Raw genomic sequence first — 56,711 nt, forward strand, 5'->3', positions numbered from 1 at the left:
GCCTTGGTCTACGCCGGGGTCGCGGCTTTGGGTTGGACCCGAGATGCCGCCCAGAATGTCGCACAAGACGTGATGGCCCCGATCGGCACATTGGCAATCGCGGCAGTGGGCCTCTGGCTGGCAGCACGCGGCCTGCGCAAAATTTGGCAACAAACCGCGACGCCTCCACCAAACACGCATGAGCATCCCCATCACGACCACCACCATCACGACGCCAACTGCGGCTGTGGCCATTCCCACGGCCCCAGCCTCGCCGAAGTCGAACGCGCCACCAACTGGAAAGACCGCGCCGCCCTGATCATCGGTGTGGCGCTGCGTCCCTGCTCGGGTGCGCTGTTCCTACTGATCCTGACATGGCAACTCGGCATCGCGCTGGCGGGCATCGCCGGTGCTTTTGCGATGGGGCTTGGCACTGCGGTGATCACCGTCGCTGTCGCAGCCATGGCGGTCTGGGCGCGCGAAGGTGCCTTGGCCAACCTGCCGTTCCACCGGGTCGCGCAAATCTTACCATGGGTCGAGGTATTGGCGGGCTGCCTGATCACCCTTATCGCGCTGACCCTGCTGACGCAGACGCTGTAACGTCGCTCACCCCGGCCTTTCACGATTCTCCCGCGAAAATCCGGGTCAGCAAAGCCACCAAATCTCCCCACAAAGTCGCTCCATGTGCAGTTGCAGCACGATTTGCCCCTATATGCGGCAGTTTCTCGCGCATCTCACCACCCTGTGATGGCCGCTAACACATCTGGAATTGACCTTTTGTACATCCTCCCCCATCTGAACCCGTGGTTGGGTCTAGGCATCGCGTCCGGGTTCCTTTGCGATTGCGGCATGGCAGGGTTGCTTTGGTTGCATAGCATGACATCTGGCGCGACTTCCGATAACCTGCGAATTACGTTAAGTTTTCCCCGAATCGGGGAGCAGGAGAGAATATGCCGGGTCAGCCGGGTTTGTCCGCGATCGTTCACCGCCGCTCTGTCCTGGCTTTGCTGGGGACGGCGGCATTGCTGCAATGCAGCACAAGCCTGTCCAACGCCGCTTGGGCTGACACCGCAGCCCCCGCTGCGGCGACCCCAGAAGTCGTCAACGCAGAGCCGTTCAGTTTCGACATTCTCACCGCTGCAATGCAGCAACGGGCGACCACGCCGCATCAAGCCCCTGCCAAGGTTGAAGGCTTCTTCACGACCTTCAACTATGACGATTACCAAGCCGTGCAGTTCAACCCGGATCGTGGCCGCTGGGCCGGGCCGAAGGCGGGCTTCAACGTGCAGGCCTTCCATTTGGGCTGGCTGTTCGCCGAACCCGTGCAGATGTTTGAGACAAAAGACGGCATGGCCCGTCCGATGACCTTCTCGACCGACGATTTCCGCTATTACGACCTTGTCGCCGCCCGTGTGCCGAAACACGAGCCATTGCCGGGCGTCGCAGGTTTCCGCCTGAACGCGCCGCTCAATCGCGCCGATCTGTTCGACGAAGTCGTGGCTTTCCTTGGGGCCAGCTATTTCCGCGCTTTGGGCCGTGACAACGCCTATGGTCTGTCGGCGCGTGGTCTGGCGATCAACACCGGCCTTGGCAAACCCGAAGAATTCCCGCGTTTCTCGAAATTCTGGCTGGAAACCCCGGCCCCCTTCGCCCGCGAAGTCGCGGTCTATGCAGCCCTCGAAAGCGAAAGCTGCACCGGGGCTTACCGCTTTGTGATCCGTCCGGGGGACGAGACTGAAATCGACGTCACCGCGCGGTTGTTCTTCCGCAACGCGGTCGATCAGATCGGCATCGCGCCTTTGACCTCGATGTTCCTGTTCTCGGAAAAAAACCGCGCCGCCTTCGACGATTATCGCCCCAATGTCCACGACAGCGACGGCCTTGCGATCTATCGCGGCGATGGCGACCATATCTGGCGTCCGCTGAACAACCCGCCGCGCCTGTCGGAATCGTATTTCGCCGAAACCAGCCCGCGCGCGTTTGGGCTGATGCAGCGTGACCGTAACTTTGAAAGCTACCAAGACGCCGGCGCGCATTACGAGCGCCGCCCGTCTTTGTTGGTTGAACCCTTGGGCGATTGGGGCAAAGGTGCTGTGCGCTTGGTCGAAATCCCCAGCGCGCTAGAGGTCAACGATAACATCGTCACCTTCTGGGTGCCCGAGGCCAAGCCCGTCCCCGGCACGATGATGGAATTCAGTTACCGCCTGCGCTGGGGCGCTTTGGCCGCTGATGTCAACGCTGACATCGCCTTCGTCAAAGAAACCCGCGCCGGAATTGGCGGCGTCTCGGGCGTCGACAACACCGATGGCACCCGTAAATTCGTGGTCGATTTCGAAGGTGGCCTGCTCGCCGCGCTGCCACCCGAGGCCGAGGTCAAAGCCATCGTCACCATCTCCGGTGGCGAAATCGCGCATCAGGCGCTGTCTGAGATCCCCGGCACCGATTTCTGGCGTCTGGTGCTGGACGTCTCCACCACCGCCGGTGCCACGGTGGAATTGGGCGCTCATATCACCGGATATGGCCGCAAACTGTCCGAAAACTGGCTTTATCAATGGGTGAATGCATGAACGTGACCATTCAAACCGGGGCAAAGCCCGCAGCCAAGCAAGCCACGCTGACCGATCTGATGGCTCCACCGCGCGCCGCCCTTGCCATGCCAAAGCAAGTGCTGACCGCACCGCCGGGCAGCTTCATGCGGTCCGTGCGCAGCTTGCTTTGGGCCGTAGCCCCGGGCCTGCGCCGCCTCGGCTGATCCGATGGCCCAAAACGCCCCCTCCCGCGACCGCACCATCAGCGCCCGCGCTTTGGCGATCGCGGCCAGCGTTCTGGCCGCCGCAGCCGCTGGCATGGTGTTTCAGATCTACGGCGCTGCGGACGGTGTGGGCTTTCTGGACGTGCTGCGCAGCACCCTGATCTTCTTCTCCACTTGGTGGCTGGCTTGGGGCGCGGCCACAGCGCTCCTTGGCCTGACCGCGCGCCAACGCCCCGCGGTCGCCCGCATCGCTGGGGCGATCAAGGGCCGCACCGTGGTCATCGTCCCGGTCTACAACGAAGAGCCCCGCATCACCTTCGCCCGCATCGCCGCGATGGATACCTCGATCCAAGCCACCCACACCGCCGCGCAAGTCGATTTCGCCGTGCTGTCCGACACTCGCGACGACAAGATCGCGCTGCAAGAGCAACACTGGTTCGCCCGCCTGCTGGCCCGTCAAAACGGCGAAGGCCGGATGTTCTACCGCCGCCGCGAGAAAAACACTGGCCGCAAGGCCGGCAATATCGAAGAATTCATCGCCTCCTCGGGGGCGGCATGGGATTACGCGGTGATCCTCGATGCCGACAGCCTGATGGAAGGCGACACCATCATTGAGATGATCCGCCGCATTGAGGCCGCCCCCAAACTCGCCCTGCTGCAAACCCTGCCGCGTGTCGTCGGCGCCACCACCCGCTTTGGCCGCGCCATGCAATTCGCTGCTGGCTTCCACTCGCCGATCTTCGCGCGCGGTCTAGCCGCCACCCAAGGCCGCACGGGCCCGTTCTGGGGCCACAACGCCATCGTCCGCATCCGCGCTTGGGCCGAAAGCTGCGGCCTGCCCGAACTGCCGGGCCGTGCCCCGTTCGGCGGCCATATCATGAGCCATGACTATGTTGAGGCCGCCCTTCTCGCCCGCGCAGGCTGGCTGGTGCGGCTGGATGATGACCTTGAAGGCTCGTTTGAAGAAGGCCCCGAGAATATCATCGACCACGCCAAGCGTGATCGCCGCTGGTGCCAAGGCAACCTGCAACATGCCAAACTGCTGACAGCCCCCGGCCTGAAACCGTGGAGCCGCTTTGTCTTTGTCCAAGGCATCTTCGCCTATATCGCCCCCCTGATCTGGCTGGCCTTCATCGCGGCCTCGATTGCCGCCGTCTACTGGGTCGAAATCCCCGATTACTTCCCCGAGGCCAACTGGCCGTTCCCAACCTTCCCCAACGACCAAACCCCGAAAGCCATCGGTCTTGCCGTCGGCGTCTTCGGCCTTCTGGTGATGCCGAAACTGCTTGTGGCGCTCGATGCCATCTTCACCGGACGCGTGCGCGGTTTTGGCGGCATCGGCGGATCCTTGCGCGCCATGCTGGTCGAGCTGGGGCTTTCCTCGCTCATCGCGCCGATTCTGATGGCTTTCCAAAGCCGTTCGGTTTTACAGGTGCTTCTGGGACGCGACGGTGGCTGGCCACCGAACAACCGGGGGGACGGTGGATTGGATATAACCGAGGCTTGGGCCGCCGGAAGCTGGATCTCTTGGCTTGGTCTTTCGGGTTTGATTGCCACGCATCTGATGGCCCCGGTGCTGACGCTGTGGCTGTTGCCCGTCGGGCTGCCGATGGTGGCGGCACCGCTGCTGATCTGGTGGACCTCCCGTCCCGCAGGCCCTCATGCGTTTCCGGTGCCAGAAGACACCACGATCCCGCCAATCCTGACGCGCCATAATGCCGTGCTTGCCGCATGGTCGATCGCGGCCCCCGCCGCCAATGCCACGCCGCTGGCGGAGGCCAAGCTTGGCTGAACCTGCACGCGTCCGGGATTACCGGATTGATCTGCTGCGCGGCATCGCGTTGGTGATGATCTATATCAACCACATTCCCGGCACGATCTGGGAGCATCTGACCTCACGCAACTTCGGCTTTTCCGATGGCGCCGAAGGCTTCGTGCTGATGTCGGGCATGGCCACCGGGCTGGCCTATGGCGCGGTGTTCCTGCGCGGCGCAAGCTGGCCCGAGGCTTTGCGCCCGTGGAAGCGCGCCTTCACTCTGTGGTGGGTGCATGTGCTGGTCGTGGCCTCCATCCTGGCGCTGTTCGTTTTCACCCAGCACGATTCCGAAGTGGCCAAAATGGCGATCAAGCGCAACATCGCCCCCGCGCTTGAGAATATGGATGGCTTTGCCCTGCCGCTCTCCACCCTTGGCCACCAGTTCGCCTATGCCGATATCCTGCCGCTTTATGTCGTGCTGATGCTCTGGGCTCCGGCGCTGTTGGCGCTGGCCGTCCGCTGGCCTAGGGCGCTGATGGCGGGCTCGTTGCTGATGTGGTTTGTGGCGGGACTGGCCCGCTTCACCATGCCGACTTGGCCCTTGTCGAACGGCTGGTTCTTCAACCCATTCTCGTGGCAGGTGCTGTTTGTTGCAGGGATGCTGACCGGCATCGCCATCCGCCAAAACCGCCGCTGGTTGGCCGTACGCAAGTGGCCGCTGCGACTGGCTTGGGCGTTTCTGATCCTCTCCGCCCTCTGGGTGCAAATTGGCTGGGTGGCGAATTGGGGCGGCCATACCCTCTGGTTGCTGCACGAATACGCCTATTTCCCGGCGGTGTTCACCTCGTTCGAGAAAAGCTTCATCTTCCTGCCGCGCCTGTTGCACATTCTGGCGCTCGCCTATGCCCTCAGCGCCTTGCCCGTGCTGAAAACCGTGGCCAACAGCCCGAAGGTGTCCGGTCTGATCCTGCTCGGCCAACACTCGCTGCCGGTGTTCGCTACCAGCACCGTGCTGGCTTATGTAGCCCAAGTCACCAAGGCGATGAACCCGCCCTCCATCCTGCTCGACACCGCCCTGATCGGCGGCGGCTTGGTGATCCTCTACGCCGTGGCATGGCTGCGTGACGGCCAAAAGCGCCAGCAACAGACCCGGATCGCGGACACGCTCTAAAGGATTTTCTCTTTTAAAAATACGCCCGCCGGAGGCATCTGCGGCCAACCAAAAGAGCCTCCGGCGGGGATATTTAAACACAGAGGATGACCCAAGCGGCGCGCGCTCCCATCTTGTGCCTGCGCCATAGCACGACCAAAGCCACGGCGCGTATACGCGCAATTCTTAACAGAACATGAATCAGCGCGTGTAACCCATTGATTTATAAAGACCGGAAAAAGTGCCACGCGTGGACACGCCCACGTGCTCGCGCCACACTTGAATTAATCCCGACAAGAGACATACTCCTACCTGTCCAACCTCCTCGACCGGAGTGTCCCCCATGATCCCGCGCGGCACCGAAAACCACCTCACCACCATCGAGACAGCCCTCGCCCGCGGCGAAGCTGCCCGGTCCCCCGTGGTCGCCTCGTGGAGCCGTTCCGCCCGCCTGCACGGCCTTGACCCTACCAAGCCCAGCCAACCCGACCGGATGACCGCGCAAGAACTCGCCGCCGCCCGCGACCGCACCGCCCCCCTGATCCGCGCCGCCTCCCCGAACCTTGACCGCCTGTTCCAAGCTGTCGGAGCCGTCGGCTGCTGCGTTCTCCTCGCCGACCTTGATGGAGTCCCCCTGGAACGTCGCGGTGCTGCCGTCGATGACACCGTCTTCTCCGACTGGGGGCTCTGGCCCGGCACCCGCTGGTCCGAAGCCGAGCAAGGCACCAATGGCATCGGCACCTGCTTGGTCGAAGAGCGCGTGGTGACCATCCACCGCGACCAACATTTCTTTGCCCGCAACACCATCCTGTCCTGCATGAGCGCGCCGATCTACGGCCCGCAAGGCAAACTCGCCGGGGTGCTGGATGTCTCCTCCGCCCGCAACGACCTCACCGAAGGCTTCATGACCCTGATCAGCCAGTCCGTTACCGAAACTGCGCAGAAGATCGAAGCCCAAGCCTTCCGCGACGCCTTCCCCACTGCCCGCATGGTGCTGGTTCCGGGGGATCGCGCCTCGGGCGGCCTGCTTGCCGTTGATCATGATGATCTGGTGATCGGTGCCACGCGCGCCGCCCGCCACCATCTTGGACTGACAGGCGACCTGACCCGCCAACCCCGCCCCGCCGCCGATGTGCTGGGCCATTTCGAGCACGAAACGCTGGAAGATGGCGAGCGCGCCGTTCTCATGCGCGCCCTTGCCCGCGCGGGTGGCAACGTCTCCGCCGCCGCGCGCGACCTTGGCATCAGCCGCGCCACCTTCCATCGCAAGCTCGGCCCGCGGCTCATCTAAGCTCGTCTTCTGTAGGTTTTGCCCTGACCTGTCGCATCCCTGCGACAACTTCCGCCCGCATCGCCTTCCCCCCTGCTGACCGACGCCGCCCTAAAGCGCAGCCTGAGTCCAGTGCCGCGAGGAGGCGGCCGCACAGTCTGGGAGGACTAGCTATGAATATGGTGGAGCATTTCCGCACCTCTAAATCGCCGTTCAAGGCGATCTATGGTAACTTTATCGGCGGCAAGTGGGTGCCTGCACAATCGGGGAAAACCTTTGACAACACCTCGCCAATCACAGGCGAAGTGATCTGCAAAATCGCGCGGTCCGAAGCGGCGGATATTGAAGCAGCCCTCGACGCCGCCCATGCCGCGAAGACCGCGTGGGGCAATTCCTCGGTCGCCACCCGCGCGGTGATCCTGAACAAGATCGCCGATGTGATGGAGCAGAACCTTGGCCTGCTGGCGCTGGCCGAAACCTGGGACAACGGCAAGCCGATCCGTGAGACGACACACGCCGACCTGCCCTTGGCCATCGACCACTTCCGCTACTTCGCAGGCGCTATCCGCGCACAGGAAGGCAGCTTGTCCGAGATTGATCACGACACCGTCGCCTACCACTTCCACGAACCCTTGGGCGTTGTCGGTCAGATCATCCCGTGGAACTTCCCGCTGCTGATGGCGGTCTGGAAACTTGCCCCGGCGCTGGCCGCAGGCAACTGCGTCGTGCTGAAACCGGCGGAGCAAACCCCGGCCTCGATCCTCGTTTTCGCCGAACTGGTCGCCGACCTGCTGCCGCCCGGCGTGCTGAACATCGTTAACGGCTTTGGCCTTGAGGCAGGTAAACCGCTGGCCTCCAGCAACCGCATCGCCAAGATCGCCTTTACGGGTGAAACCACCACTGGCCGCCTGATCATGCAATACGCCAGCCAGAACCTGATCCCGGTCACGCTGGAACTCGGCGGCAAATCCCCCAACATCTTCTTCAAAGACGTTTGCGCAGAGGATGACGATTACTTCGACAAAGCCATCGAGGGCTTTGTTATGTTCGCGCTGAACCAAGGTGAGGTCTGCACCTGCCCGTCGCGCGCTTTGATCCACGAGTCGATCTACGATCAATTCATGGAAAAAGCCCTGAAGCGTGTTGCCGCGATCACCGCAGGTGATCCGCTGGACCCCACCACGATGATCGGCGCGCAGGCCTCGTCGGAACAGTTGGAAAAAATCCTGTCCTACATGGACATCGGCCGCCAAGAAGGCGCGCAGGTTCTGGCGGGCGGCGCGCGGCGTGAGATGCAGGGCGGCCTTGCAGGCGGCTTCTACATGCAGCCAACCGTGTTCAAGGGCAACAACAAGATGCGGGTATTCCAAGAGGAAATCTTTGGCCCGGTGGTCTCCGTCACCACTTTCAAGGATGACGACGAGGCCCTCAGCATCGCCAACGACACCCTCTACGGTCTGGGCGCTGGCGTGTGGAGCCGTTCGGCCAACACCTGCTATCGCTTTGGTCGCGCCGTGCAAGCGGGCCGGGTTTGGACCAACTGCTACCACGCGTATCCCGCCCATGCGGCCTTCGGCGGCTATAAGCAGTCCGGCATCGGGCGCGAAAACCACAAGATGATGCTGGATCACTACCAGCAGACGAAAAATATGTTGGTCAGCTACTCTCCCAAGAAGCTAGGCTTCTTCTGATCAACAGGGCGCGAGGTTCGCCTCGCGCCCACATTTTACCGGGAGGCTGATATGAACGAGATCCTCGATAAAGTCACCGCCACGCCTGCGGCCTTGCAACTGCTGGCTGAGATTGTCGCCGACCACGGACCGGTGATGTTTCATCAGTCGGGTGGCTGCTGTGACGGCTCATCCCCGATGTGCTACCCGCAGGGCGATTTTCTGTTGGGCGACCGCGATGTGAAACTGGGTGAGATTGGCGGCATGCCGTTCTACATCTCGGGCAGTCAGTATGAGCTGTGGAAGCACACTGATCTGATCATTGATGTCGTCAAGGGCCGCGGCGGGATGTTCAGTTTAGACAATGGCCGCGAGCAAAGGTTTCTGACCCGATCCGAGGTCTGCGCGATTTGATTCCGCCAAGGCCCCAACCCGGGACCTTTTTTATGCATTTTGAAACAGATGGTTAGGGTGAGCGTTTTAAGCCTATGTTAAGACTTGCTTGCGCTTTGCCACCGATTTGATCCAGCCATCCGGCATCTCTGCGTCGGCATATAGACAAGTAAAACTTGCCAATCGCTTACACTTCTTCATTTCCCTTTGCCCCGCGCCAGCGCAGGATACACCCAAGTGATCAAGGGGCGGGCGATGCAAAACGGCGGGCAGTTACTGGTTTCCTCTTTGGTTGCCTTGGGCGCATCCAAGGCCTTCGGCGTTCCCGGTGAAAGCTATCTTGCGGTGCTGGATGCGCTGCACGACACCCAAGGCCAGCTTGATTTCATCCTCTGCCGCAACGAAGGCGGTGCGGCTTTCATGGCTTCGGCCTACGGCAAGCTGACCGGAACGCCCGGCATCTGCATGGTCACACGCGGGCCGGGGGCGACCAATGCGTCGATCGGCGTGCACACCGCGATGCAGGATTCATCGCCGATGATCCTGTTCGTCGGCCAAGTCGGCACCGACATGAAGGGGCGCGAGGCGTTTCAGGAACTCGACTACCGTGCGGTGTTCGGCACGATGGCTAAATGGGCGGTTGAGATTGACCGGGTCGAGCGTATCCCCGAAATTCTCGCCCGCGCTTGGGTCACTGCCACCACAGGCCGCCCCGGCCCGGTGGTGATCGCACTGCCCGAGGATATGCTGACCAGCCTGACCGACACCCCGCCGCTGACCGCCCCCGCGCGTATCGCGGAACCCGCAGCGTCTCCCGACACCATCGCTGAAACCCTCGCCCTGCTTGCATCCGCGCAGCGGCCGCTGATCCTGATGGGCGGCACCAACTGGACGGATGCAGGCCGTGCCACCTTGCAAAATTTCGCCGAAGCGTCGGATATTCCCGTGCTGGCCGCCTTCCGGTTTCAGGATCAGTTCGACAACTTTTCCCCCGTCTTCACGGGTGAAGCGGGCGTCGGGATGCTGCCCCATGCCAAAGCCCTGATCTGCGACGCCGATGTAATCCTCGCGATCAACGTGCGGTTTGGTGAGATGACAACTGATGGTTACACCCTGCTTTCGGTGCCGAACCCAGTGCAGAAATTGATCCATGTGCATGGATCTGATCGTGAAATCGGCAAGATTTATCAGCCAGTTATCGGCATCCACTCCGGCCCCAACGCCTTCGCCAGCACCCTCACCCCGCTGCAAGGCGCATGGTCCGACTGGCGCAGCAAGGCCCGCGCAGCCTACGAGGCCAGCTTCTCCGCCCCAGCCCAGCCCTCCCCGGTGGATATGGTCGCCGTCACCGCTCATTTGCGCGAAATCCTGCCCGAAGATGTGATCCTGACCAATGGCGCGGGGAATTTCACGGTCTGGCCGAATAAGTTTTTCAAATTCGGAAAAAATGCCCGCCTGCTTGCCCCGCAATCGGGTGCTATGGGCTACGGTGTGCCTGCGGCGATTGCCGCCAAGGTGGCCTATCCCGCCCGCCGTGTGGTCTGTTTTGCCGGAGACGGCGATTTTCAAATGAACTGCCAAGAGCTCGCCACCGCCGCCCAAGCAGGCGCGCAGCCGATCATTCTGATCGTCAACAACGGCATCTACGGCACCATTCGCGCCCACCAGGAACGTCACTACCCGGCGCGGGTTTCTGGCACGACGATGGTAAACCCCGACTTCGCAGCCCTCGCCCGCGCCTACGGTTTCCACGCCGAACGGGTAGAGCGCACTGAAGATTTCGCCGCCGCCTTCGCCCGCGCCTTGGCCTCGGACTCAGGCGCGGTGCTGGACCTGAACGTCTCGCCCGAAGCCATCACCCCGCGCCAAACCCTATCCCAAATGCGCGCCGCAGCGCAGGCGGCCAAGGCATGAGCGCGCCCATCCGTTTGGGCGCGGACATCGGCGGCACCTTCACCGATATTGCGCTGGAATGTCGGGGCCGGATGTTCTCGACCAAAGTGCTGACCAACTACGCAGCCCCCGAACAAGCCATCCTTGACGGTATCGACGCGGTGCTGGCTGAGGCCGGAATTACCCTCGCCGATCTGGATATCGTGATCCACGGCACCACTTTGGCGACCAACGCCTTGATCGAACGCCGGGGGGCAAAGACCGCCTTTGTCACCACCGAAGGTTTCCGCGATGTCATTGAAATGCGCACGGAAAATCGCTTTGCGCAGTATGATCTGAACATGGTTCTGCCCAAACCACTGATCCCGCGTGAGGATCGTTTTGCCATACGGGGCCGCATCGGCGCACAGGGGCAGGAGCTCGCCCCGCTCGACGAAGCAGCCCTTGAAACTTTGGCAGATCACATCGCCGACGCTGGCTTTGGCGCAGTGGCGATTGGCTTCATTCACTCCTATATGAACCCGGCGCATGAGCAGCGGGCGCGGGAGATAATTGCGGCGAAGGTCGCAGTTCCGATCAGCATTTCCGCCGAAGTCTCGCCGCAAATGCGCGAGTTTGAACGCTTCAACACCGTCTGCGCCAACGCCTATGTCCGCCCCCAGATGGCCGACTATCTGACCCGCCTGCAAGCTCGCCTCAAAGCGCTAGGTGCGACTTGCCCGGTGTTTATGATCCACTCCGGCGGCGGTTTGATCAGCGTGGAAACCGCGTCGGAGTTCCCGGTGCGTTTGGTCGAAAGCGGCCCAGCCGGGGGCGCGATTTTTGCAGCCGACGTTGCGCAACGGTTCGGGCTGAAAAAGGTTGTCAGCTATGATATGGGTGGCACCACCGCGAAAATCTGCCTGATCGAAGACTACGCCCCCAAAACTGCCCGCAGCTTTGAAGTGGCGCGGACCTATCGTTTCGCCAAAGGCTCGGGGATGCCGATTTCGATCCCGGTGATCGAGATGATCGAGATCGGCGCGGGGGGCGGTTCTCTGGCGTGGGTCGATGCGATGGGGCGGATTCAGACCGGGCCAGAGTCGGCAGGGTCAGATCCGGGGCCAGCCTGCTATCAACGTGGCGGCTTGCATCCCGCGATCACAGATGCTGATTTGGTGCTGGGCAAACTTGATGCCGATAACTTCGCAGGCGGCGCGATCAGGCTTTCCACCGATGCTGCAAGTGGCGCAATCCTGCGGGATGTCGGCGACAAACTCAACCTTGACGCCACCTCTGCCGCCTTTGGCATCTGCGAGGTGGTCGATGAGAATATGGCCAATGCCGCCCGCGTTCATGCAGTGGAAAATGGCAAGAATATCTCGGACAATGTGATGATCGCTTTCGGCGGTGCCGCCCCCCTGCACGCCGCCCGCCTCTGCGAGAAACTGGGCATCGACCAATGCCTGATCCCGGTCGGTGCGGGGGTTGGTTCCGCCATCGGCTTCCTGAAAGCCCCATTTGGCTATGAGGCTTTGGCCTCGCATATCCTGCGGCTGGCGGCGTTTCAGGCGGCGGCGGTGAACGCCTTGATCGTGGGGTTGAAGGCTACGGCGACGGGTTTCGTGCGCGCAGGCACCAGCGCTGCGATCCAGTGCGAGATCACGGCGTTCATGCGCTATGTCGGGCAGGGGTGGGAGATTCCCGTCACGCTGCCGGACCGCAATTTTACCGATGTTGATGCCGACATGCTGCGCGAAAAGTTCTGCGAGAATTACGCGCGGTTCTTTGGTCGGGCGATTGAGGGTCTGGATGGCTTGGAAATTGAAATCGTCACATGGTCGGTCAAGGCGCAAGACCAGCGTGCTGCGCCTGACCAGATCGCACTCATCTCGGGCGGGTCGGAGGTTGGGCGCAAACTCTCACGTCCGGTGTTCGACCCGTCTCGGGGGGAGTTCATGGAGACCGCAATCATAGATCGCAGGGACTTGCGCCCCGGAGCGCGCGTGCAAGGCCCGGCGGTGATTGTCGAACGTGAAACCTCCACCGTCGTCACCGCGCCTTTCGACGTGGTGATGCAAAGTGACGGCAGCTTGCTGTTGAGCCGCAAAGGGGGTGCGCGATGAGCGACCAGACCCGCGATATTCGGATGCAGGTGATGTGGAACCGCCTGATCTCGGTGGTCGAGGAACAGGCGCTGACCCTGTTGCGCACGGCATTTTCCACTAGCGTGCGGGAAGCGGGCGATTTGTCCGCCGGAGTCTTTGACCCACAGGGCCGGATGCTGGCGCAGGCTGTCACCGGCACGCCCGGGCATGTGAATACGATGGCCGAGGCGGTGCTGCATTTCATCGCCGAGATTGGCCGGGAAAATATGTTTGCGGGCGATACCTATGTGACGAATGACCCGTGGAAGGGCACCGGGCATCTGCATGATATCACCATGGTCTCGCCCTCGTTCCTTGGTGCCAATCTGGTCGGCTTCTTCGCCTGTACCGCGCATGTAGTCGATGTCGGCGGTCGGGGCTTTGGCGCGGATGCCAAGTCGGTCTATGAAGAAGGCATCCAGATTCCGATCATGAAATTCGCCGACAAGGGTGTGGTGAATGCCGACCTCGTGCGCCTGCTGCGCGCCAATGTGCGCGAACCCAATCAGGTGGTGGGTGATTTCTACTCGCTCGCCGCCTGCAATGATGTCGGCCACCGCCGCCTGGTGGCGATGATGCAGGAAATCGGCCTCACCTCGCTCAATGCCTTGGGCGATTTCATCTTCTCCCGCACCCATGCTGCGACTTTGGAGCGTATCCGCGCTTTGCCGCAAGGCGCTTGGACGAATGAACTCTTGACCGATGGCTATGACGCCCCCGTGAAACTGGTGGCGCAGGTCGAGATCAAAGGCGATCAGGTTAACGTCGATTTCGCAGGCTCTGATCCCGCCAGCCGCTACGGCATCAACGTGCCGATCATCTACACCAAGGCCTATGCCTGCTATGCGTTGAAATGCGTGATCGCCCCCGATATTCCGAACAACTGGGCCTCGCTTGCCCTGTTCACCATTTCCGCGCCAGAAAATATCCTGAACGCCGCACGGCCTGCGCCGGTCGCTGTGCGGCACGTCATCGGCCATATGGTGCCCGATCTGGTGCTGGGCGCTTTGGCGAAAGCCCTGCCGGGGCAGGTGCTGGCCGAAGGGGCTGCGGCCCTATGGAATATCCATATGTCGGTGCGTCCTGTCGCCGGAACCAAAGGGCGGCGCGCCGAAATCCTGATGTTCAACTCCGGCGGCATGGGCGCGCGTCCTAGCCTCGATGGGCTGTCCGCCACCGCCTTCCCCTCCGGCGTGATGACCATGCCGATTGAGGCGACCGAGCATACCGGGCCGATCGTGGTCTGGCGTAAGGAGCTGCGACCCGACTCCGGCGGCGATGGCCAGTTTCGCGGCGGCTTGGGGCAGATCATCGAAATCGAACCTGCACCGGGTCACGAATTCGACTTCTCGGCAATGTTTGATCGCGTCAATCACCCGGCAGCGGGCCGCGATGGCGGCGGGGCAGGGGCGGCTGGCATCGTGGCGCTGGATGATGGCACCCAGCTTAAGCCGAAAGGCTGGCAGCATGTGCCGCAGGGGCGTCGGTTGATCCTTCATCTTCCCGGTGGCGGCGGCTACGGTGCGCCGGAAGCGCGCAACGCGGATGCGCGGGCGGATGATGCCGCCAAGGGTTATGTGACGGGCCAAGATTTGGGGAACAAGCCATGAATTACGTTGCGGATCGGCTAGCGGTGGTGAAACCCTCGGCCTCAATGGCGGTGTCGATGGCCGCCAAAGCCCTGCGCGCGCAGGGTGTCGATGTGATCGACCTAGGCTTAGGAGAGCCCGATTTCCCAACCCCCGCGCATGTGGTGGAAGCGGCGTTCAAAGCGGCGTCGGCGGGCGAGACACTCTATACCGCATCGGCAGGCACCCCTGCGCTGCGGGCAGCGGTGGCGGAAAAACTCAGGCGCGAGAACGGCTTGGACTATAGTGCCGATGAAATCACCGTCGCCAATGGTGCCAAGCAGATCATCTTCAACGTGCTGCTGGCGACGCTAAATCCCGGCGACGAAGCCATCTTGCCGACACCCTATTTCGTGTCCTACCCCGAGATGGTCAAACTGCTGGGCGGCGTGCCGATCACCCCCGCGTGCCCGGCGGAAACCGGCTTCCGCCTGACGCCGGACCTGCTGGAGGCCGTCATCACCCCCCGCACCAAATGGCTGTTTCTGAACATGCCGGGCAACCCCTCGGGCGCGGTCTACTCGGCGGCAGAGTTGCAGGCCTTGGGCGCAGTCCTCGCCCGCCACCCGCAAGTGCTGATCCTGTCGGATGAAATCTACGAACACATCCTGTTCGACAACCGTACCTTCACCAGCTTCGGCGCAGCCTGCCCAGATCTGCGCGACCGCACCTTGATCGTCAACGGCGTGGCGAAAGCCTATGCGATGACCGGCTGGCGTGTCGGTTACGCGGCAGGCCCCGCACCCCTTCTCAAAGCGATGAACACCGTGCAAAGCCAATCCGTCACCTCGGTCGCCGCGCCAATGCAAGCGGCAGCCCTCGCCGCGCTGACCGGCCCACAAGATTGCATCGCCCAGTTCCGCACCGCCTTTGAACGTCGCCGCGATCTGGTCGTCATAGGCATCAAAACCATCCCTGGCCTGAGCCTCGCCCCGCCCGAAGGCGCGTTCTACGCCTATATCGGTTGCGCGGGCCTGATCGGAAAGCGCACGCCCAAAGGCGAAACCCTTACCGACGACACTGCCGTCACCCAATACCTGCTGACCGAAGCCCGCGTCGCCGCCGTCCCCGGCGCAGCCTATGGCCTCTCGCCGTTCTTCCGCATCTCCACCGCCACCTCTGACGCGGTTTTGGCCGAAGCGATCAGCCGCATCAAAACCGCAGTCGCGGCGCTGGAGGCGAAATGACCCCGTGCTTTGACACCATTCTGATCACCGGCGCGGCGGGCCGTTTGGGCACCGAATTGCGCCGGGGTCTGGCCCCCTTGGCGCGGCGCCTGCGGCTGGCGGATGTGGCCGAGATCAAAGACCTGCAACCCAATGAAGACGCCATCATCTGCGACCTCTCCGATGAATCCGCGATCCTGTCCCTCACCCAAGGCGTTGACGTTATTGTGCATTTCGGCGGCGTTCCGATGGAGCGGTCTTGGGATAGCATCCTCAACGCCAACATTCGCGGCAGCTATCACATCTACGAAGGCGCGCGCAAAGCGGGCGTCAAACGCATAGTCTACGCCTCCTCCGTCCATGCCATCGGCTATCACGACTTAGAAACCCAGATCGACGCCAATGCCCCGCACCGCCCCGACGGCCTCTATGGCCTGTCGAAATGCTTCGTCGAAGACTTGGGCCGCCTCTACTGGGACAAATTCGGGATTGAAACCGCAGCACTGCGCATCTTCTCGTCGTTCCCCGAACCCGCAGACCGCCGGATGCTGTGGTCCTACCTGTCCTTCGACGACTGCATCCGCCTTGTTACCGCCGCCCTGACCGCCCCGCGTGTGGGCTTCACCGTCAGCTTCGGGCTGTCGGATAACACCGTGAAAACCGTCGACAATCGCCTTGCGGCGCACCTCGGCTATCAGGCAAAAGACACGTCAGAACCCTTCCGCGCCGGGGTAGAGGCGCGCACTGACATGCCCGATCCGAAAGCCTCCGCCGTGCGGCATCTGGGCGGTTGGTTTGTAGATTTGGGACACCCCGACGATAAGGATACAAAATGAAAGCGCAGTATGATGTGGTGATCGTGGGCGGGGCGGTGATCGGCTCGGCTGTGGCCTATTTCCTGATGGCGAACCCGGATTTCAACGGCTCGGTTCTGGTGGTCGAACGCGACCCAACCTATGCCAAGGCCTCAACCTCGCTGTCGGCAGCCTCAATCCGCACCCAGTTCTCCAATGCGATCAACGTGAAGATCAGCCAGTTCGGCTATCAGTTCATCAAAGATTTCCCGGAAACCATGCAGGTCGGTGACGACAAGCCTGACCTGAATTTCCACTCCGGCGGCTATCTTTACCTCGCAGGCACCCCCGAACAGGAACAAATCCTGCGCGAAAGCCACGAGGTGCAGCGCGCCTGCGGGGCCGATACCGTGCTGTGGGATCAAGACCAACTGGCCACAGCCTTCCCGCACCTGAATGTCGACGATATCCGGCTGGCAAGCTACGGCCAATCCGGCGAAGGCTGGTTCAACAACACCGGCATCATGTCCGGCTTCCGCAATAAGGCGCGGTCCTTGGGGGCCGATGTGATCACCGATGAGGTCACGGCCATCGGTCGCGCTGCCGATACCGTCACCTCTGTCACGCTCAAATCCGGCGCCACGATCCAAGCCGGAACCGTAGTGAACGCCTCCGGCCCCCGCGCCGCCCTCACCGCCCGGATGGCTGGTCTCGTCATCCCCGTCGAGCCCCGCAAACGCACCCTATTCGTGTTCGACTGCGCCAAATCCCCGGAAGGCAGCGCCACCGTCAACCAAGGCCGCCTGCCGTTGATGATCGACCCCTCCGGCGTGTTCTGCCGCCCCGAGGGCCGCTTTTTCCTGACAGGGGCCGTCCCCGTCGAAGACCCCGCCGTGGATTGGGATGATTTTGAGCCCCGCTATGAAGAATTTGAAGACATCATCTGGCCCGCGCTGGCCAACCGCGCGCAGGGGTTTGAGGCGATCAAAGTCGTCAACCAATGGGCCGGCCACTACGATTTCAACACCCTCGACCACAACCTTGTCGTGGGCCGCCATCCACAGGTGTGCAACTTTGTCTTCGCCAACGGCTTCTCTGGCCACGGCTTGCAGCAAGGCCCCGCCGCAGGCCGAGCGGTGTCGGAACTGATCATCTACGGCGGCTACCGCACGCTGGACCTCAGCGAAGTCGGCTATGAACGCATCGTCGAAAACCGCCCGTTTCTTGAAAAGGCCGTCATTTAACCCATGGACCGCCCGCCGCGCCTTCCCCCTTTGAACGCGCTGCGGGTGTTTCAAACCGTGATGCGGCACCGCAGCTTTCGCGGTGCTGCGGACGAGTTAAGCGTCACCCCCCAAGCCGTCAGCCAGCAAATCAAACTGCTGGAAGACACCTTGGGGTTGGAGCTTTTCGCCCGCAAAGGCCGTGCGATTGAGCCGAATGAACAGGCGATCTTGCTGGCGCATCACATCCAAGCCGGGTTTGACGAATTTGCCGAGGGCGTGCGGCGGGTCACCAAGCTGGGCCAACGCAACCGCATCAACCTCAACGCCAGCCCGTATTTCGCCACCCGGTTCCTGCTGGATCGGCTGGCGCGGTTTCGTGAGATCATGCCGGGGGCCGATCTGCGGCTGACCACGATGGTCGAGCTGCCGGATTTCGTCGCCGACGATGTCGATGTGGCGATCCAATGGGGCTTTGGCACTTGGACGCAGTTTGATCAGGTGCTGTTGCTGCGCGACATAAAGGTGATCTGCTGCACGCCCGACCTCGCCATGCGTCTGCGCGCGCCGGGTGATCTGCTCGACGTGCCGCTGCTGCATTCCGTGCTGGCTGACCTCTGGGTGCCCGTGTTGCGGCACCTTGGCGTTACGGGAATCCATGCCCCCGACGCGCTGCGGTTTCAGGATGCCGCCACCATGCGGCGGGCAACTTTGGCGGGCTTGGGGGTTGGTTTGCTGTCCACCATTGACGCCGAGGAAGACCTCGCTTCGGGCAAATTGATCGCCCCGTTTGGGCTGGATGTGATGGCGGGGATGCCACAAGCGCAGATCCCGGGGTTCTATCTGGTGCTGCCAAAAGCGCACCGCCGGGTGAAAGCCATCGCGGCGTTCTGCGATTGGGTGGCGCGTGAAAACTGGGCTTTGCCCGTTGTTTAAGCAGGAGGCGGCATGGCGCAGGCATTGGTGACAGGGGCGACCAGCGGCATTGGCCGCGCGATTGCTATCGCCCTACATAACGCAGGCCATCAAGTGATGGCTTTGGGCCGCAACGCCCACGCGCTGGCCGATCTGTCAGCACTTGGCCTGCAAACCCGGCAGATTGATCTCACCGATCCGTCAGGCTTGGTTGATCTGGCCGACCTCGCCCCGGATATTCTGGTGAACAACGCTGGCATGATGCCGCCCTTGGGCAATTTCTGCGATGCCGACCCCGCCGATATTGACCACGCCATCAATACCAACCTGCGCGCCGTTCTGTCGCTGACCCGCGCCATAGCCCCCGGAATGCGCACCCGCGCCCACGGCCATATCTTCTTCACTGGATCCACGGCAGGCCACGCCCCCTTTGCCAATCTCGCGGTCTATTGCGCCACCAAAGCGGCCATCGGCGGCTTCGCCCAAGCCCTGCGCCTAGACATGGCCCCGCACGGCGTTCGGGTAACCGAGATCGTCGCGGGGCGGGTAGAGACCGGGCTCTACAACGCCCTGCTGCCCGCCGAGGCCCGCGCCGCGATGTATGCGGACAACGCAGCTGTGCAGCCCGAAGACGTTGCCGCAATGCTGCTCGCCGTGCTGGCCCTGCCGCAATCCGTCGACGTGGCGCGGTTCGATATTCTTCCCACCTATCAGGGGGTCGCCACAGGCACCTCGAAGAAAGAGGCTTAAGATGAAGGGTTTATCCGTTGTGATCATCGGTGGCGGCGCGGGTCTGGGCGCGTTGCTGGCCGAAATGGCGGTGGCGGAAGGGGCTTCCGCCTTGGGTATCATTGATCTGAACGCCGAAGCCGCCGAGGCTGCCTTGGCCCCCGCCCGCGACGCAGGCTTGCCGCACGCCTTTGCCGCCTGCGACATTCGCACCGCCGAGGCCGCCCATGCCGCCTTTGCCTCGGTTGCGCAGGCTTTGGGCCGCGTCGACACCCTGATCAATTCCGCCGCAATCTATCCGCGCAAACCGATTCTTGAGATTTCCGACGCTGATTGGGATGCCTCCAACGCCATCAACGTCAAAGGCACCTATCACATGATGGTCGTCGCCATCCGCCAGATGAAGCGCCAAGACCCTATCGGCCATATCCGCGGCCGCATCGTCAACATCACCTCGGTCGATGCCTTCAAGGCGCATCCGCAGAACGCGCATTACGCCGCGACCAAAGCGGCGGTGGTGTCTTTGACCAAAAGCATGGCGCAAGAGGTCGCGCCCGATGGCATCCTTGTGAACTCGGTCGCCCCCGCTGGCATGGCGACGAACCGCGCGCGGGAGTTGGGTTTCCTCGGTGAACTGGCCAAAGCCAGCCCGCTGGGGCGCGGCGGAGAGCCGAAGGAAATGGCCGAATGGGTGCTGATGGCAGGCGGGCCGCGCAACACCTATATGACCGGAGAGAACATCATCGTCTCCGGTGGCTATATCTACGCCTGAGGCCCTAGCCCTGCACCCGTTTGAAGGCCGCCGTCAAAGCGGCCTCCATCGCCGCCCCGCCGCCACCTTGCACGAAGCGTTGAAAAATCATTTCATTCAAGCCGCCCTTGGTCGAATGATCCTCCCGCAACTGTTCAAACGAGGCCGGGCCTGCGCGCAAAACATCGCCCAAACTGCCAAACAGCCCGCGCAGATAGGCGACGGCATCGGGGCGCGGATGGCCCTGCGCCACCATCCAATCCGCCGCGGTTTCCAGCAGGCCGAAATAGCTGGCCATCAGCGCACTTGCAGCGCCATAGGCATCGTAGGCGACCAGATCGGTGACGGGCAAAGCGGTGCCCAAGGCGGCGAAAATCTGCATCGCATGGCGCTGCGGCGGGAACACCGGAGTCACCCCTTCATGCCGCTCGACAAACGGCAGCGGGATGGCGCGGGCGATATCCTTAGCCCCCGTCCATTCGGCGATCTTGCCGATATGCAACCCCGCGATCAGACTGATCACCGGGCGATCTGCCGGGAAAACCAAAGCCCCAAACACCGCCTCCGCCACCTGCGGACGCACCGCGAGGATCACCAGATCACACTGATCAATGACGGCCTGATTGCTCGCAGCCACCGTTACACCCGGCAACAAAGCCAGTTCCGCCGCCACCGCCTCATTGCGCGGAGACAGCACAATCGGCCATTCCGCCAGCGCCGAGGCCTTCAGCCCCCGCACCATATGTGCCGTGATCGTGCCGGTGCCGATAAACCCTAACCGCATCATTCCCCCATGAGCCCCAATCTTACGCGACCGCCTGCGCCCCGGTGATTTCCACCAAAGACCCGCACATGAACGCCGCCTCATCCGAGGCCAGAAACGCCACCAAGGCCGCAACCTCCTCAGGCCGACCTATCCGGCCATAAGGCACCATACGATCTAGATCGGCGATCGTGCGACCGGATCGTTTCACCCCGGCCTCCAGCATCGGCGTGTGGATTTCGCCGGGGCAGACCGCATTGACGCGTACTTTCTGCGCAGCATAATCGCGGGCAAGGTTCTGGGTGAAACTCGCCACCGCCGCTTTGGTGACGTTATAGGCGATGTGGTTCGGCGCGGGGTGCAAACCCCATTGTGAAGCAGTGTTCACAATCGCCCCACCCCCCGCCGCGATCATATGCGGCAAGGCGGCTTGGCACAGGTGAAACATTGCGTCTATGTTGATGGCGAAAGAGATATTCCAGTCATCAGCCGTCAGCGAAAGCAGGTTTCCACGCCGATTAACCCCGGCATTGTTGCACAAAACATCAATCCGCCCTTCCACCGCTATCACATCGGCGATCACCGCGCGGCAACCCTCCGCCGCGCCAATATCCGCCGCAAAACTGCGCGCCCGACCACCCGAGGCCCGCAAACCCGCAGCCGTCGTCTCGGCACCGTCACCGTTCACATCCGTCACGACAACCAGAGCCCCTTCACTGGCAAAGCGCGCGCAAATTGCACCGCCAATGCCGCCAGCCGCCCCGGTCACCACCACCACTTTATCCTGAAACCGCATCCCGTCCCCCTAGCGCAAATAACTGCCGCCGTTTACATCCAGCACCGCCCCGTTCAACGACGCCTGACTTGGCCGCAAAGCAAAAGCCACCAACTCGCCGATTTCAGCCGCCGCGGCCATCGCGCCAATCGGGATGCCCGCCAGTGCCGCAGCCTCACCATGCTGGGCAATAAACGCCTCGGCCATCTCGGTACGCACCCAACCCGGCGCAATCGCCACTGCCGTGATCCCCTCGCCCCCATGACTTTGCGCCACCGATTTCGTCAGGTTGATCAACGCGGCCTTGCTGGCCCCATAAGCCATCGCGTTTGAGGCATATCCCCGCTGCCCGGCCCGGCTGGCCATATTCACAATCCGCCCGCCGCCCTGCGCCCGAAAGTGCAGGATCGCCGCTTTCGTCAGATCGACCGCAGCAAGGAAATTCACCCGAAACTCCCGCTCCCACACCGCCTGCCACTGATCCAGCGGTGCATCGACGGCCACCTCAGATCGGATGCCAGCATTGTTCACCAAGCCATGCAAGCGCCCCGCCAAAGCCTCGGCCTGCCGCCAAAGCTTCGTCGCCCCCTCAGCCGTCGCCAAATCCGCCCCAACGCACCAACCCGCCCCGCCGATCTGCGCCAGCAAAGCCTCGGCTGCCGCCCGATTGCGCCCGTAGTGGATCACCACCCGCGCGCCCTCGGCAGCCAGAGCGACGCAAATCGTCTGCCCAATCGCCCCGGTTGCTCCGGTGACCAGAACCGCGCGACCTGCCAAACTCATAGCTCGCCCACCTGCGAGCCCCAAGTGTCCGACAGCGCAAAGCCGCGCGCAAAAGGATCATCCGGGCTGATCCGCAACTGTTCGCGCCCGTAAACCCAGCCCTGCCCGGTGATGCGTGGCAGCACGGCGCGACGGTTGCCGACCACCGCCTCACCAATCGCTTCCGCCGTGAACGTCCCGCCGATGATCGAGCGCGACACACGGGCATCGCCCACCGCCACCTCCCCCCGCGCAAACATCACCGCGAGATTGGCCGAAGATCCGGTGCCACAAGGCGAGCGATCCACCCGCCCCGGCTTCAAAGTGGTACAGGTGCGGATGCTGCCATCGGCCTCACGACTGCGAAACATCACATAGGCCACATCATCCAAACCCGGAATATCGGGATGGCTGACCTCAATCTGCCCCTGCAAATCCGCCTTGATCGCAATCCCCGCCTCGGCCAAAGCCCGCGCGTTTTCGGGCACAATCGACAGCCCGATCTGATCGACATCGACCAACGCATAGAACACCCCACCAAAGGCAATATCGGCGCGGATCACGCCAAAATCAACGGTCTTAACCTCAGCATCCAAAGCCAGCACAAAGGCCGGAACGTTGTCCAAACTGACCGACAGACAGCGCCGGTTCTCACACCGCGCTCGCGCCACAATCAGCCCCGCCGCCGTGTCCAACCGCACCACGGTTTCAGGCTCCACCATCGCCACCCGCCCGCTTTCCAGCAAAGCCGTCACCACGCAGATGCAGTTCGAGCCTGACATCGGATGTGCGCGGTCCGGTTGCAGCACGATGAACGCCGCATCGGCATCCGGGCGGGTCGGCGGCAGCAGCAGATTGGTGCTCATCGCGACACCCGCACGCGGCTCAAAGGTGACAAAGCGGCGCAGGCTGTCATCTACCATGTTGATATGGTTCATCTTATCAAGAATCGTCGCCCCCGGAATCTCCGGCGCGCCACCAATAATCACCTTGCCGATTTCGCCCTGTGCATGGACCAGCAGCAGATCAAGCGTGTTTTCAAACTGCATGTTCAGCCTTTCAAAAGCGGTTAACGCGGTAGGGATGCAGGTCAATCTCCGCCCGCCCCCCAGTGATCAGATCGCCCATCACCTTTGCAGTGGTCGCGGCATAAGTTAGCCCCAGATGGCCGTGCCCAGTGGCGTAAAACACCCCCCGCGTCTTGGCTGAGGCCGACAGGATCGGCACCGTATCGGGCAGGGCAGGGCGGTGGCCCATCCATTCGGTGAAATCGTCACACCGCAGCCCTGGCAGCGCGGTTTGCGCCCGGCGCACCGTCACTTTCGCGCGGCGATAATCCGGCGGCGCATCCAAGCCCGCCATTTCCACCGTGCCGCCCACCCGAATACCGCCCGCAGTCGGCGTCACCATAAACGCCCGCGCGGGCCAGATGATCGAGTGTTGCATCTCGATGCCCGGAGCCATGATTTGCGTGTGATAGCCGCGTTCGGTTTCCAGCGGAATAGCCTCGCCCAGCAGCTTCGACAGCCTGCCCGAGAACGCCCCCGCGCAGATCACCACCTCATCCACCGCAATCTCGCGGCCACCCGCCAGCTTGACCGCCGTGATCTGGTCGCCGCGCGCAAACCCCACCGCCGTGCCCTGCTCGATCCGCCCGCCCAAAGCGCGGAAGCGTTCGGCCAAGGCCCGCACCAGCCTATACGGGTCCTTCATCGAGCGATTGTCTGGAAACCGCACCGCCATGCCGATCTTATCCGACAGCGCTGGCTCCAACGCGCGCAGGGCGGCCCCGCCGATCACCTCATGCGCAAAGCCAAACCGCTCCAGAATTTCGATATGTTCGCGATCCGCCCGAAACTCTGCCTCATCGGTATACAGCGACAAACACCCCGATTCCGAAATCTGGTCCTCAAGCCCCGTCTCGCGCAGCAACGCCAGCGTATCTGCCAGCGCTCGCCCGCATAAAGCCGCCCCCTGTGCCTCTAACGCCCGCAACTTGCTCGGCCGCGAGGCCGCAATAAACCGCAAAAACCACGGCACCAAACGCGGCATATAGCCGGGCCGCACCCGCACTGGGCCTTCCTGGTCCAGCATCCAGCCCGGAATTTGCCGCCAGATCGAGGGGCGCGAGGCGGGCATAAACTCGGTCACCGCAATCGAGGCCATATTGCCAAACGACGCCCCCCGCCCTGGCGCGTCGCGGTCCAGCAAAACCACCTGCCGTCCGCGCTTTTGCAGATCATGCGCAATCGCGGTGCCGATGATCCCTGCGCCAATGACAACCGTGACCATGGCTTATTTCCAGTTGATGATCGGCTGCATCGCCGCTGCGAAATTGGCCTTTTCCTCTGCCGTCAACGGCCCCAATGGCATCCGACACTCCCCCACCGGAACCCCCTGCAATTCGCAGCCATATTTCAGCTTCTGTACAAACTTGCCGGATTCCAGAATGTTCATCGCCGTATACAGCGTCGCCATCTGCGCCTTGGCCTTGATCAAATCACCCGAGCGATAGGTCCGGTCCAGATCACACACCGCCTGTGCCATGCAATTCGCAGGCCCGCAAATCCAACTGTCCGCGCCCCAGAACATGAAATCCAGCGCAATGTCATCCGACCCCGACACCAGCTGAATCCGCCCCGCATAACGCGTTGCAATTCCAATCGCGCGCTGCAAAGACCCCGAGCTTTCCTTGATCCCGATCACGCGCGGATGATCCGCCAGCGCATCCAAAACCTCCCAGCCCAGTTCCACCCCATCCTTGTCGGGGTAGGAATACAGCACGATATTCATATCCACCGCATCCAGCACCGCGTTGAAATGCTTGATCAACTCGGCCTGCGTCGGCTTGGTGTAAAATGGCGTCGCCAGCAAAACTGTGTCATAGCCCAATTCTTTGGCGCGCTTGGTATTGGCGATCACCCCCGCCGTATGCGGTGCATTGGTGCCTGCAATCAACGTCTCTTCTGGCCGCGCAAACGCCTTCACAAACGCCAAAACCTCCTCACGTTCCGCATCCGACATCAGGTTATACTCACCCGACGACCCGCACGGCACCCAGCCCGTCACGCCCGCCGCGCGCAACCCCTGGAGATGGGTTTTGAACGCCACAAAGTCGATCTGACCTGCCGCATCAAACGGCGTGACCAAGGCAGGCATGACGCCAGAGAGTTTCAGCATGAGACATCCTTTGCAAACGAATCGAGACCGCACAACCGGCGCGGCGTTGCCCCAATTCATGGCGACAGCGTGCCGACACGTCAAATCAAAAATAATCTGTGTCGACACGAAGCACCTGAAACGCTATCTCTCAACAAACCACCGGAGGCTGCCCCAATGGATGAAATCGAGATCAAACGCGCCAAGGGCACCGGCGCGAAATTCGCCTATGAGACGATCCGCGATGAAATCCTGTCGCTGGCGCTGCGGCCCGGCGCGCTGCTGGATGAAACCTCCTTGGCCGAGCGGTTCGCCATGTCGCGCTCGCCAGTGCGCGAAGCGCTGATCAAACTGGCGGGCGAAGATCTGGTGGTGATGCTTGCCAACCGCTCCACTATCGTCGCGCCGATTGATGTGACCAGCTTCCCGAAATACATCGAAGCGCTGGATATCGCGCAGCGGATGAACACCCGTTTGGCCGCCGAATTGCGCAGCGAATCCGATCTGAAAGCCATCGCCCAGCGTCAAAAGGAATTTGTCGCAGCGGTGAAGACCGGCGATCATCTCGCAATGTCTGAGGGCAATAAACTGTTCCACATGGCCGTGGCCGAGGCAGGCAAAAACCCCTATCTGACCGCCTTTTACGATCGCCTGCTCGACCAAGGCCGCCGCATGTTACATCTGCATTTTCAATACATTGAGCGCACTCATGACGGCTATCTGTTGACCGACGAGCATGTCGAAATGCTGGAAGCCATCCGCGCCCGTGACATCAACCGCGCCGATGCCTTGGCCGCAGCCCACACCCGGCAATATCGCGACAATTTCCTGACCTTCATGCAAGAGAACTACTCCGCCCCAATGCCGCTGGGTGCGCCCAACGCGGCTTGACGCCAGCGCCGTCCTGGTGTCGCATCCCGACCAAGGCCAGATCTGGCCGCAGGAAAGGACCGCAAATGACGTTCAAAGCGCTGGTTGTCGACAAAGACGCCGCAGGGGCCACCCATGCTGCCGTGAAACACCTGACTTTGGCCGATCTGCCGAGTGGTGAGGTTTTGGTGGCGGTCGAATACTCCACCGTGAACTACAAAGACGGTCTGTGCATGGGCTCAGGCGGCGGCATGGTGCGCGCTTACCCGCATGTGCCGGGGATTGATTTTGCAGGCACGGTCGAGGCCTCGGATGATCCGCGCTACAAACCCGGCGACAAAGTGGTTCTGACCGGCTGGCGGGTGGGCGAGACTTATTGGGGCGGCTACGCCCAGAAAGCCCGCGTCAAAGCCGATTGGCTGGTGCCCCTGCCGCAAGGCCTGACCAGCCGCGCCGCGATGGCGGTCGGCACGGCGGGGCTGACGGCAATGCTGGCAGTGATGGCTTTGGAAGCGCATGGTTTGGCTCCGGGGCAGGGGCCTGTGCTGGTGACCGGGGCGGCGGGCGGTGTCGGCTCTGTCGCCGTCACCATCCTTGCGCGTCTGGGGTATGAGGTGGCTGCCGTGACCGGGCGGCCTGAGACGGAAGGCTATCTGCGCGACTTGGGGGCCACTCAAATCATCGCGCGCGACCAGATCAATGAGACCGTGAAGCGCCCCTTGGAGTCCGAGCAATGGTCCGGCTGCATTGATGCCGTCGGTGGCGCAATGCTTGCCCGAGTCTTAGGTCAGCTGAACTACGGTGCTTCGGTTGCGGCGGTTGGTCTGGCCGGGGGCTCACAGCTCCCCGCCTCGGTGATCCCGTTCCTGCTGCGCGGCGTCAACCTGCTGGGCATTGATTCCGTGCTGCAACCCTACGCCAACCGCCAAGCCGCTTGGGCGCGGATTGCCACCGATCTGCCGCTGGACAAGCTCGAATCTATGGTGACGACGGCCTCACTCGCCGATCTGCCACGCTTGGGGGCCGAGATTTTGGCAGGCCAGATCAAAGGCCGTTGCGTGATCGACCTCAATGCCTGACGCTGGCGTTTGCCCGAAGGTAACGCCCAAGCGCGATTCTCGGGCTTTCCGCTCCCTGCAGTCGTTTTGCACGAAGACCGAGGGTCCCCGAGCGATGAGCATCGGCTGCCCTCAATACCGCGTCGTCATCCGATAGCCACGCCGATGCGCCAGCGTCACCAGCGTCACGGCAGCGTTTTGCCACCATGTCGCGCGCTCAACACAAAACACCGGATCGCCCAAGGCGTGATCCAGATGCGCCACCATCACAGCATCCGCAGCAGCAGCCAGAAAGCTGATCTCGACCTCGGAGAACGGCACGGTGGCGACCAGCCATTCGTTTGGCCCCACCTCCGAGAAATCCTGCTCCAAAGCCTGCGGCAAAGCGCTGGCGTTGATCCAGCGATCCTCCAGCTGAAACGCCACGCCATCGGCAAAGTGCAAACACAGCAGATGCACCACTCGCGCCCGCGCCTTCAGGCCCATCCGCACCCGCAGCCATTCGGGGGCCACCAAAACCTCGCGGCTGACCAAGGCATAGCGATAATCCGCCCCGGTTTTCTCAATCTCCGACCGCACCACAGGCATCTCAAACCGGGCTTGCCGGATCGGCGCCATCCGCACCCGCGTCCCGGCCTTACGCTTGCGGTCCAGAAAGCCCAGATCGGACACCTCGCGCAAAGCCCGGTTCATCGTGGTGCGTGAGACGCCGAATTCTTCCGCCAACTCCACCTCTCCGGGCAGCAAAGTGCCCGGCCCCCAAGGGCCTTCGGTGATCCGCGCCACGATCTCGGCCATGACCTCGCGGAAGGTCGTCGTCTCGGTCTTTGCAGTCTCGGTCCTTGCAGTATCTGGCATGGTGGCCTCCTCAGCGCCCTATAGCGCGTCCACCAGCCCCTGCACAGCCACACGCCAGCCCGCAATGATCTGATCGCGCTGGATATGCCGCCCGCCGCGCACCTGATGCCGCCCCGCCGACCACAGGTCAGTCACCACCGCATCGGATGCCGCAAACGCCAACCCATCCAAAATCTGCTCATCCCGCAAAGCACACAGCGAGGGGTGCGACAGATCAATCGCCACCACATCCGCCAGCATCCCCACCGCAATCGCCCCGGATTTGCGCCCCAAAGCCTGCGCGCCACCTTTAGCCGCACCCAGATAAATCGCCTGCCCAACCGAGCCTTCGCCCAAAACCATCACATTGCGCGCAATATCCCGCAGCCGCTGGCTATACTCCAACGTCCGCAATTCCTCTGTCAAAGAAATCCGCACATTGCTGTCCGAGCCAATCCCGAACGCCCCGCCCGCCGCCAACCATCCCGGCCCATTGAACGGCCCATCGCCCAGATTGGCTTCGGTGATCGGGCACAACCCAGCCACAGCCCCCGAACGCGCCAGCCCAACCGTCTCCGCCTCCGTCATATGCGTCGCATGAATGGCGCACCAATCGTCATTGATCGGCGTGTTCGCCAGCAACCATTCCACCGGACGCGCGCCCAGCCAAGCCGAGATATCCGCGACCTCTTTCGGTTGTTCCGCCACATGAATATGCACCGGATTGCCCGCCGCAATCGGCAAGGCCCGCAGCAAATCCCCCGGATTGGTCGCCCGCAACGAATGCGGCGCAATCCCCACCTTCGTATCGGCTGGCAAAGACCGCGCCGAAGCCCGCGCCGCCTCAACCAGCCGCGCAAACCGATCCACATCATTGCCAAACCGCAACTGCCCCGCGGCCAAAGGCTGCTCGCCCGCCCCGCCGTAGGTATACAGTACCGGCAGATGAGTCAGCCCGATCCCGGTCAGATCAGCCGCAGCAAAAATCCGCCCCGACAACTCGGCAATATCCGCATAGACCGCGCCACCCGGCTGATGATGCACATAATGGAACTCGCCGACTGAGGCATAGCCCGCCTCCTGCATCTCCATAAACACCAGCGCCGCAATGGCTTGCATCTGCTCCGGCGTCAGCCGATCCAGAAACCGATACATCAAATCGCGCCAGGTCCAGAAACTGTCGCGCCCAGCGATGCGATGCTCGGTCATCCCCGCCATCGCGCGCTGAAACGCATGGCTGTGCAGGTTGGCCAGCGCAGGCAGCAGCGCCGACACAAGCACATCCCCGGCCTGCGCCTGAGCCCCGACGGTGATGGCACTGATATGCCCCTCCGCCACAGTGATCCTGACATTCTCAGCCCAACCTTGGGGCAGCAAAGCGCGGGTAGCAAAAATCACAACAGCGACTCCTTATGTGTAGACATAATAAACATACTCGCATAAACAGCGACTCGGCAATAGCTTTTGCGAGGCATCCCGTGCATCCTTCCCCGATCACCCTTATTGGCCTGCAAGCCGCCACGATGCAGGGAAAATTAGACCCCTATGGCCTGATCCAAGACGCGGCTTTGGTGCTGTCCGAAGGCCGAATCGCATGGGTCGGCCCCCGCGCTGACCTTCCCGCCGCACACGCCCACCTGCCGCAGAAAGACATGGGCAACCGCCTGATCACCCCCGCTTTGATCGACTGTCACACCCACGTCGTCCACGGCGGCAACCGCGCCGTTGAATTTGAAATGCGGCTTCAGGGCGCAAGCTATGAAGAAGTCGCGCGGGCGGGCGGCGGCATCATCTCCACCGTCAAGGCCACCCGCACCGCGTCCCAAGACGATCTGGTGGCGCAAGCCCTGCCGTTCGTCGATGCCATGATCGCCGAAGGCGTTGCGGTGATCGAAATCAAATCCGGCTACGGTCTGAACCAAGAAACCGAACTCCGCATGCTCCGCGCCGCCCGTGAAATCGGCACCCTGCGCCAGATCACCGTCAAAACCAGCTTCCTCGCCGCCCACGCTATTCCCCCCGAATACAAAGACCGCGCCGACGCCTATATCGACGAAGTCGCCATCCCCGCCCTGCACGCCGCCCATGCCGAAGGCCTCGTCGATGCAGTAGACGGCTTCTGCGAAGGCATCGCCTTCTCCCCCGCCCAAATCGAGCGCCTGTTCACCGTGGCCCACGCCCTGAATATCCCCGTAAAACTCCACGCCGAGCAACTCTCCAACCTCGGCGGCGCAGCCCTCGCCGCTCGCTTCAACGCCATCTCAGCCGACCACTTGGAACATCTCGACGAAGCAGGCGTCATCGCCATGGCCGCCGCTGGCACCGTCGCCGTGATCCTGCCCGGGGCGTTCTACACCCTGCGCGAAACGCAAATGCCCCCCATCGCGCTGCTTAGAAAACACAACGTCCCGATGGCTGTCGCCACCGATATGAACCCCGGCTCATCGCCGATGTCGTCGCTCCTCCTCGCGATGAACATGGCCTGCACCCTGTTCCGCATGACCCCTGCCGAAGCGCTCGCCGGGGCCACCACCCACGCCGCCCGCGCCCTAAGCCTACCCACCCACGGCACCCTAGCCATCGGCCAAACCGCCGACCTCGCCATCTGGAACGCCCAACACCCCGCCGAACTCGCCTACCGCATCGGCTTCAACCCCCTTCATCAACGCATCATCGGAGGCGCGCTTTGACCGCACTCATCCTAACTCCCGGCCATACGACGCTTGAACAACTGGTCCGCATCTACCGCGAGGAACTGCCCGTCACCCTCGACCGCACCGCCAAACCCGGCATTGAACGCGCCGCCGCCGCGATCAAAGCCGCCGCAGCAGGCGACGCCCCGGTCTACGGCGTCAACACCGGTTTCGGCAAACTCGCCAGCATGCGCATCGCCCCCGCAGACACCGCCACCCTGCAACGCAACCTGATCCTGTCGCATTGCTGCGGCGTCGGCGAAGCGATCCCCCGCCGCCACGCCCGCCTGCTGATGGTGCTGAAACTGCTCAGCTTCGGTCGCGGCGCATCGGGCATCCGCTGGGAATTCGTCGAACTCCTCGAATCCATGCTGGCAAAAGGCGTCACCCCCCAGATCCCCGCCCAAGGTTCCGTAGGGGCCTCCGGCGACCTCGCCCCACTTGCCCATATGACCGCAGTCATAATCGGCGAAGGCGAAGCCGAATACCAAGGCCAGATCCTGCCGGGGGCAAAAGCCCTCGCCGCCGCTGGCCTGACCCCCCTGCAACTCGGCCCGAAAGAAGGCCTCGCCTTCATCAACGGCACGCAATTCTCCACCGCCTTCGCCCTCGCGGGCCTGTTCGACGGCTGGAACGCCGCCCAATCCGCGCTGGTGACTTCGGCCCTTTCGACCGACGCCATCATGGGCTCCACCGCCCCGCTGCAACCCGAAATCCACAGCTTGCGCGGTCACGCAGGCCAGATCGAAGCCGCCGCCTTCATGCGCGAATTGCTGGCCGGTTCCGAAATCCGCGAAAGCCACATCGAGGGCGATGCCCGCGTGCAAGACCCCTATTGCATCCGCTGCCAACCCCAAGTGACGGGTGCCGCGATGGACGTGCTGCGCCAAGCCGCGACAACACTGGAAATTGAGGCCAACGCCGCCACCGACAACCCTCTTGTGCTGACCGAGGCAGGCCTGATCGTCTCTGGCGGCAACTTCCACGCCGAACCGGTGGGCTTCGCCGCCGACATGATCGCCCTAGCCCTCGCAGAAATCGGAGCCATCGCCCAACGCCGCGTCGCCCTGATGGTTGATCCGGTGCTGTCGTTCAACCTGCCGCCCTTCCTCACCCCGCGCCCCGGCCTCAACTCGGGCCTGATGATCGCCGAAGTCACCACGGCCGCCCTCATGTCGGAAAACAAACACATCGCCATGCCCTGCGTGACCGACAGCACCCCCACCTCGGCCAACCAAGAAGACCACGTCAGTATGGCCGCCCACGGCGCTGTCCGCCTTGGCAAGATGGTGCAAAACCTTAACGTCATCCTCGGCGTCGAGGCGATCTGTGCCGCCCAAGGCGTCGATTTCCGCGCCCCGCTGCAAACCTCCACCCCGCTGCAAGCCGTCGTCGCCCGCCTGCGCACCGAAGTCGCCACCATGGGCGATGATCGCTACATGGCCCCCGACCTTGCCGCCGCCGCCAATCTGATCGCCAGCGGAGCCCTCACCGCCGCTTCCGCCCTCACCCTTCCCACCTTGTAACCCGAGGCCCCAAATGACCAAACCGCTCGACAACTCCCGTCACAATATGCGCGACATTTACCCCGCCACCGGCACCGAGATCACCGCAAAAAGCTGGCAGACCGAAGCCGCGATGCGGATGCTGATGAACAACCTGCATCCTGATGTGGCCGAAAACCCGCACGAACTGGTGGTCTACGGCGGCATTGGCCGCGCCACCCGCACCTGGGGCGATTTTGATCGCATCGTCGCCACCCTGAAAGACCTTGAAGACGACGAAACTTTGGTCGTGCAATCCGGTCGCCCCGTCGCCGTCGTCCGCACCCACAAAGACGCCCCGCGCGTGCTGATCGCCAACTCGAATCTGGTGCCGCATTGGGCGACGTGGGATCATTTCAACGCACTCGATAAAAAGGGCCTGATGATGTACGGCCAAATGACCGCGGGGTCGTGGATCTACATCGGCACCCAAGGCATCGTGCAGGGCACCTATGAGACGTTCGCCGAGGCTGGCCGCCAGCACTACAACGGCAGCCTGAAAGGCAAATGGATTTTGACGGGTGGTCTGGGTGGTATGGGCGGCGCACAGCCTCTGGCGGCTGTGATGGCCGGAGCCTGCTGTCTGGCGGTGGAGTGTGACGAAACCCGCATCGATTTCCGCCTGCGCACCCGCTACGTCGACGCCAAAGCGCATACGCTAGACGAAGCCTTGGCGATGATCGCCGAGTGGACCGCTGCCGGAGAAGCCAAATCGGTGGGCCTGCTGGGCAACGCCGCCGACATCTTCCCCGAACTGGTCCGCCGCATGAAGGCGGGCACCGCCCGCCCCGATATCGTCACCGACCAAACCTCGGCCCACGATCCCTTGCACGGCTATCTGCCGCAAGGCTGGAACGTCGCCGAATGGCGCGCAAAACAGGAAACTGACCCGCAAGCGGTGCAAAAAGCCGCCCGCGCCTCGATGCGCACCCATGTCGCGGCGATGGTTGATTTCTGGAATGCAGGCGTGCCAACCTTGGACTACGGCAACAACATCCGCCAAGTCGCCCTCGAAGAAGGCCTGGAAAACGCCTTCGCCTTCCCCGGTTTCGTCCCCGCCTACATCCGCCCGTTGTTCTGCAAAGGCATCGGCCCGTTCCGCTGGGTGGCCCTGTCCGGCGACCCGGAAGACATCTACAAAACCGACGCCGCGATGAAGAAACTGTTCCCGGAAAACAAGCACCTGCACAACTGGCTGGATATGGCAGCCGACCGCATTGCCTTCCAAGGCCTGCCTGCCCGCATCTGCTGGATCGGTCTGGGCGACCGTCACCGCGCCGGCCTGATGTTCAACGAGATGGTGAAGTCTGGCGAACTGAAAGCCCCCATCGTCATCGGCCGTGATCACCTCGACTCAGGCTCCGTCGCCTCGCCCAACCGCGAGACCGAAAGCATGATGGACGGCTCGGATGCAGTCTCCGACTGGCCGCTGCTGAACGCCCTCGTCAACACCGCCTCCGGGGCCACATGGGTTTCCCTGCATCACGGCGGCGGCGTCGGCATGGGCTTCTCGCAACACTCCGGCGTGGTGATCGTAGCTGATGGCACCGATGATGCCGCCAAACGCCTCGAACGTGTGCTATGGAACGACCCGGCTTCCGGCGTCTGGCGCCACGCCGATGCTGGCTACGAGACCGCTATCGACCACGCCAAGGCCCAAGGCCTGCGCCTGCCCACCATCTTGGGCAACTGACCCAACCCCTTTGCAGGACTGGACGCTCCACCCGCCGGTCCTGCAAAGACCCTGCAAATTTGACTAAAATTATCATCCTCTGCGCTCAAATATCCCACGGGGGAAGCGGGTTTGGCACAAACCCGGGTGGGGGTGTGAAACCCCCATAACCCCTGCTGGGAACAAGAGCCGCCCTCCTGCGTTACCCTTCTGTAATGGTTCATCAGAAGGGAAACCCGATGTCCGCTCCGAACACGAATATCGAGAAACAGGCGCGCCGTCACCGTGGCCCGCTGATTGGCATGGCACTGGTCGTGGTGTTTGGTGTCGCGGTGATCCTGTATTGGCTGTTTGAAGAATCCGCCAAATCCGATCCGCCCGCGCCGCAAGATCAGATTGAGTCCGCACCCACGACCCAAGTGCCCGTGACACCAGCCCCCGGTGAGGGCTCCATCATCGCCCCGCAAACCGGCACGGCACCCGCGCCAACCACCCCGTAAGCAAGCAAAACCGAGCCGCCGCACCCCTGCGGCGGCTCGGCCCCGTGCAAACCTGCCCGCCTAGTCCGTCCGCAACTGATCGCGCAGGCTGTTGACCTGATCACGCAGCGCCGTCAGCGCCGCCAGCGTCATGCCGGACTTCTCCAGGATACAGCCCGGAATAGCCGCAGCCCGCGCTTGCATCCCGCGTCCGGCCTCGGTCAGCGACACCCGCACCTGCCGCTCGTCCCGCGCGTCGCGCGCGCGCAGCACCAACCCCTGCACCTGCATCCGCTTCAAAAGCGGTGTCAGTGTGTTACTTTCCAACTGCAACGCCGCCCCAAGTTGCCCCACCGTCTGACCATCCTCGGCCCACAGCGCCACCAGCACCAGATACTGCGGATAGGTCAGCCCGAGCGCCTCCAGCAAAGGTTTATAAGCGTGCTGCATCGCGTGCGTCGCCGAATACAGCGAAAAGCAGATCATCTCGGCAACGGGCAGGGCGGCAGCTTTCTCATCCATGGCGATACTCCTTTCCAGCAAGATAGATCGCACGCGATTAATTCACAAGATCGGCGGGAACCACCGCGCCCGAAAAGCATTAACCTAAGCGCGACCTATGAGGGTTGACGCAAGCACCGACTCGGGCTAAATACATCGCACACGATTTAATCGCAAAGGATACATCATGCCGACGAAAGTAGTCTACTCCACCGAAGCCACCGCAACCGGCGGCGGCCGTGATGGCAAATCGGCCACCAAAGACGGCGCGCTCGCTGTCACCTTGGCCGTGCCGAAAGAAATGGGCGGCACGGGTGCGGGCAACAACCCCGAGCAGCTTTTCGCTGTGGGATATGCCGCCTGCTACCTTGGTGCGATGCGTTTCGTCGCGGGTGCCGAAAAAATCGGCACCGTCCCGGCTGACGCCACTGTCACCTCGACCGTCGGCATCGGCCCGCGCGCTGAAGGCGGCTTCGGCATCCAAGTGGCACTGGCCGTTTCGATGCCCGGCGTCGATCGCGAAACTGCGCAGAAAATCGTCGACCGTGGCCATTTCATCTGCCCCTATTCGAACGCCATCAAAGGCAATGTCGAAGTGACCACCACCCTCGTCTAACCGCTTGAACCTGCTCCTTGCCCTGCTAGGCTGCGGCCAACAGGGCAGGGGGCTTCTATGGATCGGCTAAAAGGCAAAGTGGCAATCATCTCGGGCGGAGCCACCGGCATCGGTGCGGCCGCCGCCCGCCTGTTCGCCGCCGAAGGCGCTGCGGTGGGCATCATCGACCGCAACGTCGATGCAGGCCAAGCCCTCGCCTTCGATCTGGTGCAACAAGGCCACCGCGCCTGTTTCGCCACGGCTGACGTCAGCCAAAAATCCCAAGTCGATGCCGCCGTGGCAGTGGTCAAAGCCCAACTCGGCCCGGTCAACGTGCTGTTCAACCACGCCGGAACTATCGTTATCAAACCCTTCCTTGAAACCGAGGAAGAAGATTGGGACATGCTGTTCGACGTGAACGTGAAATCCATGTACCTGATGACCCGCGCCGTCCTTCCAATGATGCTGGAACAAGGCAAGGGCTCCATCGTCTGCACCTCGTCAATCTCGGCAGTCTACGCGACGCCAATGGAAGTGCTCTACGACGCCACCAAGGGCGCATGCCACATGTTCGCCCGCGCCATCGCGGTCGAATTCCGCGACAAAGGCATCCGCTGCAACGCCGTCTGCCCCGGCTTTATCGAAACCCCGCACGGCCTGCGCGAAGTCAAAGAACTCACCGCGCTGGGCGTTGATGCCTCCGACACCGCGATCAAAGCCGCTCAGGGGCGCTTCGGCCAACCCGAAGACATCGCCCGCGCTGCCCTGTACCTCGCCTCCGACGACGCCGAATTCGTCACCGGCACGCAGTTGTTCGTCGATGGCGGCTTTTCCGCCGTCTGACCCCAACGGAGTCGCAAATGTCAAACCCGCACTGGATCTACACCCAAACCGTCAAACATTTCGCCGCCGGGGCCGAGCCACCCTTCGAAGATCCCGCCGAGTTGATGGCAAGCTGGGGAGCCGTCTGGGGTCTCGACAATGACGTAGGCCGCATCCGCTCGATCCTGATGCACCGCCCCGGCCCCGAGATGAACGTGGTTGATCCGGCGTATCGCCTGCCCGAGATCGGCTCCTACGGGGACCCCGCCGTCGGTTGGTATTTCCAATCTGATACGCTCCCCGACCTGCCCCTGATGCAACAACAACACGATGCTTTCGTGGCTAAACTGCAAGCCGAGGGCGTCGAAATCCACTACCTCGACGGCGACGCGGGCATCCGCCTGAAACAAGTCTACACTCGCGATCCGTTCATCATGGTCAAAGGCGGTGCCATCATCTGCCGGATGGGCGCACGCATCCGGCGCGGTGAGGAACTCGCCACCACCCGCACCCTCGCCCGTATCGGCGTGCCAATCCTGCGCACTATCTCAGGCACCGGCGTGATGGAGGGCGGCAGTTTCGCGTGGCTGAATGAGAAAACCTGCGCCATCGGCATCGGCGTCCGCGTCAACCGTGAAGGCGCGGAACAGGTCGGCGAAGTCCTACGCCGTCAAGGCGTCGATCTGCTGATCGTCGAACTCACCGGCTACGACATCCACTTGGATGTGTCCTTCCTGATGATCGACCGCGACCTTGCGCTGCTCAACCCGATGGGCCTGCCGTTCAGCTTCCTCGAACAACTCACCGTCCGCGGCATCAAATACATCGAGATCGACCCCGCCGATGATCCGTGGATCAACAACTCCCTCGCCGTAGCGCCGGGCAAACTGCTGATGCCCGAGGGTGCCAGCAACCGCACGCTGGATCGCCTCGCCGCCCATGGTGTGACTTGGACAACCATCCCCTACGCCGCCCTGCACAAAAACGGCGGCGGCCTGCATTGCTCGACCACCCCGTTGCGCCGCGATCCGCTTTAGCGACACTGGCAGGAATTGGGCCTCATAACGCCGAAATCCTGCCATGATCCCCCGCTACACCCGGCGCATGATCACAAACATCTTCACCCCCGGCACCACAGGTTTCGCGGCGCTTTGCCTTGCCGCCTATCTCCTGCTGGCCAATGTCCTCGCCTATGCCGCCTTCGCCGTAGATAAATCCCGTGCCATCTGCGCCGAACGCCGCATCCCCGAGCGTAGCCTGCTGATCCTCGCCACCTTGGGCGGCTGGATCGGCGCGAAATTAGCCCAACACCGCCTGCGCCACAAAACCCGCAAACAGCCCTTCAGCCTGCTGCTGAACCTGTCGGTTCTGATCCTGCCCGGCCTCATCGCCACCAGCCTGCTGCTGCAATCCGACCTGACGTGGGACAAAGCCAGCACCACCGCGCAAAGCCTGCTTGCCACCGGCACAACCGCCGACATTCCCACCCCGCCGCGCCGCTTCGGCCCCGGCAGCGACGCCCCCTAACGCACGATCAGCGCGAAGGCGTTGATGAAATTGCCGCTCAGCTTCATCCCCGGATAGTCCGTCACCTCCAACGCCCCGCGCCCCACGGGAAGCGAGTTGTTTACCCGGATCATCCGGGTAAACGCCACCGGGCCCGAGTAATAGCCGCTGATCACCACCGCATGTGCGCCGCCATTCACCCAGTTGCCGCACATGATGATCGGCCCGCGCCGCAGATACGGCTCCAGCCCCTCAATCTCTGCCGGAGGTTGCCGCACCAACCGCATCCCCAAGGAAATCGCATACAGTTCCAGATTGGCCATATCTGGCCGCAAGCCGCCGCCATTGCCATCCGGCGTCACCGGGTCAAACTGCGCCTGCCCCGGTATCGCACTGGTCATCCGCCCCGAGGCCAGCCCCCCCGACACCACCCAGCAGGTCATCCCGGTATTTTGCCCGATCACCGGCAGCGGATGCACCAATTCCGTCACCAGCCCCAAGGCGCGCCAGCTTAAAGGCCCCGCCACCCCATCCGGCACCAACCGCCCGGCCGGCCCGGTATAGGTGCTTTGAAACCGCCGCAGGGCTGCATCGGTCAGACGGCCAAAAGCGCCATCCTCGTCCAGCACCGCAATCGAGCGGTCATGCACCAAAGCATTGTTCAACATCCGTTGCAGGAAAACGACATGAGGGTCATGGCTGCCCATGCGCAAAGTAATCATCAGAGTGCTCCAAAATCGAAGGTCTAAGAAAGGTCGCGAAAATCTGCCGTCAAACTGCACGAAGGCTAGCACAGCTTTCGCGCTCGCCAAGCAGATTTTTGCCAGCGCCAAGCACCCGCCAAAACGCCCCGCGTCACACCCGTCAAACTGCCCGGTCAATCCTGCGCGCAACCCCCGGCTTTCATCTTGGCAAAAATATCCCCGCCGGAGGCATCCCACCTCGCCCCCCGCGCGCGCGTTCAGAACCGGGCGGATCCAGCATCGGCAAGCGTAGGTTGGGGTTCCACCCCACCCCACCGCGCCATAGGCCATTCCCCGCGCCCCCTCCCTCCAAACGCTAGGGCCGCCGCCCGATCCGTGTTACCCTCCGCGCACCCAAGCCATATCGCATCAGGAGGCCCCGATGACCAAACACCTCGCCGATCACCGCACCGCATCCGAGGGCGGCCGTTTGCAAAACTTCCTGCGCCTTGAGCGCAGCCAATCCCCGACAGCCCCCCGCACCTTGCACCAACGCCCGCAATCGCGCAGCGACGACAACCCCCGCCTGCAACACTTCCTGCGGATCGAGCGCGGCGAGCAGGCCTGAAGCCCACAAGTAGGGTGGGTGGTTCCTGCTGAAAGCCGGGTTCACCCACCGAAGTCGCCCACTGCCCGAAGCTGACAGCGGGTCAATGCTCTGAAGCCGCAATCTTCAGCCAGACTGACAGAGCGGCCTCTCGATGATGCGCAACACAGGGTCGCGCCCTAGATTCCGGGCAAAAGCAAACAAGTAGGGCGGGGTTCACCCCGCCACCCTCCGGGGCAGAAGGCGTCCTTGTAATAGCGCCTTAAATGATTGAATTATCATCAAACTGCCAATCCACGGAGCAATTAAATGCGCTTTACCAGTTCCTGCCTTCTTCCCGCCCTCGCCACTTGCTTCCTGTATGGCGCTTCAACCTCAACAGAAGCAAAGCCGACCTTCTCTGAATATTCCCAGGTGTTCGTCAACACCTGCTTGCAACACGCTCCGGCGTTGAGTGAGGCGGCGATCGCCAACTCTGTTAGCAAAGAAAAATTCATCGCCAATAGCGTTTCGGTTGGTGCCGGGGTGGCTGTGCAGAATGGCAAACGCTGTAGCCTTCGTATCGGCGGCGGCGGGAACACAGTCAGCATGGTCGCCGTTGATGAAGCTGAAAAACTTGCGACTTGGTTCGCGAAACGCATCGGCGGCACAGTCAAAGCCAGAACGAGCGTCTTTGGTGGCCCGCTCTGGTACGAGGTTAAGGACGGACGCAAGAAATATGAGGTCAGCGTAGGCGATCAAAGCGGCGTGCTCGTCTTCCTCGTCGCGTTGCGATAGCGACTTTTGCAGTGGAAATACCATTCGCCCTTACGCTTGCTTTTGTCGGTATTGCTATAGCTTTCTACCGTCCCCGAGGAGACCGAAGAAATTGGGCACTTGTCGTCACAGCATGGCTGAGCGTCCCAATAGGTTTTATACTTTCGCCCGTGATCGGGTCGTATGTAGCAAGCATGGGAGGTTGTACTCCTAGCGCGGCCGCGCCAATCGAATGTTTCGTCCACGGATGGAATGTAAGCCCTTGGATAAATAGCATTGTATTTTCAGGCTATGTGATCGCTTTCTACGCTTTGCCTTGGTTCGTGATCGGCGGCGTGTGCGTTATCATCTATGCATTTATCTTGGGTTCTCGAAAATAGCGCTGTCGTCTTTTCAAACCCCCAATCCTTAACAAATCCTTAAATCCACACCCCTAACTCCTTGACTCCAAACACATAAAAAAGGTCCCGAGTTGGGACCTTCTTCCTTTACTCCAAAACCCGAAGCCTAAACCCTCAGGCCCGCACCAGCTTTTCATACTGATCCGAGATCCCCAAAGTCAGCGCCCCGACCTCAAAACTATAGTCCCCGATCTGCCCGACCGGAGTCACCTCCGCCGCCGTCCCGGTCAGCCAGCATTGCTGGAACCCCTCCAACTCGGCGGGCAGGATATGCCGCTCATGCACGACGATGCCCTGTTCGCGCAGCATCCCGATCACCGTCTGCCGGGTGATACCGTTCAGGAAAGCGTCCGGCAGCGGCGTGTGAACCTCACCATCCTTCACAAAGAAGATATTCGCCCCCGTCGCCTCGGCCACATAACCGCGATAATCGAACATCATCGCATCCGAACAGCCCTTCGCCTCGGCGGCATGTTTCGACATCGTGCAGATCATATAAAGCCCCGCCGCCTTCGCCTCATGCGGGATGGTCTCAGGCGAGGGCCGCTTCCACTTCGCAATGTCCAGCTTCGCCCCCTTGGTCTTGGCGTCGCCGTAGTAATTGCCCCAAGACCACACCGCCACCGCCATCCGGATCGGGTTGCGCTTCGACGCCACCCCCATATCCCCGCCCGCCCCGCGCCAAGCCAGCGCCCGCACATAAGCATCCGTCAGCCCGTTGGCCTTCAAGGTCGCTTGCTTCGCTGCCTCAATCTCAGCCACCGAAAACGGCAACTCCATATCCAGCAGCGCGCCCGAATTCCGCAACCGCTCCGAATGCTGCACCGATTTGAAGATCTTGCCGTTATAGCAGCGCTCACCCTCAAACACCGAACTTGCATAATGCAAGGCATGGGTCAGGATATGCACATTGGCCGAGCGCCATTCCACCAGCTTGCCATCCATCCAGATGAACCCGTCCCGATCGTCATACCCAGCCATCGCAGCCTCCATTATTGCGAATGTTGCGCCGTATAGGTCCAACACGGACATAATATTGCGCGAAATTGCGAATCCGCTAAACCTTATGTCTTGGAATGTCAACAACACTGACGTATCTTATGCGCGGAGGATACCCCATGGCCGAACAAAGCACCGGCGGCGAAAGCCTGCTGTTCCTGACCGATGAGAACCTGCGCAAGGGGATCGAGGCGATGTTCTTCGCCTATCGTGGCTTCACGGCGGACCCCGACCGCATCCTTGAAGACATGGACTACGGCCGCGCTCATCACCGTGCCGTGCATTTTATCAACCGCTCGCCCGGCACCACAGTCGGCAACCTGCTGACCATTCTGGGTGTGACCAAACAATCGCTGAACCGCGTGTTGCGCACCCTGTTCGACGATGGCTTGGTTGAGGCCCGCGTCGGCAAGCAAGACAAACGCGAGCGTCACCTTTACCTCACCGACAAAGGCCATGCGCTGGAACGTGCCCTGTCCGACGCCCAACGCGCAAGGATGCGCGCCGCCTACCGTGCGGCGGGGCCAAGCGCCGTGCAGGGCTTTCGCACCGTGCTTGAGGCAATGATGGACGCCGAGCAACGCCGCCAGTATCAAGGCCTGAAAGAGGGCAGCACATGACCGAATTACCCGCTCACCTGCTGGTCGTGGACGACGACGAACGCATCCGTGGCCTGTTGCAGAAATTCCTGATCCGCAACGGCTTCCTTGTATCCACCGCCCGCGACGCCGCCCAAGCCCGCCGCCTGCTGGCTGGGCTGGAATTCGACCTGCTGGTGTTGGATGTGATGATGCCCGGCGAGGATGGCATCAGCCTGACCCGCGCCTTACGCGCCACTCTCACTGTGCCGATCCTGCTTTTGACCGCCAAAGGCGAGACCAACAACCGCATCGAAGGCTTTGAGGCCGGTGCTGACGATTACCTGATCAAACCGTTTGAGCCGAAGGAACTGCTGCTGCGCATCAACGCCATCCTGCGCCGTGTGCCTGCCGCCAAAACTGCCAGCCCCGCGCCAAAAGTCCTGCACATGGGCCCGGTCCGCTATGACATGGATCGGGGTGAGCTCTGGCGCGGCCAAGAGCTGATCCGGCTGACCTCGACCGAGGCCGCCTTGATGCGGATCTTCTCGGCGCAACCCGGCACAGCGATGTCGCGCGATAAACTGGTGGGCGACATGCCGCGCGAAGACAGCGCGGGCCAAGAACGCGCGGTTGATGTGCAAATCACCCGTCTGCGTCGCAAGATCGAAGACGATCCGAAATCGCCGCGCTATCTGCAAACCGTGCGCGGTGAGGGCTACATGCTGCAAACCGACTGACGCAGCCAGCCACAGTTCCTTCACAATTTCCTGCCAGTTAGGCCAAATAACAATCTTTGGGAGAGACCATGACCCTGCTGAAATACGCCGCCGCCTGCGGCCTTGCTTTGCTGTCCACCACCGCCTTTGCGCAAGACCTCGTGCCCTATTCCGAGGCCGGCGGTTGGGCGGTAGAGGTTGATCCAACCTTGGGCAACGGCTGCCTGTTGTCTTCCGATTTTGAAGACGGCTCCCACGTCCGCATCGGGTTTGATCGCAGCGCAGGCAATGGCTATGTGATCGCCGCCAACACCGCTTGGGGTGAGATCACCGATGGCACCGATTATCCGATCAGCTTCATGCTCGACGATCAGAAATACGACGGCAGCGCCAAGGGTCTGCACCTTGATGATCTGCCCGGCGTCATGGTCACTTTCGACAGCGTCGATTTCCTGACCGATCTGGCCGCGAAAAACACCATGACGCTGCAAAGCGAAGGCGCCGATGTGATGTCGATTGACCTTTCCGGTAGCGATGAGGCGATCACCGAAACCATCGCCTGCCAAGAAGAACAAGAAAAGGGCTGAGCCCGAAATCAGCTTTGGCGCGGGGGCATCGCCGTCCCGCGCCACCAGACGGAGCGACCATGATCCCCGACCATCCCCTGCTGGGTGTCCAGCCGCCGTTCGCCGATCACCTCGGCCTGCGCATCCTGTCGGCCCAGCCTGACCGGATTGAGGCTGAAATGCTGGCCTCGCCGCAGCTGATCAACCGCAACGGGACGTTGCATGGCGGGGCGGTGATGGCGATGGCCGATCACCTCGGCGGGCTCGGGGCGTTTCTGAACATCGGGCCGACCGAAAGCACCGCCACGGTGGAAAGCAAAACCAACTTTTTCCGCGCCATTCCGGCGGGTGACATGCTGCGCGGTGTCAGTATTTTATTGCATGGCGGGCGCCAGACCATGGTGTGGCAAACCACGCTGACGCGCAGCGATGGCAAAATGGCCGCGATGGTGACGCAAACTCAGATCGTGCTGCGCGATCCGAAGTTCTGACGCCCTCCGCGCAGAAATACGCCCTGGTAAGCCAAGCACTTCTGTTGCACGCGCCGTAAAGCTGGAAAACCGCTCGTGCCCTCAGTGTCTTCGGCGCATTCTCGCCGACCCAATTCAACGCAAGCTGCACATGGAACCGTAGCGGCCCTCGCGGGTTTTTGTCATGAAAGCGCGGCCCGCATGTCAATCGGGCGCAACGGCATGAAGAACAGGGTGGTTTTCCCGATCTCCCACCTTGGCCAACGCAATGGCAGTCGAGCTTCTATCCCGTTTGTGGACGGCGTTTTCACCCTTTCACGCCCGTAACTCTGCCCATAACTCTGGAGGACAAGCAAGATGGACCACAGCAACCATACCCCGCTGGACCGCACCGAATTCAACACTGCGGTTTTGGAAGATGCACCCGTCTACGGTGCGGATGATCGCAAGATCGGCACGATTTCGCATGTGCATGGCGCGGGTGCCGTCACCGATGTTGTGCTGGATGTCGGTGGATTTCTCGGCATCGGCTCGAAACCCGTGTTGGTCAGCGTCGATCAGCTTAATCTGATGCGGGATGAGGATGGCAACATCCATGGCGTCACCTCGTGGACGAAAGAGCAGTTGCAAGAACTGCCAGAACATCATCATTGATCACAACGGATGTGATCGCATGAATGATCATTGACCCGCACGATCATAAACCCAGACTCGCCTTGTGTGAGTCTGGGTTTTTGCCCAGAAAAGTGGCGGTAATTGGCGGTTTCGATTTTGGTGCAGGTGGAATAGTGTTCCGGCCAAAGTGCAAAAGGCCGATCTTGTGACCACCCTTCTCATCAACTCTCCGCAATCCGAAAATCACCTCACGCCCCCCGGTCACCCCGAGCAGGTCGCGCGTTACGCCGCCGTGCAGGCGGGTCTGAACGGCCTCGACCTCCTCCACCGCGATGCGCCTTTGGCCGAGGATACAGACATCCTGCGCGCCCACCCAGCGCGCTATCTCGCCAAGGTCCGCGCCGCATCACCTGTCACGGGATGGGCGCAACTTGATGGCGATACTTTCCTCTCTCCCGGCTCTGTCACGGCTGCGTTGCATGCGGTTGGCGGGGCTTGCGCTGCCGTTGATGCCGTCTTGTCGGGCGAGGCTCAGAACGCCTTCCTCGCTGCCCGTCCCCCCGGCCACCATGCAGAATCTGAAACCGCGATGGGGTTTTGCATCTTCGGAACCGTCTCTATTGCGGCGCTGAGAGCCTTAAATCACCACAACCTTGCCCGCGTCGCGGTGGTCGATTTCGACGTCCACCACGGCAATGGCACGCAAGATCTGCTCTGGAACGAACCCCGCGCTTTGTTCTGCTCCAGCCATCAGATGCCACTCTATCCCGGCACCGGCAGTGCTTCGGAAACCGGCGCGCACGGCCAAATCCTCAACGTCCCGCTCAGCGAACACACGGGCTCTGGTCCGATGCGCGAAGCCTATGAGAGCCTGATCTTCCCCCGCATCGCGGCTTGGAAGCCCGATCTCATCCTGATCTCAGCAGGCTTTGATGCGCACCAAGCCGACCCCCTCGCGGGCCTAGACTGGCAGACCGAAGACTACTCATGGCTCACCCAGCGCCTCTGCGATCTGGCCGATGCCCATTGCGCGGGCCGGGTGGTATCCTGTCTTGAGGGCGGTTATGATCTGCCCGCGCTGACCGCTTCGGTAAGCGCACATGTGGGTGTTTTGCAGGAGCGCGGCCGATGACCGATAAACCCGTAGCGGATATGTCCTTTGAAGAAGCCATGGCCGCCCTCGAATCCGTCGTCACCCAGTTGGAACGCGGCGAAGTGGCGCTGGAACAAAGCATCGCGCTTTACGAAACAGGCGCAAAGCTGAAAGCCCACTGTGCCGCCAAACTGAAATCCGCCGAAGAAAAGGTCGAACTGATCCGCGCCGCCGAAGGCCGCGCGGTTGGCACCACCCCGGTGGAGGGGCTTTAGTGCCCACCAACACCCCGCCGCTGAAGCATTTTGAAGTGACACGCACCGAGTCGTTAGAGGCGATGCCGTTTCAAGCCGCCCTGCGAAACGCGCGCGATTACGTCGAAATCACCCTGATGCATAAGCTCATCGGACTCAGCGGCCCTCTCCCCGAAGCAATGCTCTATGCCACCAAGGGCGGCAAAGGCTTGCGCGGGTTTCTGGTGCTGGAATCCGCCCGCATCCACGGCATCTACGGCAGCGCCGCTGGCCCTGCCGCCGCCGCGATTGAGGCGCTGCACGCCTATTCCCTGATCCATGATGACCTGCCCTGCATGGACGATGACGACCTACGCCGGGGCCAACCGACCGTGCATCGCAAATGGGATGAAGCCACAGCGGTGCTGGCCGGTGACGCGTTGCAGGCCCTCGCTTTCGAGTTGGTCAGCATGACGGGTTGTCCGTTTGAACAACGCTGGCTGCTGACCACAACCTTGGCAACAGCCGCAGGCGCGCGCGGCATGGTCGGCGGCCAGATCGCCGACATTGCCGCCGAAACCGCTGCCACGCCATTGACCTTGGATCAAATTACCGCCCTACAAGCCGGAAAAACCGGCGCGCTGATCACTTGGTCGGTGATGGCGGGCCCACGCATGGCGGGGGCAGAGACACATGCGATGCAGAGTTACGGCGATAGTCTCGGCCTCGCCTTCCAGATCGCCGACGATATCCTAGACGTCACCGGAGACGCCGAAAAAGCCGGAAAACGTCTGCAAAAAGACGCAGCCGCCGGTAAAGCCACCTTCGTCTCGCTGCTGGGGCTTGATGCCGCACGCGCCCGCGCCAAATCTTTGGTATCAGAGGCCTGTGACCACCTAGCCCCCTACGGCGCATCCGCGCAAAACCTGATCGACTGCGCCCGTTTCACCATCGCGCGGGAAAGCTGAGGCACCTATGGCTGACAAACCCAACACCCCCCTGCTTGATCGGGTCAAGCTGCCCTCGGATATGAAATCGCTGACAGACCGCGAGCTCAAACAACTCGCCGATGAACTCCGCGCCGAAACCATTTCAGCGGTCTCCGTCACCGGCGGCCATCTTGGCGCGGGCTTGGGCGTGGTGGAACTCACCGTCGCCTTGCACGCCACCTTCCACGCGCCGCGCGACAAGATCATCTGGGACGTCGGCCACCAATGCTATCCGCATAAGATCCTGACCGGCCGCCGCGACCGCATCCGCACCCTACGTACCGAAGGTGGCCTGTCGGGTTTCACCAAGCGCAGCGAATCTCCCTATGATCCGTTCGGCGCAGCCCATTCCTCCACCTCGATCTCCGCCGCCCTCGGTTTCGCCATGGCGGCGGAACTAGGCGGCGATCCCGGCGACGCTATTGCGGTGATCGGCGATGGCTCGATGTCCGCAGGCATGGCGTTTGAGGCGATGAACAACGCAGGCCACCTGAAAAAACGCATGTTCGTCATTCTGAACGACAACGAAATGTCCATCGCCCCCCCGGTCGGCGCGCTGTCCGCCTACCTCAGCCGCATGTACGCGGGCGAGCCATTCCAAGACCTGAAATCCGCCGCCAAAGGCATGGTCTCCCTGCTGCCCGAACCCTTCCAAGAAGGTGCCCGCCGCGCCAAGGAAATGCTGAAAGGCATGGCCGTGGGCGGCACTTTGTTCGAGGAACTCGGCTTTTCCTACGTCGGCCCCATCGACGGCCACGACCTAGACCAACTTCTCCCCGTATTAAGAACCGCCCAAGCCCGCGCCACCGGCCCGATGCTGATCCATGTATTGACCAAAAAGGGCAAAGGCTACGCCCCGGCAGAAGCCGCCCGCGACAAAGGTCACGCCACCGGAAAATTCGATGTCCTCACCGGTGTGCAGCAAAAAGCCGCCTCCAACGCCCCCAGCTACACCAAAGTTTTCGCGCAATCCCTGATCCGCGAAGCCGAAACCGATGATAAAATCGTCGCCATCACCGCCGCCATGCCAGATGGCACTGGGCTTGATCTGTTCGCCGCCCGCTACCCCAAACGCACCTTCGACGTAGGCATCGCCGAGCAACACGCCGTCACCTTTTCGGCTGGCCTTGCCGCAGGGGGGATGAAGCCATTCTGCACGATTTATTCCACCTTCCTGCAACGCGGCTACGATCAGGTCGTGCATGATGTCGCCATCCAACGCCTTCCCGTCCGCTTCGCCATCGACCGCGCTGGGCTTGTCGGCGCAGACGGGGCCACCCACGCAGGCAGCTTCGACGTCGCCTTCCTGTCCAACCTCCCCGGCTTCGTGGTGATGGCGGCGGCAGATGAAGCCGAACTCGTCCACATGGTCGCCACCGCCGCCGCCCACAACTCCGGCCCCATCGCCTTCCGCTATCCGCGCGGCGAAGGCACCGGGGTCGAGATGCCTGCCAAAGGCATCCCCCTGGAAATCGGCAAAGGCCGCCTGATCCAACAAGGCGCGCGCGTGGCGCTACTGTCCTTCGGCACCCGCCTGTCCGAAGTCCAAAAAGCCGCCGAGTCGCTTGCCGCCAAAGGCCTAACCCCCACCATCGCCGACGCCCGCTTCGCCAAACCCTTGGACCGCGACCTGATCCTCACTCTGGCAAGAACCCACGAAGCCCTGATCACCATCGAAGAAGGTGCCATCGGTGGCTTCGGCTCTCACGTCGCCCAACTGCTGGCCGAGGAAGCCATCTTCGACCACGGCCTGAAATTCCGCTCGATGGTCCTCCCCGACACCTTCATCGACCACGCCTCGCCTGAAGCCATGTATCGCAGCGCTGGGATGGATGCCGCGCAGATTGAGGCGAAGGTGTTGGAGACCTTGGGCGTGGCGGTGGTAGGGAAACGGGCTTAGCTGGCGTTCAAGCTGAAATCGCCGTGAGGTGAAAGCGTTTTCCAAACTAGGGATGTTAACGCCTATATTCTTACTAAGTTGCGCTGCGTGACGCGAAAAAGGGCCGATCTGCTGTTTGTAAATTCATTGGGCGCGTTTCTGCGCACAAGGCCGCTTTTTGCCAGCGTAACTTCGCTTGTGTCCTTACACGCATCTGTGAAGCTATCCTGTTGGACTCCTTTCAGCATCCAGAAGGCCTACCTCTTCAAAGCCCGCATCATTGTCGGGCGTTTGAGGAGGACCGCACCATGAAACTTTCCATTGCTTTTGCAGCCGTTGCTTTGCTTGCCGCTCCGGCTTTTGCCCAAACCGAGGGCGACATCAAAGTTGATCCGTCAACCGTGACCTGCAACGATTTCTCGCTGATGGACGCGCAGAACATGACGGCCGTCGGCATCGCCGTGAAAGAGTCGCTGAAGGACGATGCGAAATTCTCCGCCCTGACGGACGAAGAAATGACCATCGCCGCGACTGACGCCTGCAAAGCCCATCCCGATGGCAAAGTTGTTGACGCGCTGAAGATGTAATTTCAGCAGGGTATAGGGAGACTGATCGGCGTCACTGCCGTGTGGAAAACCTTTACACAAGGTTAACGAGCCCGCCTTAACCCGTTGAAATCATGTAAACCGCACGCCTGTCCACGCGTGGACAGGTCAAAAATAAAAGCGCGCGCGGGCCAAAACCCACGCGCGTTTTCAACTTTCAAACCAGCTTAGACCAGATCAAACCGATCCGCGTTCATCACCTTGACCCAGGCCGCCACAAAGTCGCGCACGTAGGCGGCCTGACCGTCACTCTGCCCGTAAACCTCGGCCAAAGCCCGCAGTTGCGAGTTCGATCCGAACACCAGATCATTCCGCGTCGCCGTCCATTTCAACGCGCCCTTGGTGCGATCCCGGCCCTCAAACTCCGTCTCTGCCGGAGAGGTGGCTTTCCAAACCGTCCCCATATCCAGCAGGTTGACGAAGAAATCGTTGCTCAGCACGCCCGGCCGGTTGGTGAACACCCCATGCTGGGAGTGTCCCGTATTGGCATCCAAAGCCCGCAAGCCGCCGACCAGAACCGTCATCTCCGGCGCCGTCAGGGTCAGCAGTTGCGCCCGATCCAGCAGCAGTTCTTCCGCCGTGACCGAATACTGTACCTTCAGGTAGTTGCGGAACCCGTCCGCCACCGGCTCCAGCACCGCAAAGCTTTCCACATCGGTCTGCTCTTGGCTGGCATCCGTCCGCCCCGCCGCAAACGGCACCGCAACCGGATACCCAGCCGCCGCTGCCGCGTTTTCCACCGCAGCCGAGCCGCCCAGCACGATCAGATCGGCCAGCGACACCGCTTTGCCGGAAGTCGCGTTGAACGAGGCCTGCACGCCCTCCAACACCGCCAGCACCTTGGCCAACTGTTCCGGCTGGTTCACCGCCCAATCCTTCTGCGGTGCCAGACGGATACGTGCGCCATTCGCGCCACCGCGTTTATCAGACCCCCGGAAAGTCGAGGCCGAGCCCCAAGCCACCGAAACCAGTTCCGACACCGTCAGCGCCGAGCCCAAAATCTGCGCCTTCAACGCCGCCACATCTGCCGCATCAATCGGCGTGCCCGTGGCGTCCGGCACCGGGTCTTGCCAGATCAGATCTTCCGCAGGCACTTCCGGCCCCAGATACAGCACCTTCGGCCCCATATCGCGGTGGGTCAGCTTGAACCAAGCGCGGGCGAAGGCATCGGCAAACGCCGCCGGATCGTCGTGGAAGCGGCGCGAGATCGGGCCATAGATCGGGTCGAACCGCATCGCAAGATCCGCCGTGGTCATCATCGGGCGATGAGTGATCGAGGCATCATGCGCGTCGGGGATCATATCCTGCGGCTCGACATCGCGGGCGAGGAAAATTTGCGCGCCGGCGGGGCTTTTGGTCAGCTCCCATTCATATTTGAACAGCATGTTGAAATAGCCGTTGTCCCAAGTTGTCGGGTTCGGCTTCCAAGCGCCCTCAATCCCAGAGCTGGTGGTATGAACCCCCGAGCCCGAACCAAAACCGTTTTGCCAGCCCAGACCCTGCTGCGCCATCGGTGCGGCCTCTGGGTCAACGCCGACCAAAGCCGGATCGCCCGCGCCATGCGCCTTGCCAAAGGTGTGGCCCCCTGCGACCAAAGCTACAGTTTCTTCATCATCCATCGCCATCCGCGCAAAGGTCTCGCGAATGTCACGGCCCGATGCCACCGGATCGGCCACGCCATCCGGGCCTTCGGGGTTGACGTAAATCAGGCCCATTTGCACGGCTGCGAGGGGGTTTTCCAGATCACGGTCGCCGGAATAGCGGCTGTTTTTGTTGGCGGGATCGTTCGAGGCGATCAGCCAAGTGTCTTCGGAGCCCCAGTAGATATCCTCTGGCGGCTCCCACACATCGACGCGTCCACCGCCGAAACCGAAGGTCTTAAAGCCCATCGATTCCAGTGCGACGTTGCCGGTCAGCACGATCAGATCGGCCCAAGAAATCGCGTTGCCGTATTTCTGCTTGATCGGCCACAACAGGCGGCGGGCTTTGTCGAGGCTGACGTTATCCGGCCATGAATTCAGCGGCGCGAAGCGTTGGGTGCCCGAGCCTGCACCGCCACGGCCATCGCCGGTGCGGTAGGTGCCCGCGCTGTGCCACGCCATGCGGATGAAGAACGGGCCGTAATGGCCCCAATCGGCAGGCCACCACGGCTGGCTGTCGTTCATCAGCGCGGTCAGGTCTTGCTTGACGGCTGCCAAATTCAACGCCTTGAAGGCTTCGGCATAGTCAAAGCCTTCGGGCATCGGGCTGGCGCTGGGCGCATTTTGATGCAAAATCCGCAGGTTAAGCTGGTTCGGCCACCAATCACGGTTGGAGCGGGCTTTGTGGGTGGTGTGCTGGCTACCGCCATGCATCACCGGGCATTTGCCGCCGCTTGTGGGTTCGTTTCCGTCCATCGCTCTCTCCGATTCTGCTGAAAACCGTTCATTTGAACGATCTTTTGCTATGTGCTGGCATCACTATAACAACGTGATGGCATTAGTTTAAGTTGAATATACTGATTGTTCCGATAAGCTGGCCTTATGATAAACTTCACCCTGAAACAGTTCCGCTATTTTGAAGCCCTCGCCCGCCACGGTCATTTCGGTCGCGCGGCGGAAACCTGCGCCATCTCGCAACCGGCTTTGTCGATGCAGATCAAGGAACTGGAAGCCGCCCTCGGCACCGATCTGTTTGAACGCGGCGCGCGGCAGGTGCGGCTGACCAGCTTTGGCGAGGCGTTTGCGGAAAGGGTGCGCGACATCCTGCGCTCGGTCGATGAATTGGCCGACATCGCGCGGGCAGCGCAGACGCAACTGGTGGGGCGGCTGCGGATCGGGGTGATTCCCACCATCGCGCCTTATCTTCTGCCCACCATCATCGGCAATCTGATGCGGTTGAACGCCGATCTGGACCTGCAACTGCGCGAAACCGTCACGCCGAAATTACTGACCGAATTGGCCGAGGGCCGCTTGGATACCGCCATCGTGGCGCTGCCAATCTCGGAACCCTCGCTGACCGAAGTGCCGCTGTTTTCCGAAGATTTCGTGCTGATCCGCCCCGCCGAGGATGAAGGCAAACCCGTGCCCAGCCGCGAACGCCTGCGCGAAATGCGCCTGCTTTTGCTGGAAGAAGGCCATTGCTTCCGCGATCAAGCCCTGTCGTTTTGCAACATGTCCGCCGCCCCGCCGCGTGAATTGCTGGATGGCAGCTCGCTGTCGACCCTTGTGCAAATGGTCAGCGCGGGCATTGGCGTGACGCTGATCCCCGAGATGGCGATGGCGGTGGAAACCCGTTCCGCCTCCGTTTCGGTGGCGCGCTTCGGTGATCCGAAACCGCAGCGTATGGTTGGGATGGTCTGGCGCAAAACCTCGCCCTTGGCCAAGCAACTGCTGCAAGTGGCTGAACTGGTGCGGTTCTCGGCCGAGTCTCTGCGCGCCCAGCATGGCGCACTCTGATCAATTGCTTGTTTTTTAGGCGGCTTTCGCGGAAATCTTCATCACTTGCACCTTATCCGCCCGCTGATGCACAAAGTGTTAGAGGATCACCGCTGGCTGTGAAAAAACCTACCCATCCCTGAAAGAAAATATCATGTCCATCCTCGCCAGCATCTACCATCTGACCCATTACAAATACGACCGCCCGGTCAGGCTCGGCCCGCAGATCATCCGCCTGCGCCCCGCGCCGCACAGCCGCACGCGGGTGGTTTCGCATGCGCTGAAGGTGACGCCTGCAAACCATTTCGTGAACTATCAGCAGGATTTGTATGGCAACTGGCTGGCCCGGTATGTGTTTCCAGATCCGGTGACGGAACTGAAAATCGAGGTCGATCTGACCGCTGATATGACAGTCTACAACCCGTTCGATTTCTTTGTTGAGGCGAGTGCTGAAACTTGGCCCTTCGAATACCCCGCCGAGATCGCCGAAGATCTGGTGATCTACCGCAGCTGTGACGCTCCCGGCCCGTTGTTGCAGGCGTTCCTTGATCGTGTGCCGCGCGATCCCCTGCGCACCATCGACTTCATCGTGCGCCTCAACGCGCAGCTTGCGCAGGAAATCGGCTATGTCATCCGCATGGAACCAGGGGTGCAGACTCCCGAGGAAACCTTGGGGCTGGCGTTGGGATCGTGCCGCGATACTTCGTGGCTGCTGGTGCAGTCCTTGCGCCATCTGGGCTTTGCTGCGCGGTTTGTGTCGGGCTATCTGATCCAGTTGAAACCCGACCTGACGGCTGTGGATGGCCCGCAAGGCACCGACAAAGACTTCACCGACCTGCACGCGTGGTCCGAGGTTTACCTTCCCGGCGCAGGCTGGATCGGGCTTGACCCCACTTCGGGCCTGCTGACCGGCGAAAGCCATATCCCGCTGTCCGCGACGCCGCATTACTCCAATGCGGCGCCGATCTCGGGCATGGCGAGCTACGCCGAGGTTGATTTTGACTTTGACATGACGGTGACGCGCACCGCTGAGCATCCACGCATCACCATGCCGTTTTCCGAAGCGGCTTGGGATGATCTCAACGCTCTGGGCCACAAGGTCGATGCGGCTTTGGCCGCAGGCGATGTCCGCCTCACCATGGGCGGCGAGCCGACGTTTGTCTCCATCGACGACTTTGAAGCGGGCGAGTGGAACACCGATGCCGTCGGCCCCACCAAACGGGTGTTTGCAGACGCGCTGATCCGCCGCCTGCAAGCCAAATTCGCGCCCGGAGGATTCCTGCATTACGGTCAAGGCAAATGGTATCCCGGGGAGACCCTGCCGCGCTGGACGTTCAGCCTCTACTGGCGCCGCGATGGCAAGCCGATCTGGCACAACCCCGACCTGATCGCGCATGAGGTGTCCGAAGGGGCCACGCCGGAGCAGGCCAGCACCCTACTGCAAAACATCGCGGAAACCCTTGGTTTGCCTACGGAAAACGTAACGCCCGCCTTTGAAGACCCCGCCGAATGGATCGTTAAGGAAGGTAATCTGCCGGAAAACGTGACGCCAGAGAACTCGCATCTGAAAGACCCCGAAGAACGCAACCGCATCGCGCGGGTGTTTTCGCGTGGCCTGACCGAGCCTTCGGGCTTCGTCCTCCCGGTGCAGCGCTGGCAGTCCCGCGCCGCGCAAACTTGGGTGTCCGAGAAATGGGCGCTGCGGCGCGGCCATCTGTTCCTCGTGCCGGGCGACAGCCCCGTCGGCTACCGCCTGCCGCTGGGCTCGCTGCCCTATGTCAAACCCGCCGACTACCCGCATATCCACCCTTCCGACCCATTCGATACCCGTGGCCCGCTGCCTGAATACACTACCGAGCCCGCGCAAGCCGTGGCCAGCTTTACCGCGTCGGAAGCCACCCAAGACCGCCGCGAGCAGGTGATTTCCGATCTTGCAGGCTCGGTCCGCACCGCGATTTCGGTAGAGCCGCGCGACGGTCGGCTCTGCGTGTTCATGCCCCCGGTGGAGAAGGTCGAAGACTATCTGGAACTCGTCGCCGCCGCTGAAGCCGCCGCCAAGAAGCTTGGGCTTCCAGTGCATATCGAAGGCTACGGCCCGCCCAATGATTCGCGCCTGAACGTAATCCGCGTCGCCCCCGATCCGGGCGTGATCGAGGTGAACATCCACCCATCGCACAACTGGGCCGAAACCGTCGCCACCACCGAAGCGGTTTATGAAGAAGCCCGCCAACTGCGGCTTGGTGCTGACAAGTTCATGATCGACGGCAAGCATACCGGCACCGGCGGCGGCAACCATGTCGTTGTCGGCGGCGTCACCCCCGCTGACAGCCCGTTCCTGCGCCGCCCCGATCTGCTGGCCAGCCTGATCCTTCATTGGCAGCGCCATCCGTCGCTGTCCTACATGTTCTCGGGCCTGTTCATCGGCCCCACCTCTCAGGCTCCTCGCATTGACGAAGCGCGGATGGATGCCCTCTATGAACTCGAAATCGCGCTGGCCCAAATCCCGACGCCGGGGCAGGGGGCAACCCCGCCGCCGTGGTTGGTCGACCGTCTGCTGCGCAACCTGCTGGTCGATGTCACCGGAAACACCCACCGCGCCGAGATCTGCATCGACAAACTTTACTCGCCCGATGGCCCCACCGGGCGGCTGGGCTTGGTCGAATTCCGCGGCTTTGAGATGCCGCCAAACCCCCGGATGAGCCTTGCGCAACAACTGCTGATCCGCGCCCTGATCGCCCGGATGTGGGCCAGCCCGATCAAAGGCAACCTCACCCGCTGGGGCACCAATCTGGCCGACCGCTTCATGCTGCCGCATTTCGTCTGGGCCGATTTCCTCGATGTGCTGGCCGACCTGCGCCAGCATGGCTTTGATTTCAACCCTGACTGGTTCAAGGCCCAAGCCGAATTCCGCTTCCCGTTCTGCGGTGAAGCGACCTTCGAGGGCGTCACCTTGGAAATCCGCCAAGCCTTGGAGCCTTGGCATGTCATGGGCGAAACCGGGGCCATCGGTGGCACCGTGCGCTATACCGACAGTTCCGTGGAACGCCTGCAAGCCAAGCTGACAGGCGGCGATCCGGGCCGCTATACCGTCACCTGCAATCAGCGCCAAATGCCGATGCAGACGGTCGGCGCAGGCGTTTCGGTGGCCGCCGTCCGCTTCAAAGCATGGCAACCGCCCTTGGCCCTGCACCCGGTCCTGCCCGTCAACGTGCCGCTGACCTTCGATGTCTATGACACTTGGACAGGCCGCGCTTTGGGGGGCTGCACCTATCATGTCGCCCATCCCGGCGGGCGCAATTATGATACGTTCCCGGTGAACAGTAACGAGGCCGAAGCGCGCAGGCTTGCTCGGTTCGAGCCACATGGTCATACTGGTGGCCTCTATGAACCCGTCTCCGAAACCCCGCATCCCGAGTTCCCGATGACCCTCGATCTGCGCCGCGCTCCAAGGCACTGATGGCACGCAAGGCCAAAGCAAAGCCGGTCGATACCCAGCTTTTCGCCCGGTATCGCCCGCTTCCCGGCGTGCCGGACGAATTGGTGGATGCGCAAGGCGCGATGCGCCCGGTTTGGGCTGGGCTGATCGCGCATATGTCAAGCCTATCGGCGGCCGAGGTGAAAGACGCCTTCGCGCGGGGTGAGCAGCATCTGGCCGACACCGGCGTGTTCTTTCGCAAATATGGCGATAACTCCAGCGCCGGGCGGGACTGGCCGTTCTCGGCTGTGCCGATCCTGCTGCCCGAAGCCGATTGGCACAGCATCGAAGCGGGCCTGATCCAGCGCGCTGATATCATGGAACTGCTCGCCGCCGATCTTTATGGCGAGAACCGCTTGGTCGCCGAGGGTCATCTGCCCGCCAGCCTGATCGCCG

Annotated in this window: 54 protein-coding genes (2 of these 54 only partly in view); 42 read left to right on the forward strand and 12 right to left on the reverse strand. The window is 62.0% G+C overall.

Features of this window, described 5'->3' with window-relative positions; all coding sequences use genetic code 11:
• The 17 genes from ACS5RD_RS04575 to ACS5RD_RS04655 all read left to right on the forward strand — a co-directional run.
• Positions 1-579: the 3' portion of a nickel/cobalt transporter gene (locus ACS5RD_RS04575; RefSeq protein WP_489930192.1), read on the forward strand. It extends 381 nt beyond the left edge of the window; 579 of the gene's 960 nt are visible here — the last part of the coding sequence; the start codon falls outside the window, past its left edge; its stop codon occupies positions 577-579.
• A gap of 350 nt (positions 580-929) precedes the next feature.
• On the forward strand, positions 930-2,546 hold the full coding sequence (locus tag ACS5RD_RS04580) for an OpgD/OpgG family glucan biosynthesis protein (protein ID WP_489930193.1): 1,617 nt from the start codon (positions 930-932) through the stop codon (positions 2,544-2,546).
• The gene (locus ACS5RD_RS04585) at positions 2,543-2,731 is read left to right on the forward strand and encodes a hypothetical protein (RefSeq protein WP_489930194.1); all 189 of its coding nucleotides are present in this window, start codon (positions 2,543-2,545) and stop codon (positions 2,729-2,731) included. The genes ACS5RD_RS04580 and ACS5RD_RS04585 overlap by 4 nt, the downstream gene beginning before the upstream one ends.
• Before the next feature lie 4 nt (positions 2,732-2,735).
• On the forward strand, positions 2,736-4,523 hold the full coding sequence (gene mdoH, locus ACS5RD_RS04590) for a glucans biosynthesis glucosyltransferase MdoH (RefSeq protein ID WP_489930195.1): 1,788 nt from the start codon (positions 2,736-2,738) through the stop codon (positions 4,521-4,523).
• Positions 4,516-5,658, forward strand: coding sequence for an OpgC family protein (locus tag ACS5RD_RS04595; protein WP_489930196.1), 1,143 nt, complete (start codon positions 4,516-4,518; stop codon positions 5,656-5,658). The genes mdoH and ACS5RD_RS04595 overlap by 8 nt, the downstream gene beginning before the upstream one ends.
• Before the next feature lie 322 nt (positions 5,659-5,980).
• Entirely contained in the window at positions 5,981-6,928 is a 948-nt protein-coding gene (locus ACS5RD_RS04600; RefSeq protein ID WP_489930197.1) for a GAF domain-containing protein, read from the forward strand.
• 152 nt (positions 6,929-7,080) lie between these two features.
• Complete coding sequence (gene adh / locus ACS5RD_RS04605; protein ID WP_489930198.1) at positions 7,081-8,598, forward strand: aldehyde dehydrogenase; 1,518 nt, start codon at positions 7,081-7,083, stop codon at positions 8,596-8,598.
• 51 nt (positions 8,599-8,649) lie between these two features.
• Complete coding sequence (locus tag ACS5RD_RS04610; protein WP_489930199.1) at positions 8,650-8,991, forward strand: DUF779 domain-containing protein; 342 nt, start codon at positions 8,650-8,652, stop codon at positions 8,989-8,991.
• A gap of 234 nt (positions 8,992-9,225) precedes the next feature.
• A complete protein-coding gene (locus ACS5RD_RS04615) occupies positions 9,226-10,884 on the forward strand; it encodes a thiamine pyrophosphate-dependent enzyme (protein ID WP_489931332.1) in 1,659 nt (552 codons plus the stop codon).
• Entirely contained in the window at positions 10,881-12,968 is a 2,088-nt protein-coding gene (locus tag ACS5RD_RS04620; protein WP_489930200.1) for a hydantoinase/oxoprolinase family protein, read from the forward strand. The genes ACS5RD_RS04615 and ACS5RD_RS04620 overlap by 4 nt, the downstream gene beginning before the upstream one ends.
• Positions 12,965-14,599 (forward strand): hydantoinase B/oxoprolinase family protein, encoded by a 1,635-nt coding sequence (locus ACS5RD_RS04625; RefSeq protein WP_489930201.1) that lies wholly within the window; start codon positions 12,965-12,967, stop codon positions 14,597-14,599. The genes ACS5RD_RS04620 and ACS5RD_RS04625 overlap by 4 nt, the downstream gene beginning before the upstream one ends.
• Positions 14,596-15,804: a pyridoxal phosphate-dependent aminotransferase gene (locus tag ACS5RD_RS04630; RefSeq protein WP_489930202.1), complete on the forward strand. Its 1,209-nt coding sequence runs from the start codon at positions 14,596-14,598 to the stop codon at positions 15,802-15,804. The genes ACS5RD_RS04625 and ACS5RD_RS04630 overlap by 4 nt, the downstream gene beginning before the upstream one ends.
• Entirely contained in the window at positions 15,801-16,619 is an 819-nt protein-coding gene (locus ACS5RD_RS04635) for an NAD-dependent epimerase/dehydratase family protein (protein WP_489930203.1), read from the forward strand. Before ACS5RD_RS04630 ends, ACS5RD_RS04635 begins: the two co-directional genes overlap by 4 nt.
• Positions 16,616-17,821, forward strand: coding sequence for an NAD(P)/FAD-dependent oxidoreductase (locus ACS5RD_RS04640; protein ID WP_489930204.1), 1,206 nt, complete (start codon positions 16,616-16,618; stop codon positions 17,819-17,821). The genes ACS5RD_RS04635 and ACS5RD_RS04640 overlap by 4 nt, the downstream gene beginning before the upstream one ends.
• A gap of 3 nt (positions 17,822-17,824) precedes the next feature.
• The gene (locus ACS5RD_RS04645; protein WP_054005903.1) at positions 17,825-18,736 is read left to right on the forward strand and encodes a LysR substrate-binding domain-containing protein; all 912 of its coding nucleotides are present in this window, start codon (positions 17,825-17,827) and stop codon (positions 18,734-18,736) included.
• A gap of 12 nt (positions 18,737-18,748) precedes the next feature.
• Positions 18,749-19,465, forward strand: coding sequence for an SDR family oxidoreductase (locus ACS5RD_RS04650; protein WP_489930205.1), 717 nt, complete (start codon positions 18,749-18,751; stop codon positions 19,463-19,465).
• A gap of 1 nt (position 19,466) precedes the next feature.
• The gene (locus ACS5RD_RS04655; RefSeq protein ID WP_489930206.1) at positions 19,467-20,216 is read left to right on the forward strand and encodes an SDR family NAD(P)-dependent oxidoreductase; all 750 of its coding nucleotides are present in this window, start codon (positions 19,467-19,469) and stop codon (positions 20,214-20,216) included.
• 4 nt (positions 20,217-20,220) lie between these two features.
• Here the strand turns inward: ACS5RD_RS04655 and ACS5RD_RS04660 are convergent, their stop codons facing one another.
• Genes ACS5RD_RS04660 through ACS5RD_RS04685 form a run of 6 tightly spaced genes read right to left on the reverse strand, consistent with a single transcriptional unit; the run spans position 20,221 to position 25,675 of the window.
• Positions 20,221-20,979, reverse strand: a complete 759-nt coding sequence (locus tag ACS5RD_RS04660; protein WP_489930207.1) for a pyrroline-5-carboxylate reductase — start codon at positions 20,977-20,979, stop codon at positions 20,221-20,223.
• A gap of 22 nt (positions 20,980-21,001) precedes the next feature.
• Positions 21,002-21,754: an SDR family NAD(P)-dependent oxidoreductase gene (locus ACS5RD_RS04665; RefSeq protein WP_489930208.1), complete on the reverse strand. Its 753-nt coding sequence runs from the start codon at positions 21,752-21,754 to the stop codon at positions 21,002-21,004.
• 9 nt (positions 21,755-21,763) lie between these two features.
• Complete coding sequence (locus ACS5RD_RS04670; RefSeq protein ID WP_489930209.1) at positions 21,764-22,516, reverse strand: SDR family NAD(P)-dependent oxidoreductase; 753 nt, start codon at positions 22,514-22,516, stop codon at positions 21,764-21,766.
• Positions 22,513-23,544, reverse strand: a complete 1,032-nt coding sequence (locus ACS5RD_RS04675) for a proline racemase family protein (RefSeq protein WP_489930210.1) — start codon at positions 23,542-23,544, stop codon at positions 22,513-22,515. The genes ACS5RD_RS04670 and ACS5RD_RS04675 overlap by 4 nt, the downstream gene beginning before the upstream one ends.
• A gap of 10 nt (positions 23,545-23,554) precedes the next feature.
• On the reverse strand, positions 23,555-24,787 hold the full coding sequence (locus ACS5RD_RS04680; RefSeq protein WP_489930211.1) for an NAD(P)/FAD-dependent oxidoreductase: 1,233 nt from the start codon (positions 24,785-24,787) through the stop codon (positions 23,555-23,557).
• A gap of 3 nt (positions 24,788-24,790) precedes the next feature.
• The gene (locus ACS5RD_RS04685) at positions 24,791-25,675 is read right to left on the reverse strand and encodes a dihydrodipicolinate synthase family protein (RefSeq protein WP_489930212.1); all 885 of its coding nucleotides are present in this window, start codon (positions 25,673-25,675) and stop codon (positions 24,791-24,793) included.
• A 156-nt stretch (positions 25,676-25,831) separates the two neighbouring features.
• Here ACS5RD_RS04685 and ACS5RD_RS04690 point away from each other — a divergent pair, with 156 nt between their 5' ends.
• A complete protein-coding gene (locus ACS5RD_RS04690; RefSeq protein ID WP_489930213.1) occupies positions 25,832-26,545 on the forward strand; it encodes a GntR family transcriptional regulator in 714 nt (237 codons plus the stop codon).
• 65 nt (positions 26,546-26,610) lie between these two features.
• Complete coding sequence (locus ACS5RD_RS04695) at positions 26,611-27,603, forward strand: MDR family oxidoreductase (protein WP_489930214.1); 993 nt, start codon at positions 26,611-26,613, stop codon at positions 27,601-27,603.
• A gap of 111 nt (positions 27,604-27,714) precedes the next feature.
• Here ACS5RD_RS04695 and hutC read toward each other — a convergent pair whose 3' ends face one another.
• Together hutC and ACS5RD_RS04705 are read right to left on the reverse strand one after the other, a co-directional pair.
• Positions 27,715-28,440: a histidine utilization transcriptional repressor HutC gene (hutC, locus tag ACS5RD_RS04700; RefSeq protein WP_489930215.1), complete on the reverse strand. Its 726-nt coding sequence runs from the start codon at positions 28,438-28,440 to the stop codon at positions 27,715-27,717.
• 18 nt (positions 28,441-28,458) lie between these two features.
• Positions 28,459-29,817, reverse strand: coding sequence for a formimidoylglutamate deiminase (locus tag ACS5RD_RS04705; RefSeq protein WP_489930216.1), 1,359 nt, complete (start codon positions 29,815-29,817; stop codon positions 28,459-28,461).
• A gap of 125 nt (positions 29,818-29,942) precedes the next feature.
• Here ACS5RD_RS04705 and hutI point away from each other — a divergent pair, with 125 nt between their 5' ends.
• The 4 genes from hutI (at position 29,943) to ACS5RD_RS04725 (ending at position 34,828) form a co-directional block, all read left to right on the forward strand.
• The gene (gene hutI / locus ACS5RD_RS04710) at positions 29,943-31,109 is read left to right on the forward strand and encodes an imidazolonepropionase (RefSeq protein ID WP_489931333.1); all 1,167 of its coding nucleotides are present in this window, start codon (positions 29,943-29,945) and stop codon (positions 31,107-31,109) included.
• On the forward strand, positions 31,106-32,638 hold the full coding sequence (gene hutH / locus ACS5RD_RS04715; protein WP_489930217.1) for a histidine ammonia-lyase: 1,533 nt from the start codon (positions 31,106-31,108) through the stop codon (positions 32,636-32,638). The genes hutI and hutH overlap by 4 nt, the downstream gene beginning before the upstream one ends.
• 13 nt (positions 32,639-32,651) lie before the next feature.
• The gene (gene hutU, locus ACS5RD_RS04720) at positions 32,652-34,349 is read left to right on the forward strand and encodes a urocanate hydratase (RefSeq protein WP_489930218.1); all 1,698 of its coding nucleotides are present in this window, start codon (positions 32,652-32,654) and stop codon (positions 34,347-34,349) included.
• 218 nt (positions 34,350-34,567) lie between these two features.
• Entirely contained in the window at positions 34,568-34,828 is a 261-nt protein-coding gene (locus ACS5RD_RS04725; RefSeq protein ID WP_489930219.1) for a hypothetical protein, read from the forward strand.
• Between the two features lie 60 nt (positions 34,829-34,888).
• On the opposite strand, the gene ACS5RD_RS04730 is transcribed toward ACS5RD_RS04725, so the two are convergent.
• Positions 34,889-35,329: a MarR family winged helix-turn-helix transcriptional regulator gene (locus ACS5RD_RS04730; RefSeq protein WP_489930220.1), complete on the reverse strand. Its 441-nt coding sequence runs from the start codon at positions 35,327-35,329 to the stop codon at positions 34,889-34,891.
• 166 nt (positions 35,330-35,495) lie between these two features.
• On the opposite strand from ACS5RD_RS04730, the gene ACS5RD_RS04735 reads away from it, so the two are divergent.
• From ACS5RD_RS04735 to ACS5RD_RS04750, 4 genes are read left to right on the forward strand one after another with little or no spacing between them, the layout of a single operon-like run.
• Positions 35,496-35,924: an organic hydroperoxide resistance protein gene (locus ACS5RD_RS04735; protein WP_489930221.1), complete on the forward strand. Its 429-nt coding sequence runs from the start codon at positions 35,496-35,498 to the stop codon at positions 35,922-35,924.
• A 57-nt stretch (positions 35,925-35,981) separates the two neighbouring features.
• Entirely contained in the window at positions 35,982-36,746 is a 765-nt protein-coding gene (locus tag ACS5RD_RS04740; protein WP_489930222.1) for an SDR family NAD(P)-dependent oxidoreductase, read from the forward strand.
• A gap of 17 nt (positions 36,747-36,763) precedes the next feature.
• Entirely contained in the window at positions 36,764-37,762 is a 999-nt protein-coding gene (locus ACS5RD_RS04745) for a dimethylarginine dimethylaminohydrolase family protein (protein WP_489930223.1), read from the forward strand.
• 43 nt (positions 37,763-37,805) lie between these two features.
• On the forward strand, positions 37,806-38,252 hold the full coding sequence (locus ACS5RD_RS04750) for a DUF1294 domain-containing protein (protein ID WP_489930224.1): 447 nt from the start codon (positions 37,806-37,808) through the stop codon (positions 38,250-38,252).
• Here ACS5RD_RS04750 and ACS5RD_RS04755 read toward each other — a convergent pair.
• Complete coding sequence (locus ACS5RD_RS04755) at positions 38,249-38,953, reverse strand: peptidoglycan-binding protein (RefSeq protein ID WP_489930225.1); 705 nt, start codon at positions 38,951-38,953, stop codon at positions 38,249-38,251. The genes ACS5RD_RS04750 and ACS5RD_RS04755 overlap by 4 nt on opposite strands.
• A 403-nt stretch (positions 38,954-39,356) precedes the next feature.
• On the opposite strand from ACS5RD_RS04755, the gene ACS5RD_RS04760 reads away from it, so the two are divergent.
• The gene (locus tag ACS5RD_RS04760) at positions 39,357-39,542 is read left to right on the forward strand and encodes a hypothetical protein (RefSeq protein WP_489930226.1); all 186 of its coding nucleotides are present in this window, start codon (positions 39,357-39,359) and stop codon (positions 39,540-39,542) included.
• 288 nt (positions 39,543-39,830) lie between these two features.
• Positions 39,831-40,298, forward strand: a complete 468-nt coding sequence (locus ACS5RD_RS04765) for a hypothetical protein (protein ID WP_489930227.1) — start codon at positions 39,831-39,833, stop codon at positions 40,296-40,298.
• A gap of 494 nt (positions 40,299-40,792) precedes the next feature.
• Here ACS5RD_RS04765 and ACS5RD_RS04770 read toward each other — a convergent pair whose 3' ends face one another.
• Positions 40,793-41,659 (reverse strand): branched-chain amino acid aminotransferase, encoded by an 867-nt coding sequence (locus ACS5RD_RS04770; protein ID WP_489930228.1) that lies wholly within the window; start codon positions 41,657-41,659, stop codon positions 40,793-40,795.
• 137 nt (positions 41,660-41,796) lie between these two features.
• Here ACS5RD_RS04770 and ACS5RD_RS04775 point away from each other — a divergent pair, with 137 nt between their 5' ends.
• The 10 genes from ACS5RD_RS04775 to ACS5RD_RS04820 all read left to right on the forward strand — a co-directional run bounded on the left by ACS5RD_RS04775 (position 41,797) and on the right by ACS5RD_RS04820 (position 49,406).
• Positions 41,797-42,297 carry a MarR family winged helix-turn-helix transcriptional regulator gene (locus tag ACS5RD_RS04775; RefSeq protein ID WP_054005575.1) on the forward strand — a complete coding sequence of 167 codons (501 nt, stop codon included), beginning with the start codon at positions 41,797-41,799 and terminating at the stop codon, positions 42,295-42,297.
• Entirely contained in the window at positions 42,294-42,995 is a 702-nt protein-coding gene (locus ACS5RD_RS04780) for a response regulator (RefSeq protein ID WP_489930229.1), read from the forward strand. The genes ACS5RD_RS04775 and ACS5RD_RS04780 overlap by 4 nt, the downstream gene beginning before the upstream one ends.
• Positions 42,996-43,063: 68 nt before the next feature.
• Positions 43,064-43,561, forward strand: a complete 498-nt coding sequence (locus ACS5RD_RS04785; RefSeq protein WP_489930230.1) for a hypothetical protein — start codon at positions 43,064-43,066, stop codon at positions 43,559-43,561.
• A 59-nt stretch (positions 43,562-43,620) separates the two neighbouring features.
• Positions 43,621-44,031 carry a PaaI family thioesterase gene (locus tag ACS5RD_RS04790; RefSeq protein ID WP_489930231.1) on the forward strand — a complete coding sequence of 137 codons (411 nt, stop codon included), beginning with the start codon at positions 43,621-43,623 and terminating at the stop codon, positions 44,029-44,031.
• 336 nt (positions 44,032-44,367) lie between these two features.
• Positions 44,368-44,664, forward strand: a complete 297-nt coding sequence (locus ACS5RD_RS04795; RefSeq protein WP_054005571.1) for a PRC-barrel domain-containing protein — start codon at positions 44,368-44,370, stop codon at positions 44,662-44,664.
• Between the two features lie 166 nt (positions 44,665-44,830).
• Positions 44,831-45,757, forward strand: a complete 927-nt coding sequence (locus ACS5RD_RS04800; protein ID WP_489930232.1) for a histone deacetylase family protein — start codon at positions 44,831-44,833, stop codon at positions 45,755-45,757.
• Positions 45,754-45,993: an exodeoxyribonuclease VII small subunit gene (locus ACS5RD_RS04805; RefSeq protein ID WP_489930233.1), complete on the forward strand. Its 240-nt coding sequence runs from the start codon at positions 45,754-45,756 to the stop codon at positions 45,991-45,993. Before ACS5RD_RS04800 ends, ACS5RD_RS04805 begins: the two co-directional genes overlap by 4 nt.
• 62 nt (positions 45,994-46,055) lie before the next feature.
• Positions 46,056-46,919, forward strand: a complete 864-nt coding sequence (locus tag ACS5RD_RS04810; RefSeq protein WP_489931334.1) for a polyprenyl synthetase family protein — start codon at positions 46,056-46,058, stop codon at positions 46,917-46,919.
• 7 nt (positions 46,920-46,926) lie between these two features.
• Complete coding sequence (gene dxs / locus ACS5RD_RS04815; protein WP_489930234.1) at positions 46,927-48,840, forward strand: 1-deoxy-D-xylulose-5-phosphate synthase; 1,914 nt, start codon at positions 46,927-46,929, stop codon at positions 48,838-48,840.
• A gap of 287 nt (positions 48,841-49,127) precedes the next feature.
• A complete protein-coding gene (locus tag ACS5RD_RS04820; RefSeq protein ID WP_489930235.1) occupies positions 49,128-49,406 on the forward strand; it encodes an HdeA/HdeB family chaperone in 279 nt (92 codons plus the stop codon).
• Positions 49,407-49,591: 185 nt separating this feature from the next.
• Here the strand turns inward: ACS5RD_RS04820 and katG are convergent, their stop codons facing one another.
• A complete protein-coding gene (katG, locus tag ACS5RD_RS04825; protein ID WP_489930236.1) occupies positions 49,592-51,820 on the reverse strand; it encodes a catalase/peroxidase HPI in 2,229 nt (742 codons plus the stop codon).
• Between the two features lie 126 nt (positions 51,821-51,946).
• Here katG and ACS5RD_RS04830 point away from each other — a divergent pair, with 126 nt between their 5' ends.
• From ACS5RD_RS04830 to ACS5RD_RS04840, 3 genes are all read left to right on the forward strand, one after another.
• The gene (locus ACS5RD_RS04830; protein ID WP_489930237.1) at positions 51,947-52,861 is read left to right on the forward strand and encodes a hydrogen peroxide-inducible genes activator; all 915 of its coding nucleotides are present in this window, start codon (positions 51,947-51,949) and stop codon (positions 52,859-52,861) included.
• Between the two features lie 133 nt (positions 52,862-52,994).
• On the forward strand, positions 52,995-56,297 hold the full coding sequence (locus ACS5RD_RS04835) for a transglutaminase family protein (RefSeq protein ID WP_489930238.1): 3,303 nt from the start codon (positions 52,995-52,997) through the stop codon (positions 56,295-56,297).
• Positions 56,297-56,711, forward strand: the 5' portion of a protein-coding gene (locus ACS5RD_RS04840; RefSeq protein WP_489930239.1) for a circularly permuted type 2 ATP-grasp protein. It continues 1,982 nt past the right edge of the window; 415 of the gene's 2,397 nt are visible here — the first part of the coding sequence; its start codon is at positions 56,297-56,299; its stop codon lies beyond the right edge, outside the window. The genes ACS5RD_RS04835 and ACS5RD_RS04840 overlap by 1 nt, the downstream gene beginning before the upstream one ends.

This window comes from Cypionkella sp. PAMC25878 (assembly GCF_058135695.1).

Excerpts from the sequence above, each read along its gene's own strand:
- ACS5RD_RS04770 (WP_489930228.1), bottom strand. The coding sequence starts at position 41,659 with ATGGCTGGGTATGACGATCGGGACGGGTTCATCTGGATGGATGGCAAG.
- ACS5RD_RS04685 (WP_489930212.1), bottom strand. The coding sequence starts at position 25,675 with ATGCTGAAACTCTCTGGCGTCATGCCTGCCTTGGTCACGCCGTTTGAT.
- ACS5RD_RS04680 (WP_489930211.1), bottom strand. The coding sequence starts at position 24,787 with ATGGTCACGGTTGTCATTGGCGCAGGGATCATCGGCACCGCGATTGCG.
- ACS5RD_RS04620 (WP_489930200.1), top strand. The coding sequence starts at position 10,881 with ATGAGCGCGCCCATCCGTTTGGGCGCGGACATCGGCGGCACCTTCACC.
- ACS5RD_RS04655 (WP_489930206.1), top strand. The coding sequence starts at position 19,467 with ATGAAGGGTTTATCCGTTGTGATCATCGGTGGCGGCGCGGGTCTGGGC.
- ACS5RD_RS04775 (WP_054005575.1), top strand. The coding sequence starts at position 41,797 with ATGGCCGAACAAAGCACCGGCGGCGAAAGCCTGCTGTTCCTGACCGAT.
- ACS5RD_RS04725 (WP_489930219.1), top strand. The coding sequence starts at position 34,568 with ATGTCCGCTCCGAACACGAATATCGAGAAACAGGCGCGCCGTCACCGT.
- ACS5RD_RS04795 (WP_054005571.1), top strand. The coding sequence starts at position 44,368 with ATGGACCACAGCAACCATACCCCGCTGGACCGCACCGAATTCAACACT.
- ACS5RD_RS04600 (WP_489930197.1), top strand. The coding sequence starts at position 5,981 with ATGATCCCGCGCGGCACCGAAAACCACCTCACCACCATCGAGACAGCC.
- ACS5RD_RS04580 (WP_489930193.1), top strand. The coding sequence starts at position 930 with ATGCCGGGTCAGCCGGGTTTGTCCGCGATCGTTCACCGCCGCTCTGTC.
- ACS5RD_RS04835 (WP_489930238.1), top strand. The coding sequence starts at position 52,995 with ATGTCCATCCTCGCCAGCATCTACCATCTGACCCATTACAAATACGAC.
- ACS5RD_RS04630 (WP_489930202.1), top strand. The coding sequence starts at position 14,596 with ATGAATTACGTTGCGGATCGGCTAGCGGTGGTGAAACCCTCGGCCTCA.
- ACS5RD_RS04690 (WP_489930213.1), top strand. The coding sequence starts at position 25,832 with ATGGATGAAATCGAGATCAAACGCGCCAAGGGCACCGGCGCGAAATTC.
- ACS5RD_RS04665 (WP_489930208.1), bottom strand. The coding sequence starts at position 21,754 with ATGCGGTTTCAGGATAAAGTGGTGGTGGTGACCGGGGCGGCTGGCGGC.
- hutC (WP_489930215.1), bottom strand. The coding sequence starts at position 28,440 with ATGCCAGATACTGCAAGGACCGAGACTGCAAAGACCGAGACGACGACC.
- mdoH (WP_489930195.1), top strand. The coding sequence starts at position 2,736 with ATGGCCCAAAACGCCCCCTCCCGCGACCGCACCATCAGCGCCCGCGCT.
- ACS5RD_RS04735 (WP_489930221.1), top strand. The coding sequence starts at position 35,496 with ATGCCGACGAAAGTAGTCTACTCCACCGAAGCCACCGCAACCGGCGGC.
- ACS5RD_RS04780 (WP_489930229.1), top strand. The coding sequence starts at position 42,294 with ATGACCGAATTACCCGCTCACCTGCTGGTCGTGGACGACGACGAACGC.
- ACS5RD_RS04820 (WP_489930235.1), top strand. The coding sequence starts at position 49,128 with ATGAAACTTTCCATTGCTTTTGCAGCCGTTGCTTTGCTTGCCGCTCCG.
- ACS5RD_RS04740 (WP_489930222.1), top strand. The coding sequence starts at position 35,982 with ATGGATCGGCTAAAAGGCAAAGTGGCAATCATCTCGGGCGGAGCCACC.
- ACS5RD_RS04730 (WP_489930220.1), bottom strand. The coding sequence starts at position 35,329 with ATGGATGAGAAAGCTGCCGCCCTGCCCGTTGCCGAGATGATCTGCTTT.
- katG (WP_489930236.1), bottom strand. The coding sequence starts at position 51,820 with ATGGACGGAAACGAACCCACAAGCGGCGGCAAATGCCCGGTGATGCAT.
- ACS5RD_RS04640 (WP_489930204.1), top strand. The coding sequence starts at position 16,616 with ATGAAAGCGCAGTATGATGTGGTGATCGTGGGCGGGGCGGTGATCGGC.
- ACS5RD_RS04750 (WP_489930224.1), top strand. The coding sequence starts at position 37,806 with ATGATCCCCCGCTACACCCGGCGCATGATCACAAACATCTTCACCCCC.
- ACS5RD_RS04585 (WP_489930194.1), top strand. The coding sequence starts at position 2,543 with ATGAACGTGACCATTCAAACCGGGGCAAAGCCCGCAGCCAAGCAAGCC.
- dxs (WP_489930234.1), top strand. The coding sequence starts at position 46,927 with ATGGCTGACAAACCCAACACCCCCCTGCTTGATCGGGTCAAGCTGCCC.
- adh (WP_489930198.1), top strand. The coding sequence starts at position 7,081 with ATGAATATGGTGGAGCATTTCCGCACCTCTAAATCGCCGTTCAAGGCG.
- ACS5RD_RS04610 (WP_489930199.1), top strand. The coding sequence starts at position 8,650 with ATGAACGAGATCCTCGATAAAGTCACCGCCACGCCTGCGGCCTTGCAA.
- ACS5RD_RS04760 (WP_489930226.1), top strand. The coding sequence starts at position 39,357 with ATGACCAAACACCTCGCCGATCACCGCACCGCATCCGAGGGCGGCCGT.
- ACS5RD_RS04695 (WP_489930214.1), top strand. The coding sequence starts at position 26,611 with ATGACGTTCAAAGCGCTGGTTGTCGACAAAGACGCCGCAGGGGCCACC.
- ACS5RD_RS04790 (WP_489930231.1), top strand. The coding sequence starts at position 43,621 with ATGATCCCCGACCATCCCCTGCTGGGTGTCCAGCCGCCGTTCGCCGAT.
- ACS5RD_RS04830 (WP_489930237.1), top strand. The coding sequence starts at position 51,947 with ATGATAAACTTCACCCTGAAACAGTTCCGCTATTTTGAAGCCCTCGCC.
- ACS5RD_RS04615 (WP_489931332.1), top strand. The coding sequence starts at position 9,226 with ATGCAAAACGGCGGGCAGTTACTGGTTTCCTCTTTGGTTGCCTTGGGC.
- ACS5RD_RS04635 (WP_489930203.1), top strand. The coding sequence starts at position 15,801 with ATGACCCCGTGCTTTGACACCATTCTGATCACCGGCGCGGCGGGCCGT.
- hutI (WP_489931333.1), top strand. The coding sequence starts at position 29,943 with ATGCAGGGAAAATTAGACCCCTATGGCCTGATCCAAGACGCGGCTTTG.
- hutU (WP_489930218.1), top strand. The coding sequence starts at position 32,652 with ATGACCAAACCGCTCGACAACTCCCGTCACAATATGCGCGACATTTAC.
- ACS5RD_RS04625 (WP_489930201.1), top strand. The coding sequence starts at position 12,965 with ATGAGCGACCAGACCCGCGATATTCGGATGCAGGTGATGTGGAACCGC.
- ACS5RD_RS04805 (WP_489930233.1), top strand. The coding sequence starts at position 45,754 with ATGACCGATAAACCCGTAGCGGATATGTCCTTTGAAGAAGCCATGGCC.
- ACS5RD_RS04765 (WP_489930227.1), top strand. The coding sequence starts at position 39,831 with ATGCGCTTTACCAGTTCCTGCCTTCTTCCCGCCCTCGCCACTTGCTTC.
- ACS5RD_RS04645 (WP_054005903.1), top strand. The coding sequence starts at position 17,825 with ATGGACCGCCCGCCGCGCCTTCCCCCTTTGAACGCGCTGCGGGTGTTT.
- ACS5RD_RS04650 (WP_489930205.1), top strand. The coding sequence starts at position 18,749 with ATGGCGCAGGCATTGGTGACAGGGGCGACCAGCGGCATTGGCCGCGCG.
- ACS5RD_RS04670 (WP_489930209.1), bottom strand. The coding sequence starts at position 22,516 with ATGAGTTTGGCAGGTCGCGCGGTTCTGGTCACCGGAGCAACCGGGGCG.
- ACS5RD_RS04745 (WP_489930223.1), top strand. The coding sequence starts at position 36,764 with ATGTCAAACCCGCACTGGATCTACACCCAAACCGTCAAACATTTCGCC.
- ACS5RD_RS04755 (WP_489930225.1), bottom strand. The coding sequence starts at position 38,953 with ATGATTACTTTGCGCATGGGCAGCCATGACCCTCATGTCGTTTTCCTG.
- ACS5RD_RS04785 (WP_489930230.1), top strand. The coding sequence starts at position 43,064 with ATGACCCTGCTGAAATACGCCGCCGCCTGCGGCCTTGCTTTGCTGTCC.
- ACS5RD_RS04660 (WP_489930207.1), bottom strand. The coding sequence starts at position 20,979 with ATGCGGTTAGGGTTTATCGGCACCGGCACGATCACGGCACATATGGTG.
- ACS5RD_RS04810 (WP_489931334.1), top strand. The coding sequence starts at position 46,056 with ATGCCGTTTCAAGCCGCCCTGCGAAACGCGCGCGATTACGTCGAAATC.
- ACS5RD_RS04675 (WP_489930210.1), bottom strand. The coding sequence starts at position 23,544 with ATGCAGTTTGAAAACACGCTTGATCTGCTGCTGGTCCATGCACAGGGC.